Source organism: Pseudomonas psychrophila HA-4, assembly GCF_000282975.1.
GTDB lineage: Bacteria > Pseudomonadota > Gammaproteobacteria > Pseudomonadales > Pseudomonadaceae > Aquipseudomonas > Aquipseudomonas psychrophila_A.
In genome coordinates this window covers 1-47,574 of record NZ_ALJC01000076.1, presented here as the reverse complement: position 1 = coordinate 47,574, position 47,574 = coordinate 1, and the positions used below count along the sequence as shown (strand labels likewise).

Genomic DNA, 47,574 nt, shown 5'->3' with positions numbered 1-47,574 from the left:
ACGTAGCCTCGCAGGCTCGGCAACTGCTACACAGTGGTGAACGAGCGAACAATCTTGCCCAGGGTTTCCATGGCCTTTTCACAGGTCTCATCCCACGGGCTACCGTAGTTCAGGCGGATGCAGTTTCTAAAGCGCTGGGTCGCCGAGAAAATCGGCCCCGGCGCGATGCTGATGCCTTGGGCCAACGCCATCTGAAACAGTTTGAGTGAGTCCATTTGCTCAGGCAGTTCAAGCCACAGAAAATACCCGCCTGCCGGTTTACTGACCCGGGTTTGCGCCGGGAAGTACCGCGCGATCGCTGCCAACATCGCGTTTTGCTGGTCTTCGAGTGCATCGCGCAGGCGCCGCAAGTGACGGTCGTAACCGCCGTGCTGCAAATAGTCGGCAATCGCCGCTTGTGCCGGCATTGATGCACACAGCGAGGTCATGAGTTTGAGGCGTTCTATCTTTTGCGCAAAGCGCCCGGCCGCGACCCAACCGATCCGATAGCCCGGTGCCAGACTTTTGGCAAACGAGCCGCAATGCATCACCAGCCCTTCAGTGTCGAACGCCTTGGCGGGTTTGGGCGCGTGCTGACCGAAGTACAGTTCTGCGTATACATCGTCCTCAATCATTGGCACCTGATGCTCGCGCAACAGTTCGACCAGTGCCTGTTTCTTGGCTTCGGGCATGGTGGCGCCAATCGGGTTTTGAAAACTGGTCATGCACCACACGGCCTTGATCGGGTGTCGATCAAGGGTCTGTGCCAGTGCATCGAGGTCGATGCCGTCACGGGGATGGACCGGAATTTCGATGGCCTTGAGCTTGAGTCGCTCCAGCACTTGCAGACAGGCGTAAAAAGCAGGGGCTTCAATCGCCACCAAATCACCGGGCTCAGTCACGGCTTGCAGGCACAGGTTCAAGGCTTCGAGTGCGCCGTTGGTGATCAGTAACTCCTCCATTGGCAGCATCAGCCCGCCAACCATATACCGCAGGGCAATCTGGCGCCGCAGTTGCGGATTGCCCGGCGACATGTCGGTGACCACCATGCGCGGGTCCATTTCGCGGCTGGCGCTGGCCATCGAGCGGGCCAGACGTTGCAGAGGGAACAACATGGGGCTGGGGAAGGCCGAGCCAAAGGGCACCGTGTGCGGGTCCTTGATCGAGTCCAGTACCGAGAACACCAGGTCGCTGACATCGACCTGAGTGGACTCAGTCGCGTGGCTGCTGACCACCGGCTCAGAAAACGGGCTGGGCGCGTGCGTGTTGACGAAATACCCCGAGCGCGGCTTGGCGCGAATCAACCCACGGCGTTCAAGCAGGTAATAGGCTTGAAATACCGTGGACGGGCTGACCCCATAGGTTTGGCTGGCATAGCGCACTGAAGGCACACGCTGACCGGGGCCGAGCACCCCGCTGCGGATCAGCTCAGCAATATCGTCAGCGAATTTTTCGTAGCGTTTCATGGGCTAAAAGCGCGCTCCTACCAACATTTTTAGGGTTAACGGTTCAACGGTGCCACAAACCGGCTCTTGGCCACACTGCGCACACTCGGTTCATCGGTATCGGTGACCACAAATTCTATCGTCTGTGAGCTGCTCTTCGGCCGCTCGGCCAGCAGCGCCACAGACACCGGCACTTCGACGATCTCGCCAGGGGCTAGGGTCAACTCGGTTTTGCCCTGCAACTGGAATTCGTCGCCCTGCTGCAACGACACGCGATAGTGCTGCGGTTCTTGGGTTTTGTTAATGATTTTAAGGCTGTAGATGTTCTCGATCTGGCCTTGGCTGTTTTCGCGGAACAGGCCTCGGTCCTTGATGACATCCAGTGACACCATAGAGCGTTGATTCAAGGCCACCACCAAGGCGCCGATCATCAGCACCAGCACCACCGCGTAGCCCATTAGGCGTGGGCGTAACCAGTGCGTTTTGCCGCCCTGCAATTCATGTTCGGAGGTGTAACGCACCAAGCCACGGGCATAGCCCATTTTGTCCATCACCGAATCACAGGCATCGACGCAGGCAGCGCAACCGATGCACTCCATTTGCAGCCCGTCGCGAATGTCGATTCCGGTCGGGCATACCTGTACGCACATCGTGCAGTCGATGCAATCGCCTAACCCGGCTTTCGCGGGTTCTACCCCGCGTTTGCGTGGGCCACGGTTTTCGCCACGGGCCACGTCATACGAGATCGCCAAGGTGTCCTTATCGAACATCACACTCTGAAAGCGCGCATAGGGGCACATGTGCATGCACACCGCTTCACGCAGCCAGCCCGCGTTGAGGTACGTGGCACCGGTAAAGAACAACACCCAGAACAAACTGATCCCGGCTATTTCTAGCGTTATCAACTCAATGGCCAGAGGGCGAATGGGCGTGAAGTACCCGACAAAGGTCAATGCCGTCAGCACACTGATCGCCAACCACAGCAAATGCTTGGCCGTACGCCGGGCAATCTTGTTTAAGCGCCAGGGCGCGGCTTGCAGCTTGACGCGCTGGTTTCTGTCACCCTCGGTGATCTTTTCACACCACATAAACAGCCACGTCCAGGTGCTTTGCGGGCAGGTGTATCCACACCACACCCGACCGGCAAACACCGTGATCGCAAACAGGCCAAAGGCGGCAATGATTAGCAGTGCCGACAACAAAATGAAGTCTTGAGGCCAGAACGTGGCGCCAAAGATGTGGAATTTACTTTCTGACAAATCCCACAACACAGCCTGACGACCGTCCCAATTCAGCCAGACGGTGCCAAAGAACAGTAAAAATAAAAGGCCAGCGCCCACCATGCGAAGGGTGCGGAACAAGCCGGTAAAACTGCGGGTGTGGATCTGGCTATCGTTGGACCTGTTTTTCGTATGTGTGGCGTTGGAATGCGCAGCCTCAAACGATTCAAGTCTCTGGACGGGAATATGTTTGTTCATGGTCCTTCACTCATCAGCCTCGATCAGGCCGGAGCACTATCCCCCGTCAACTGTTTGCATAACAGGCTCAGGTATTTTTTTAAAAAGCGTATCAGTTGCTTATTTTAGGGGCCTGCGACAATCGGCTGCACCGAGCTTGAGCCGCGCAGTACTTGCTCCTCGGAGGGCTAGCGGATACTGCGCAAACAGAGCGTGATCAAGATCAATTAAATGAGCGAATCACTGATTTTTTTATCAGGGGCTTGCCTGCCATCCGTGGCGCCCAGTGAGATCAATGCGTTTTGCTATTGGCGGTGTGAAGCGCTAGTACGCGCAGGGTTCCCATTAAAGTTTAATCGGCGGCTGTTCGCTGGGAGGGTCGCCAATTGGTTTTGGATCGCCGGTGGGCGGATCTTGCTCAGGGATCGGTTCGGGCTCGCTTGGCGGTAACACAGGGTCGTCAATATTGGGGTCAGGCGTTTCAGCGGGAATTGGAATATTCATCGACATGGCCTCATTGCTGCATGGCAGGGGAGTACAAGGGGTCGACCGCACCTCATCGTCTGCGGTTCCCGTTTGATGACCAACGGGGCACCGGGAAATAGTCTGAACTTTGGCTGGCGTCGTTGCTCCCACCTTAGGGTCTGTACGAAATGTTTTTGCCTTGCATAACCGCGCGCAGATGCATGTCGTGTAGCACCTAAGCCCCCGGTGCAGACGCCGGAATGCGCAATGAAACGACCGCACATGAACGTCCACGGGCGTAAGGAGTGAGCTCGATGAATGCCGATTTCCCGCTGGACCCCGCCACTGGCGCCACTTTGGCGCTGTCCCAAGCTTTGTTGATGCCGCGTATTGCGATTGAGTCCATCTCGCCGGTGCTGGATGGCGGCGAATTTGCGGTCAAGGCCACGGTTGGGCAACGGGTAGAGGTGAGCAGTAAAGTGTTCACCGACGGCCACGACCAATTGGCGGTGATGGTCCACTGGCGGTCATCCAGCCACGATGTCTGGTCAACTGCGCCGATGCGGTTCTTGGGCAATGACACCTGGAAGGGCGAGTTTTTGGTGCCGGTTCAGGGGCGTTATGTTTTTTGTATAGAAGCCTGGATTGACCGTTTCGCCAGCTTTTGCCACGAACTGCAAAAGAAACATCAGGCCGGCGTTGCGGTCAGTTTGGAGTTGCAGGAAGGTCGAATTCTGGTTCAGCGCGCCATCGAGTGCAGTCACGATGAGCTGAAAGAGCAGTTACACGCGCTACTGATTCAGTTGTCCGGGTTGCTGGAAACGGAGCAGGTGGCGTTGTTTGTGCACGAACACAGTGCACAATTGATGGCCGAGGCCCAACACCACGCTTATTTGAGTTTAAGCGCCGAGTATCCGATAGACGTTGAGCGACCCTTGGCAGAGTTTGCCAGTTGGTATGAGCTTTTTCCGCGATCCGTCACCGATGATCCTGCCCGGCACGGCACATTTAATGATGTGCTTGAGCGCTTGCCGATGATCCATGACATGGGTTTTGACGTGCTGTACTTTCCGCCTATCCATCCGATTGGCCGCAGTCATCGCAAAGGTCCGAACAATTCATTGCAGGCCGGGGAGAACGACCCTGGCAGCCCTTATGCAATCGGCAGTGATGAGGGCGGCCACGACGCCATACACCCGCAGTTGGGTACCCGTGAGGAGTTTAGGCAACTGGTGGCGGCGGCCCACCAACACGGTTTGGCCATTGCCCTGGATTTTGCGATTCAGTGTTCCCAAGACCACCCATGGCTCAAACAGCACCCCGGCTGGTTTAACTGGCGCCCCGATGGGACGATTCGTTACGCAGAGAACCCGCCGAAAAAGTATCAAGACATCGTCAATGTCGACTTTTATGCCCCCGATGCGATTCCCAGCCTGTGGCTAGAACTGCGCGACATCGTGCTGGGTTGGGTGAACGAGGGGGTACACATCTTTCGTGTCGACAATCCGCACACCAAGCCTTTGCCCTTCTGGCAGTGGTTGATAGCGGATGTGCGGGCCTTGCACCCCGAGGTGATTTTTCTGGCCGAGGCCTTCACAACGCCCGCGATGATGGCGCGCTTGGGCAAGGTCGGTTATTCGCAGAGTTACACCTACTTCACGTGGCGCAACACCAAAGCTGAACTAGCGACTTATTTCACCGAGCTCAACCAAAGCCCACTGCGTGAATGTTTTCGGCCTAATTTCTTCGTCAATACGCCAGACATAAACCCTCGGTTTCTGCACGAGTCAGGGCGGGCTGGTTTTTTGATTCGGGCCGCGTTGGCAACTATGGGTTCCGGTCTGTGGGGCATGTACTCGGGGTTCGAGTTGTGTGAGTCCCAGGCCGTGGCGGGCAAAGAGGAATACCTGGATTCCGAGAAATACCAAATCCGCCCAAGAGACTTCAGCGCACCGGGCAACATTGTTGCCGAAATCGCACAACTGAACCGCATTCGACGTCAAAACCCGGCCTTGCACAGTCATTTGGGTTTTACGCTCTACAACGCGTGGAATGACAACATTTTGTACTTTGGCAAGCGCAGTGCCGATGGCAGCAATTTTGTACTGGTGGCTGTCAGCCTCGACCCACACAACGCTCAGGAAGCGCATTTCGAGTTGCCGTTGTGGGAGATGGGGCTTGCCGATGATGCGCAGACGTCAGGTGAGGATTTGATGAGCGGGCATCGCTGGACCTGGTATGGAAAAAACCAGTGGATGCGCTTGGAGCCTTGGCATCAGCCGTTTGGCATTTGGCGCATCAAAGCCCTTTAAGGCCGTTCCCGAAGCGGCTGTCAGGCCGTGGGCAACAGACTCAGCAGGTATATTTCCCATGGCGAAGCAAAGCGTACCGGCAAGTTTTATCAAAGACCCGCTCTGGTACAAAGACGCGGTGATTTACCAAGTACACATCAAGTCTTTTTTTGACTCGAATAACGACGGCATCGGCGATTTTCCGGGGCTCATCAGCAAGCTCGATTACATTGCCGAGTTGGGGGTCAATACGGTGTGGTTGCTGCCGTTTTATCCTTCGCCGCGTCGCGATGACGGCTACGACATTGCTGACTATCGGGGCGTACACACGGATTACGGCACGTTGGCCGATGTTAAGCGTTTTATCAAAGAGGCCCATGCCCGCGGCCTGCGAGTGATTACCGAATTGGTGATCAACCACACCTCTGACCAGCACCCTTGGTTTCAAAAGGCCCGTCACGCCAAAGCCGGCTCAAAGGAGCGCGATTACTACGTGTGGTCGGACACGGATGAAAAATACGACGGCACGCGGATTATTTTCCTGGACACAGAAACGTCCAACTGGACCTGGGACCCTGTGGCGGGCCAATACTTTTGGCACCGCTTCTATTCCCATCAGCCAGACCTCAATTTTGATAATCCGCAGGTCATGAAAGAAGTGCTCTCGGTGATGCGCTATTGGTTGGACATGGGCATCGACGGCCTGCGCCTGGACGCCATCCCCTACTTGATTGAGCGTGATGGCACTAACAACGAGAACCTGCCTGAGACCCATCAGATCCTCAAACAGATCCGCGCAGAAATCGACGCCCATTACCCGGATCGTATGCTCTTGGCCGAGGCCAATCAGTGGCCTGAAGACACTCAGCAGTATTTTGGCGACACCGATGGCATTAACGGCGATGAGTGCCACATGGCCTTCCACTTTCCGCTGATGCCGCGTATGTACATGGCATTGGCTCAGGAAGACCGTTTTCCTATCACCGACATTCTGCGACAGACCCCGGAAATCCCTGCGAACTGTCAGTGGGCGATCTTCTTGCGTAACCACGATGAGTTGACCCTAGAAATGGTCACCGACAAAGAGCGTGATTACCTCTGGAACTACTATGCCGCTGACAAACGCGCGCGCATCAACTTGGGTATTCGTCGGCGTTTGGCACCGTTGATGGAGCGCGACCGTCGACGTATCGAGCTGCTAAACAGTTTGCTGTTATCCATGCCGGGCACGCCGACCCTGTATTACGGCGATGAAATTGGCATGGGTGACAATATTTACCTCGGTGATCGCGACGGTGTTCGCACCCCGATGCAGTGGTCGATAGACCGTAATGGCGGTTTTTCACGGGCCAATCCTGCCAGCCTCGTATTGCCGCCCATCATGGACCCGCTGTATGGCTATCAGTCAGTGAACGTTGAAGCGCAAGCGGGTGATCCGCATTCACTGCTTAATTGGACGCGTCGACTGCTGGGGGTGCGCAAACAGCAAAAGGCCTTCGGTCGCGGCACGTTGAAAATGCTGTCACCCAGTAACCGCCGAATTTTGGCTTACATCCGTGAGTTCACTGACGAGCAGGGCAAAACTGAGACCATTTTGTGTGTGGCCAATGTGTCGCGCAGTGCTCAGGCGGTCGAGTTGGACTTGTCTGAGTTTGCGGGCCGCGTCCCTGTGGAAATGTTGGGGGGCAATGCTTTTCCGCCTATTGGGCAGGTGGACTTCATGCTCACCCTCTCACCCTATGGGTTTTACTGGTTTTTACTGGCCAGCGAAAACCAGATGCCCAGTTGGCATGCCGAGCCGTCGCAAAGCTTGCCGGAGCTGGTCACGCTGGTGCTCAAGCGAGGGCTTGAAGAGTTACTCGATCCGCCGGTGAGTACCACGCTGGAGAAAGTGGTGTTGCCGGCCTGGCTGCACAAGCGCCGTTGGTTTGGACGCAAGGATGTGCCGATTGAAACGGCGAAGATTGCTTACGGCGCACGGTTTGGCGATGCCAGCCGCCCGGTGTTGTTGACTGAAATAGAGGTGACCAGTGAAGGCCAGCAGCACCGTTACCAGTTGCCCTTAGGCGTGCTCGGCGAAGACCAACCCAACAGCGCGCTTGCCCAACACGTGGTCTTGTCCAGATTGCGTCGCGGGCCACGCGTGGGGTTCATGACCGATGCCTTCACTTTGGAATCTTTCGTACACAGCGTGCTGGCAGCCATGCAACAAGGTCAGAAGGTCAGCAGCAGCGCTGGCACTATCCACTTTGACGCCACCACAGAAATGGCCTCTCTTGAGCTCAATGAACACAGCGAGGTGCGTTACCTCAACACTGAACAGTCCAACAGTTCGGTGGTGATTGGCGGGGTCATGGTGCTCAAGCTCTTGCGGCAACTGAACAGTGGTCAGCATCCTGAACTTGAAATGGGCGCTTTCCTGACGGCAGCCGGGTACCCGAATATTTCACCGTTGCTGGGCTCTGTGGTTCGCCGAGATGCGCAAGGTGAAGACACCTTGCTGATGATTGCGCAGGGCTACCTGAGTAATCAGGGGGATGCCTGGACCTGGACTCACAACAACCTTGAGCGGGCGATTCGTGATGAGTTGGCCGACGCCATGTCTGAGCACCCTCAGCATTTCAACGCGCTGGGTGAACTGGCCGACTTTGCGGGTTTGCTCGGTCAGCGCTTGGGTGAAATGCATGGCGTGTTGGCTCAGGCCCATGACAACCCGCAGTTTGCCCCACAAACCACCTCGGATACCGATGTACTGCATTGGGCAAGCCATATCAGCGAGCAAGTGAAACAAGCGTTCAAACACCTTAAAGATCATGTGCCACAGCTCTCTGCCGAGCAGCAACAGCAAGCCAAAAAACTGCTCACGCAGCAAAGCGCAATTGCGGCGTACATTCAGCAGTTGTCCAAGCAAACCCTAGGCGGTTTGAAGATCCGGGTGCACGGGGATTTGCATTTGGGGCAGGTGTTGGTCGTGCAGGGCGATGCTTACTTCATCGACTTTGAAGGTGAGCCCGCCCGCTCACTGGCCTCGCGGCGCAGCAAACATAGCCCGTACAAAGACGTCAGCGGTTTATTGCGCTCCTTTGACTATGCCGCGGCTATGGCGATCAGCAACGTGCAGCAAGCTGACCACTCAGCAGAAGCGAGCGAAGCGCGTCAACGGGTCGTAAAGCGTTATTTAAATGAGTCTCGTAAGGCTCTGATTGATGCATATCGGCTGGCAACAGCTAGCCTTGCTCATGCGTGGAAAGCGCCAAACGGTGAGGAGGCCGCATTGGCGTTGTTCAGTCTGGAAAAGGCGGCCTATGAAATTATCTATGAAGCAGCCAATCGACCTGCCTGGTTGCATGTTCCCTTGCAGGGTTTGAGCGATTTGCTAGTCCACTTGCCAAGCACGGCCAAGCCTTTACCTGATGGAGAGAAGTGATGAGTTCAAGTAAAGATTTGGGGCATGGCGTGAGCGCTGTATTGCCGGGGCGTCAAGACATCGAGGCATTGATCAACGCCAGGCATCGAGACCCGTTTGCTGTGCTGGGCCCGCACCCGGACGAGCAGGGCGGGCAGGTCATCCGGGCTTTTCTGCCGGGGGCGCTAAGCGTCAAACTGGTTGAACGCGACAGCGATGACATCATCGGTGAGTTGCCCAGTACCGAAGTGCCTGGGCTATTTGCAGCACGTTTTGGCGACCTACAGCCTTATCGATTGCGCATCAATTGGGCAGGTACCGAGCAGACCAGTGAAGACCCCTACAGTTTTGGCCCGCTGCTCGGTGAAATGGATCTATACCTGTTTGCCGAAGGCAATCACCGTGACTTGAGCAGTTGCTTGGGCGCGCAGATTTTGAGCGTGGACGGTGTGCCCGGTGTGCGTTTTGCAGTCTGGGCGCCGAATGCCAAACGCGTTTCGGTGGTCGGCGATTTCAATAGTTGGGATGGCCGCCGTCACCCAATGCGCTCGCGTCATCCAAGCGGCGTGTGGGAGTTGTTTATTCCGCGCCTAGAGGCGGGTGAAGCCTACAAGTTTGAAATTCTCGGGGCGCAAGACGTCGTTCTGCTTAAAGCTGATCCGGTGGCATTGGCCACCCAACTGCCGCCACTGACAGCCTCGGTGGTGTCCACGCCTTTGGCAGTGGAGTGGCAAGACGCGACCTGGATGCAGGAACGCGCCAACCATCAGCGGCATGACGCGCCGCTGTCTATCTACGAGTTGCATGCCGGTTCCTGGCAGTGTGAAATCGACGATGCCGGAGAGGTTGCCCGTCAATACAGCTGGTCTGAACTGGCTGAAAGGTTGATTCCCTACGTGCAGCAGTTGGGCTTCACACACATCGAACTGATGCCGATTATGGAGCACCCTTTTGGCGGCTCATGGGGCTACCAACCGTTGTCCCAATTTGCACCGAGCGCACGCTACGGATCACCCGCAGACTTTGCAGCCTTCGTCGATGCCTGCCACGTCGCGGGGATTGGTGTGATCTTGGACTGGGTACCGGCGCACTTTCCCAATGATGCCCACGGCCTGGCGCATTTTGATGGCACGGCGCTGTATGAATACGCCAACCCGCTTGAAGGCTACCACCCAGATTGGAATACCCTGATTTACAACCTGGGGCGTACCGAAGTGCACGGTTTCATGCTGGCTTCGGCCTTGCACTGGCTAAAGCATTTTCATATCGACGGCTTGCGCGTGGATGCGGTGGCCTCAATGTTGTACCGCGACTATTCGCGCAAGGCCGGAGAGTGGGTGCCGAACCGCTTGGGCGGTCGTGAAAACCTTGAGGCAATCGACTTTTTACGGCACTTGAACGACGTGGTGGCGCTTGAGGCTCCCGGTACATTGATGATTGCCGAAGAGTCCACGGCCTGGCCCGGTGTCAGCCAGGGCACCGAACAGGGCGGCTTGGGTTTTTCGTACAAGTGGAACATGGGTTGGATGCATGATTCGCTGCATTACATCCAACAAGATCCGGTGTACCGCGCGCACCATCACAACGAATTGAGTTTTGGCTTGGTGTACGCCTGGAGTGAGCGTTTTATTCTGCCCATTTCCCATGACGAGGTAGTTCACGGCAAACATTCGCTGATCGACAAAATGCCCGGTGATCGCTGGCAGAAGTTCGCCAACTTGCGTGCGTACTTGAGTTTTATGTGGGCGCATCCGGGCAAGAAGCTGCTGTTTATGGGCTGCGAATTCGGCCAGTGGCGCGAGTGGAACCACGATCAGGAACTTGACTGGTACTTGTTGCAATACCCCGAACACAAAGGGGTGCAGAAGTTGGTCGGGGATTTGAACCGCTTATACCGTGACTTCCCGGCGTTACACGACCAGGACGATTTGTCGGCCGGCTTCCAATGGTTGATTGGCGATGATGCGACCAACAGTGTCTATGCCTGGTTGCGCTGGAGCAAAGAGGGTAAACCGTTGCTGGTGGTGGCCAACTTTACGCCGGTGCCGCGTGAGGCTTACCGCATTGGCGTTCCCTTTGCCGGAGGCTGGCAAGAGGTGCTCAACAGCGATGCCGATATGTATGCGGGCTCCAACTATGGCAATGGCGGGGGAGTGATGACCGATGAACTGCCCAGCCACGGGCAGGGTGTTTCAGTGGCGTTAAATCTGCCGCCACTCAGTGTGCTGATCCTGCAACCTACAGGCTGATTTCGGTACAGGCAGGGGCGAACTCGCCCCTGCTCAATCGTGCTGGCGCTGCTACAGATGCACCTCAACGGCCAAGGGCAAATGATCGGATAAATGTGTCCAGGGCTTACCGTCGAGAATTCTCGGGTTCTGGCTGCTGGCATTGCGCAGATAAATACGGTCCAGACGCAGTAATGGCCAGCGCGCCGGGTAGGTTTTGGCGAGTTTGCCATGGTGACGCTCAAACACCTCGTGCAAGTCGTCACGTTGTGAAAGGGCCGCGTTGCCATGCTGTTTCCAATCGTTGAAGTCACCCGCAATGATCACCGGGTCTTCAGGCGGTAAGGATTTAAGCAGTTGGTTCAGCAACACGATTTGTAACTGTCGATGGCTCTCAAGCAAGCTCAAGTGCACACAAATAGCGTGTACTTGCGTATGCCCCGGCACCTCTAGTACGCAGTGCAGCAAGCCACGTTGTTCGGGGCCTGTGATCGATACATCGAGGTTGCGATAGGACGTGATCGGGTACTTGGACAACACCGCGTTGCCGTGATGGCCATCGGGGTAAACCGCATTGCGGCCATAGGCATAGTCGCTCCACATGCTGTCTGCCAAAAATTCGTACTGTGAGACGGACGGCCAGTGGTCATAGCGCGCAGAGTGCTTGGCATGTTCGCCGAGCACTTCTTGCAAAAACACCAAGTCGGATTGAGTCTCACGCACGGCTTCGCGCAGCTCGGGCAGGATAAAACGTCTGTTGAAAACGGTGAACCCCTTGTGGGTGTTGACCGTCAGCACCTTCATTCGGTGAACATCAGGCACAGCATTAGGGACGGGTGATTCAATGATGTTGCCGGCTATATCAAGGCTCATGCTTTCTCCTGTGCGAGTGGGCTCACGTCGGCTTGGCCGTAGAGTGCACAGGCTATTTATAGCGTACCGGTGCGTGAGTCCGGTTGATGGTGGTCATGTTCAGGCGACGTCAGCAGTGACTTCAAATAGTCACCAAAGCCGCCTTTGGCGCGGCAGTCCAGGCGAGCACTGGTCGTCACTTTGGGGCGGTGGCTCCAGGCAATAGTGGCGCCGCACGCTTGCAGTTGTTTCACCAGATGAACGTCTTCATGGCACTTAAGGGGCAAAAAACCGCCCGCCTGCTGATAGACCTTGGCACTGAAGCCCAGATTGGCCCCGTGAATATGCCGATGTCCGTCGCGTGCCTGGTAGTCGTTGAGGTAGCGGGCCTGCGTGGGTGCGTCGATCAGGTTGCCCCAATCGTGAACCTGCACGGTGCCGCATACCGCATCTGCTTCAAGCGCCAATTGAGCGACCAGCCAGTCATCAGCCACCAGGCTGTCGGCATCAGTGCAGGAGATCCAGCGCGCGCCCTGATCCAGCAGGTGTTGCGCGCCCATACCCCGTGCCGCACCCACGTTTTGCGCATCAATGTGCAACACGCTGACGTCGAAGCCGGTTGCGATTTCAGCTGAGTGATCGCTGCAACTGTCGAGCACCAGCATCACGATGACCGTTTCGCCATTGAGTCGCGGGTGTCGAGCCGCTGCCAGTGCCGCTTGCAGACACTGGGCCAGTAGTGCCTCTTCGTTATGTGCCGGTATCAAAATGCCGATCATCGCAGGCCCTCCTGGCTCGCTACTGAAATAGGGTCTCGGCCCCAGACTTCAAGTACAAAATCATCCTCAATGTGTTGCGCCAGTCGGCACAAACTCAGGCCCTCATGGAGCATGGCGTGGACGTCGTCGCCCGTCAGGCTGCAACCCTCAATGGCCGGGCGCCAATGGCACGCCACAAAGTGCCCATCAGGGGCGAGGCTGCATAAGGTGCGCTCAATCAGTTGGCGTAACTCCCCGGCATCCAGGTAGTAAGCCATTTCACTGAGCACAATGAGGTCAAAACTTCCCTCGGGCCAATCGGCCGGGACGCGGCTTTGCAGTACCTCGGCGTTCGGGCAATCACTGAGGCGCTGGCGAGCCAATTCGACCGCTTTGGCCGCCGCGTCGCAGCACAGCAGTGCTTCTGTACGCTGAGCCAAACCGAGGCTCAGTTCGCCATTGGCACAGCCCAACTCATAGGTTGATCGGTAACGCTGGCGCGGCAAACTGGCGAGCGTCAGGGCGCGTTTGCGCTGTTCGTACCAGCGTTCGCGAAAGGCCCAAGGGTCGGGATTGTGTTGGTACAACTGGTCAAAAAAAGCAGTGGGGACGCTCATCCTTCCTCCTGCACAAACAGCACTTCAAAAGGTTGCAGTAAACGCTCCAGCACCATGGGCGGCAGAATCGGCCCTAGCCCGGTACTCGGATCTTGTTGAAGTTGACTGGTAAACGCGTGCGCGGCATAGCGCTTGCGTGCCACGGCATGCGGGCTTAGGCAGAGCTTGCGTGCCCGGTTCCACGGCACCCGGGGGTCGTGATCGTGAGCCCAATGCCACGTCCAGATCGGCACTTCATACAGCGTGACGCCCGCGGCCTTGGCTGCGCGACTGCTTGCACGGCCCACGGCGTCGTGGTCGCTGTGCCCATCCTCGCGCCAGGTGGCGAACACCACATCGCCGGGTAGCAGGTGCTGTTCTATAAAAGTGGCCACCGCGTGTTCGCGATCTGCCACTTGGCTGTCCTGAAACCCGGCCCGCAGCCAGCTCACGTGCGGCCATTGCAAGCCCAATCGGCGCAGCGCTTCTCTGGACTCAAGTGCGCGCAGTTCGCCCAACTGCTCGGCTGGCCAGTCGGTTGACCCCGGATGGCTGGCGGTGCCATCCGTGATTGAAATAAGCAGCAAAGAGTGACCGGCTGCGTGGAGTTGCTGAAGTAAGCCAGCAGTGCCCAGCACTTCATCATCGGGATGAGGCGCAATAATCACTGCACGGGCGCCTTCAGGCACCAAGTCAGCAAGGGTGATGGGCTGCATATTTGCCAGGCATTGCGCGTGGTGCCAGTGATCGAGCGCGGTCCCCAAGCCGACTATCAGGTTGGTATTCATCCTGTTTGTGCCTCATCAGGCTGTGACGCCACTAACGTACCCAGCGCCTCTAAATCGCGCTCGGCATGGCTTTGGCGCAAGTAGACCGGCAGATCAGCGCTCAGCTGGGCAAAGTGCGCGTTTTTACAATACGGCCCCGCGCCCAGAGCATGCCCAACATGCTGAATAACCTTTTCGGCGCAGGCCTCGACGTGGGCCCGCGCTTGGCGTGCCAATAATTGAGTGTCGGCCTTGGGCGAGGCGTCGACCTGCCGAGCGCATTCGGCCAAGACACAACGGGCACTGAATAACGCAGCATTCACCGCACCCAAATGAGCCAATGCGTGGGGTTCGGCGCGTTGCTGACAGTGCTGCTTTAGGTAGTTGCCCAGTCTGTTTGCCGCACCGTACCAACAGGCGGCAATGCCGATTGCGCCTTGCCAAAAACCAGGGCGTTGCAGGTAATCGCCGGGCTGCCCGATGCAGGTGGCGCGGGCATGCTCAAACGTCACCTCGACGCTTGCCGTAGCGCTCATACCCACCGCTTCCCAGCCTTGTTCAGCCACGCAGATACCGGGCTGTTGCATGTCAACCGCCACCAATTGCACGGCACCTTGTTCATTCCATGCGGTGAGCAGCCCGTGGCTGACCACCGCGGCCCCCGAACACCACGCCTTGCGCCCGTTAAGCCGAATCTGGCCATCCACGCGGTGCACCTGAACGCGGGCATTGGGCGGTTCTGCCGCCCACAAGCCCCACGTACTGTCTTGAGCGGGATAACCAGCAGCCAGCTCATGCAGCGTGGCCAAGGCGTCGGTGTGTCCCTCGTACAATTTGCACAGCCCAAGATTCTGGCTGGCGACATACGCCAGTTGCTGCCAACGCTGCTGCGTGTGCCCGGCGCCAGGCATCGGTAACTGATCCAGCCCGGCGTCGACCATTTTTTGCAGGCAGGACCCTAGGTCGTCCGGGGTGCGCAGAGACGGGGTCTGGTCTTCAAAAAAACGTTGCACGTCCATGTTCACGCCTCTTGCTCCCTCACCAATTCGAACAACGCCATCGAGCGGCCGTTAAGGCCGTAGGTGCTGTTAAATGCCAAGGTTTCGCGGCTTTTAGTGTCCGGGTCGAAGGTGTCGAACTTGCAGACCCAGCCTGTGCCTTGCGGGACTTCGGGCAAGGTAAAGTCGACGCCGTCATGCTGCGCGTTGACGGTGATCAGCAGCGTTGCATCAGCGCCTGCGCGTTGTACCCCAGAGACTTGAGCGCGACCATCGAGCAGAATCCCGAGGCTGCGGCCATTGGCGTCTTGCCACTGTTCGATGGTCATTTCGCTGCCTTCGGGAGCCAGCCAGGTCACGTCCTTGACCCCCAGTTCCTCGTTGTAATGCCCGACCAGAAACAGTCCGCGCCGCAGAATGGGGTAGTTCATGCGCAGTTTGATCAGGCGTTTAACGAACTTGAGCAATGACTTGCCATCGTCGTCTAGCTCCCAGTTGATCCAGCCAATTTCACTGTCCTGGCAATACGCGTTGTTATTGCCGTGTTGTGTGCGCGCAAACTCGTCACCGGCAACGATCATCGGTGTGCCTTGGGCGAGTAAGAGCGTCGCAAAGAAGTTGCGCATCTGACGCAGGCGCAGGCGGTTGATCTCCGCGTCTTCAGTCGGGCCTTCAACCCCATGGTTCCAGGACAGGTTGTTATTGCTGCCGTCTTGGTTGTTTTCGTCGTTGGCTTCGTTGTGCTTGTCGTTGTAAGACACCAGGTCATGCAGGGTGAAGCCGTCATGGGCGGTAATGAAGTTGACAGAGGTATAGGGGCGCCGGCCCCGCTGATTGAACAGTTCACCGGATGCGGTCATGCGCGCTGCAAAGTCGGCCAGTTGGCCTTCATCCCCTTTCCAGAAGGCGCGCGCCGTGTCGCGGAAGCGGTCGTTCCATTCCGCCCAGCCCGGCGGAAAGCCGCCGACCTGATAGCCGCCGGGGCCACAATCCCAGGGTTCGGCGATCATTTTGACTTGACGCAGTAGCGGATCTTGTCGGCAGGCTACAAGGAAGCTGTGGCGCTCATTGAAACCATCGTGATAGCGCCCAAGAATGGTCGCGAGGTCAAAGCGGAAGCCGTCTACGTGCATTTCTTGCGCCCAGTAGCGCAGCGAGTCAGTGACCATTTGCAAGACGCACGGGTGGCTCAGGTCCAGGGTGTTGCCGGTGCCGGAGTCATTGATGTAATAACGATTGTCATCGGGCATCAGGCGATAGTAGGACGCGTTGTCGATGCCGCGCATCGACAGTGTCGGGCCTTGCTCATTACCTTCGGCGGTGTGGTTGTAGACCACGTCCAGGATCACTTCTAGCCCCGCCTCATGCAGGTGCGCGACCATTTCCTTGAACTCGGCAATTTTGCCGCTGGCCAAGTAGCGTGGGTCGGGGGCAAAAAAAGCAATGCTGTTATAGCCCCAGTAGTTGGTCATGCCTTTTTGCAGCAAGTGCTGGTCGTTGACGAAGGCATGCACTGGCAGCAGTTCAACGCTGGTGACGCCCAGTTTGCGAATGTGCTCGATGACCTCGTCGTTCATCAGGCCCGCGAAGGTGCCGCGTGCTTCATCCGGGACGGCGGGGTGTCGCATGCTGATACCGCGCACATGGGTTTCGTAGAAAATCGTGCGTTCCCACGGCACGACCAGTCGATGGTCATGGCCCCACGTGTGCGCCGGGTCGATAACTTTGCACTTGGGCACAAAGGGCGCGCTGTCGCGTTCATCGAAACTCAAGTCCGCGTCAGGGTGCCCGATGGTGTAGCCAAACAGCGCTTCAGACCATTTCAACTCGCCGACCAGTTGCTTGGCGTAGGGGTCGATCAGCAGTTTGTTGTGGTTAAAACGATGACCGTTAGCGGGGTCGTAAGGGCCGTAAACGCGATAGCCATAGACTTGCCCAGGATGGGCGTCGGGCAGATAGCCGTGATACGTCTCGTCGGTGTATTCGGGCAGCTCAATGCGTTCGAGCTCAATTTCGCCTGTGGAGTCGAACAGGCACAGTTCCACCTTGGTAGCATTGGCGGAAAACAACGCAAAGTTAACGCCTAACCCGTCCCATGTGGCGCCTAGCGGAAAGGGCAGGCCTTCACGAATGCGCGAGGGTTCAACGTCCGGTGTTACAGGTGGGGCCGACTTGCGCTGGGTCATGGTTGCTCCTGGGCAATGAGTTAAAGCGTGAGCGTTGTTTAACCAGAATGTCTGGGTTGCAGGCCGCCCAATACTGGCTTAAGGCTGTTTTTTTTCATCACGTGGCCTCAGCGTTTCGGTGTTTTTGAGCAACACTTTCCCGCCAGGCTTTACGGTCCTGTTTTAAAAAGCGGTTGTTTAAGTGCGCACACCTATTAATAGGAAGTAGGCGCACTTGTAGGCCTAGCCTTAAGGCGTTGCAGGCTTGCGCGGCGCCCTTGGCTTCTTGGCCGCAGGTTCTTTGACCTCCGGCTTGGCGGTTGCACCCGTGGCGGGCTTGGTGCGCGGCTTAGTCGATTTCGCTGGGGTGGGTGCCAATGCTTCAGCTTGGGCCAGCTTGTGAGCCATCTCCCAGTGCCGGGCTTCCTGCCCATCAGGTTGCCCTTCGGACTCCCAGATTTGGTAAGCAAATTCACGAACGCGTTTTTCGTTATTACTCATCGCAAAGCTCCTGAACTGACGTGTTGATCATGAGGGTGGCGGGGAAGGTGTTCAGAGCATCGCCGACCCGCAGCGTCCTATTGGTAGTGACTACGGGTGTTGCAAAAAATCCCTTTAATTTAAGGTCTATTCCGTCAAACGGTAATTCGATGCTGGTTTCCTTCCAAAAGGATGCAGGATTGATGGATGGAACACTTTTTTGAATGGCCTGAGCGCTCAGTCGCGCAATGACGACAATCGCCAATTGATCCTCCCACTGGCGAGCAAACGCCAATACGTGTCGGGCCTGTTGGCCGGTCACTGTGAGTGGGATGTAACGGCCCCGTCTAAACAGCTGGGGGCAGTTGGCCCGAATGCCGAGCGTGTAAGCGATTAACGCCTGCTTGATCGCGCCGTTGCGCCAGTTCTGCAACAGTTGGGCGGCGTCGGCTGAGCTGTCGAGCAGGCGCTGGCGCAACTCAACGTCCACGGGACGTCTGTTATCAGGATCAACCAGACTGAAATCCCATAACTCGGTGCCCTGGTAAATATCGGGTACACCGGGGGTGGTCAGTTTTAATAAGGTTTGGGCAAGCCCGTTGACAGCCCCAGCACTGGCGATTTCTTCAGTGGCTTGGTACAGCTCGGTACGTAACGCCAGCCCTTCAGGACGCAGGAGCAGCTGTTCCAGAAACGTTTTTACCGCGTTTTCATACAGTTCATTCGGGGCGGACCACTGGGTTTGCAGCTTACTTTCGCGCAAGGCCTTGAGCTGCCATTGCCAGATTCTTTTGCAGTAATCCTCCACGCCGGGAGCATCGTCAGGCCGCAGATTCAGTGGCCACGTGCTGAGGATGATTTGATAGAGGATCAACTCATCGCCCGGCGTAGGGCCACTGCGATCTGTTTGTAGCGCACTGGCCATGGGTCGCCAGCGAGCAACGCAGTGCGCGTACCAGTCGCTACGTTCACTGAGCACGGCCAGCCGCGCACGGCTGTCTTCGCCACGTTTGTGGTCATGAGTAGCGGTGGCTAGCAAGTTGTCCGGGAAGGTTTGCAGGCGTGTTTGGCACGCGTGGTGAAAGGCCTCGATCGGAGCACTGAAACGCTCGGCACTGAAACCTACGTCGTTACGCGAGAGCAGACGCGCGTAGCGATAGAACGCTGTGTCTTCAACCGCTTTGGCAGCGGTAGGCGAGGTGAGTTGTTGAAAGCGTACGCAGGCATGTTTGAGCATTTTGCGCGAACGCCCTAACGGCAGACTGCGCCAGGGCTCACCGCCCAACCATTGTTCCAGGTTGTTTAAGACAGGCCAGTCCGCTTCGTTTAACACCTCGCGCGCCCCAGCCAGTGCTTGCTGGAAAACCTGTTCATCAGCAGCGCTGCGCCCCGCCGCGCTGATATAGGTGCGGTACACCCCAAAGTGCATCACCAGTGCTTGCAACGCGCGGCGTATGGCGCCCAGGGTTAAGTCGCGGGTCATGATGTCGTTGCGGGCTACGTCCAGCAGCGCCAATGCCACGCTTTCGAAATCGCCTGCCAATGAGCCGTTTAGCACTTGTTGGCGGGCCAGCAAGGCTTCGGATTTGAAATCAGCGGGGCGCTGACTGTGTTCAGCCCACAAGGTTGCCAGCGTGTGCTCGCCCTCGGGCTCATGCTGGAGCAGTGACACTTGGTCCATGAATTCATAGCCAGTGGTGCCATCAACGCCCCAGTCGGCAGGTAGCTGTTCGTCCATGCCGAGAATTTTTTCGACGTAGATCGGTACATGCTGATCCGGTCTCAGGCTGTCGATGCGGCGACGCAATTTGCGGCAATACCCGCCCGGATCTGCCAGGCCGTCAATGTGATCGATACGTAAACCGTCGATCAGGCCTTCTTCAATCAACGCAAAGATTTTGCCATGGGTGGCTTCAAAGACCGCTGAGCGCTCTACCCGCAGGCCAGCCAGTTCGTTGACATCGAAAAAACGCCGCCAGTTGATGTCGTCAGCCGCCGTACGCCAACTAGCCAGTCGGTATGACTGGCGTTCAAGCAGTTGATGCAGGCGCGCAAAGCCTTCGGCATGGCGCGAGTCGTAGCGCGCCAACGTTTGCTCTATTGCTTCAAGGATCGGTGGCTCTCGGCTCAATTTGCTCAGTTGCCGCTGCAAGGGTTGGGCTTGGTCACGTGGGTTACCAAAGCGCTGCAACGCGGCAAAGTCACCGGCCAAGCGTTGTACTTCAGGCGCCAGTTGAGGGCTGAGCAGCGCGGGATAGTCCACTGGGCAAATGGGGAAGTGATGGCTGCCATGTTCGGCGTAAAAAGTGCCTGTTTGAGCATCAAACCGCAGACGGATCTCACCTTTTTGCAGGCTGATGCCGTAGCTGTCGCTCAAATAAGGCAGTAACAGCAGGCCTTCTAGCAGCGGGTCGGAGGAGTGCCACTGAATATCGAAAAACTCGGCATACGGGCTGGCGCGCCCCCACGTCAGCAAATCGAGCCACCAGGGATTGTCTGCGCCGCCCACGGCCATATGGTTGGACACAATGTCGAGGATCAAGCCCATGCCATGGGCGCGCAGTTCCTCGACAAGTTCACGCAGCGCGGGCTCACCGCCCAATACCGCGCTGACCTGAGTCGGGTCGACCACGTCATAGCCATGCATCGAGCCCTTACGTGCCGTGAGCAGCGGCGAGGCGTATACATGGCTGATGCCTAAACGTGAAAAGTACGGCACCTGTTTTCGCGCATCCTCCAGAGTGAACCCTGCATGAAATTGCAGGCGCACTGTCGCCCGCATAGCTGGCGACGGACCGCGGCTCACCGGTCACGCTCCTGCGCCTGAAGGCGTGCACACGCCAGTAATTCGAGGCGTCGGGCCACACCCGGCACATCCAGCACGGTGTCGGAGTCAATCGGCAAACGGCGTCGCCAGTTTGGGTGGCTGCCGACCGTTCCTGGCAAGTTAGGTTGTTCTTCGAGCCCCAAGGCATCTTCTATGGGCAGCAACACCAAAGGGGCGCGGGTGTGCCCCAGGAAACGCGCGCTGGCATCGAGCACTTGATGGGCGCCCGTGGATTCATCCTGAAAGTTTTGTGGGTCCTGACTCAGGGCCACGTGCAGGCCTTCCCGTTCGCGCTGACGGTTTTCACGCCAGTGGGCCTCTGTTTGCGCGTCGATCATGCCCAGCTTGGCATTCCAGTCGATGTCACGCTCCAGCCACCAGCCATTGAGTGTTGGCAAGTCATGGGTACTGGTGGTGGCCAAGGCATTGTCGGGCCAGTCGAGGATAGGCCTGAAACGGGCGCCATAATCCTGCTCGAACAAGAGCACGCGCATGCCCAAAATGTCGCGCTCAATAAGTTTTTCGCGCAGCCCGTCTGCCACGGTGCCCAAGTCTTCGCCCAACACGATGGCTTGATGGCGCACTGATTCCAGGGCAAGCAAGCGCAGCATGTCTTCGACGGGGTAGTACAAGTACACCCCTTGCGTAGGTTCGGCCCCCAATGGGATGACCCACAGTCGTTGCAGCCCCATCACATGGTCAATTCGCAAGCCACCGGCGTGGGCGAAGTTGGCGCGCAGCATTTCAATAAATGCCCGAAACCCATTGCGCTTGAGGCCATCAGGAGAAAATGCGGAGATACCCCAGCCTTGGCCTTGGCGGTTGAGCAGGTCGGGTGGGGCACCAACGGTGAGGTGGGACAGCAGCTCGTCTTGTCGGCACCAGGCCTGGCTGCCGCCGCCATCGGCGCCCACCGCGAGGTCGGCAATCAGGCCAACGGCCATGCCGCTGCCTTTGGCGACTTTGTGAGCCTGCGCCAGGCAGCGGGCAATCAACCATTGGCAAAAAGCGTAATAGCCGATGTTGTGCGCTTGCTCTTGCGCAAAGATCAGCAGGGCCGGGCTGTTAGGGTCGCGCCATTGTTCATCCCACAAGCGCCAGTCCATGCTTTGTTGATCGGCCACGTGTTGCGCTTGTAGGGCCTCAAAACGGCAGTGGTTTTCCAGTGCTTCGCCGCCGCTGTCGCGAAAATGCTCAAAGTCATCGCGCAGGGGTTGTTCACCCACTTGGAAGTCCTCGTACAACTGGCGCAGTAACCGTTGCTTGGCGGCGGTTGCCGCTGGCCAGTCGATCAGTGGCAGTTGTTCGAGCCTGTGCAGTTCGTCGGCCAATTCACAGGCCTCAACCGCGCGCTGCATGGCTACTTCACCGAGCACGCTGGCGGGGGCCGCGTAGAGACTATTAAGGAATAAACGGCTGGACGGCGAGTACGGGCTGTAGCGATGCGGATCGCAACTAAACATGGCGTGTATCGGGCTGATCGCCAATGCATCGGCGCCTCGTTCACCGGCCGCTTTGGCAAAACGTTCAAGTGCCTGCGTGTCACCAAAGCCGCCATCGCCATCGCGTTTCAACGCATACAACTGCGTGCTCAAGCCCCACGCACGCGGCGGCTGACTGTCTAGCGCATCGCTCATGCTGTAGCACCGTGTCGGGGCCACTGCGAGGGTGAAGTATTGATCATCCACTTGCGCCCGGTGATAACCGACCGGAATCATGCCCGGTAAAAAAGCGTCAGCATCCAGTTGAATGTCCAGTGCGCCACCGGTCTCCAGGTGAACCACGCATTGGCTGTGCGGATGGAAATAGCGTGTCAGGTCCAGGCCCCGTCCCACATCGGCGGTCAGTAACGGCGGCAGGCGTTTGTTCTGTTGTTCGAGTTGCAAGTTAAGCAGGCTGGTTTCTATGGCCTCGGCACTGTCGGCGGGCAGTCCTAGACCGGCCAGAACGGCTTGCAGTACAGGGTGCTCAACACGTTGTGGACTGCCGTTGGCATCGACCCAGTCAACTGCCAGACCGGCCCGGCCTGCGAGTATTTCAAGCTGTGATTCACTCATGGGCGCTCTCCAGGCGGGAGGGTGGGAAGGGCGCGTCAACCAGGCTGACTAACGCGCTATAGGGCTCTAAAAGATGATGGCTGTGCAGGTGTGAGGCCACATTCGGTTGGCTTTCAAATACCAATTGGCTATGGGTTGCTAGCGTGTGAGGGGCGGGGTGGGCGCTCAGGTTGAGGGCGATGAGCAAAATGCTGTTATCGGCCATACGCCACTGCGCTGCCACTGCACCCGTTGCCAGCACCTGCGCCCCTAATGAGTGAGCGCCTTGCAGGCGCGGAATGATCGACCGGTGGCGGATGTGCAGCAGCTTTTCATAAAGCGTGAGCATGTCGTGTCGAGCCGTCTCATGGGGTGCGGGCGTCAGTGAAGGCCGAGCACGGGCATGGGTTGAGCGCTGATTGGGATCGGGAATTTGCTCATTGTCATTGTCATTGTCATTGTCAGTGCTTGAGCCATAGGTACTGAAATCTGCAAATTCTTTGCGTCGTCCCTCGCTAACGGCTTGGGCCAACTCGCCCGCGTAGTCAGTGAAAAACAGGAAGGGCTCGGGTGCCGCACTTTCTTCACCCATGAACAGCAAGGGAATCATGGGTGACAACAGTAATAAGGTGGTGGCGGCGCGTAACGCTTGTGGCGGACACAGCCGGTGCAGCCGCTCGCCAAGGGCACGGTTGCCAATTTGGTCGTGGTTTTGCAAAAACAGCACGAAGGCGTGTGATGGCAAATGAGCGCTGGGTTCGCCCCGAGATGTGCCGTGCCGGTTGGTCTGGCCTTGATACACAAAGCCTTCGCTTAAGCATCGGGCAAGTTTTTCAGTGCTGTTGTCAGCGAATTCAGCGTAGTAGGCGTCTGTTTCGCCGGTTAACAACACATGAAGCACGTTGTGTCCGTCATCATTCCATTGCGCGTTGTAGTCTTTTTCTAGCAGAAACGACTGGTTGAACTCATTTTCGACGGTTAGCCAGACATGCCGGTCCGGGGCTGTGAGCTGACGAATGCGTTGCGCCAGCTCATGCAACAAGCTGGCATCGTTGATCGCATGCACGGCGTCCAAGCGCAGCCCATCAACCCGGTAATCCAGCAGCCACATCAGGGCGTTATCAATAAAAAAGTCACGAACTTCACGGCGCTGGTAATTGATTCCGGCCCCCCATGGGGTATGGCTGTCTTCGTGGAAAAAGGCCTTGGCGTATGCCGGTAAATAATTGCCCTGCGGCCCAAAATGGTTGTAGACGACGTCCACGATCACCATAAGCCCAAGGCGGTGTGCCTCGTCGATCAGCTGCTTAAGCGCGGCAGGCGATCCGTAGGTGTCGTGAGGCGCGTACAGCAAGACGCCGTCATACCCCCAGTTGCGCTCGCCGCTGTATTGCGCCAAAGGCATCAGCTCAATGGCCGTGACCCCCAGTGCGGCAAGGCGCGGCAGTTGTTTGGCGACTTCGCCATACCCGCCTAGTACACCTGCATGCAGCTCATAAATCACCGCGTGGTGCCAAGGGCGGCCTTTCCAGTCAGGGGTCTGCCACGTGTATTCCCGTGGGTCGACCACGACGCTGTAACCCTGAAGGCCGCCGTCTTGAGCACGCGATGCCGGGTCTGGCACCTCAAATTCGCCATTAATACAGAAGCGGTAGCGCGTGCCCTTGGGGCAGGGCACCTCTCGTACAAACCAGCCATTGGGCTGGGGGTCCATGGGCAGTGATTGACCGTTGCGTAACTCAACGCTGACGCTCGTGGCATCTGGTGCCCACAGGGTAAAGCGGGTGTGTTCTGCGTCCAGCAACTGGGCGCCATGAGGCCATGTATCCAATCGCTGTGAAGGCATTGGTCAAAGCCCTCTCTCAGGTATTTATGGGTCTGCTCAGTGATTTGGCCACCAATTGTTCGTAGAGCTCGGCATACGGTTCTACCGCCTTGCACCAGTTGAATGGCGCAGCCATGGCCCGGCAGCGCATGGCGTTGAGCAGGTCCGGGTAGGCAAAGACTTTGAATGCCCGACGCAGGGCTTTCTTGTAGCTGTCAGCCGTCGACTCATTGAACAGGAAGCCAGTCACGCCATCTTCAATCGTATCGGCCAAGCCGCCGGTGTTACGCGCTACGGGCAACGAGCCGAAGCGCTGCGCGTACATTTGGCTGAGGCCGCAGGGTTCATAACGCGAAGGCATGAGTAAGAAATCACTGCCCGCGAACATGCGCCGTGCATCGGTTTCGTTAAACCCAATACGCACGCCGACCTGACCTGGAAAACGCAGCGCCAGTTCGCGCATGGCTTGCTCTTCCTCTGGCTCACCACGGCCGATGATGCAGATTTGTCCGCCTGAAGCCACGATGTACTCGGCCACTGCTTCAGTCAGGTCCAGCCCTTTTTGGTAAACCAGACGTGAGACCACCGCAAACAAAGGCCCGCTTGAAGGTTTTAGCTCGAACAACTCGCGAATATGTCCGGTATTCAGCGCTTTGCCTGCCCAATCACCGATGTTGAACGGGTTGAGTAAGTGCGGGTCGGTTGAGGCTTCCCAGCTTTCATCTATCCCGTTAGGGATGCCGCTTAGTAGGCCCTGTTGCGTTTTACTGGATAAAAACCCGTCCAGTCCGCAGCCGAATTCTGGGGTGGTTATTTCTTGTGCATAGGTGGCACTCACTGTCGTGATGTGGCTTGAATACGCCATGCCGGCTTTTAGAAAGGACAGTTTTCCGTAGAACTCCATGCCATCTTGCTGCAAGGCATGGTGCGGTATGCCCAACTCCGGGCAGCACGCACGATTGAAAACGCCTTGGTACGCCAGGTTATGGATAGTGAACAACGTGGGCGTGCGTTGTCCGCGCCACTGCATATAGGCCGGAGCTAGCCCGGCTGGCCAGTCATGGGCGTGTACCAGATCAGGCTGCCAATGGATCTGTGCCAGATTGGCCGCGATGTCGGCGGCGGCCAAGCCCAGGCGGGCAAAGCGAATATGGTTGTCAGGCCAGTCGCGGCCATTATTGGCGCCGTAGGGCGTGCCGTCGCGCTCATAAAGCTCAGGGCAGATCAGCACATAAATGACCAGGCCATCTTTCAAATCCATGCGCCCGATCTTGCACGCAGGCAAGGCGGCATGGCCGCTGAGTTCACCAATAATGTGAATGGGGTTGTCGCTATTAAGGACTTGCCGATAACCGGGGATCAGCACCCTGACGTCATGCAAGTGCCGCATGGCGCGCGGCAGGGCTGCGGAAACATCGCCCAAACCTCCGGTTTTCACCAGATCGGCCAATTCAGAGGTCACAAACAAGACCTTCTTCTTGTTTGGATTAGCGTTCCCTGCGGGTAGTGCTGCCTTACCTGCCGGTGCCAGATCTGACAATGACACCCGGTTAATGGCTTGCGAGTTTTGCCTTTCATCTTGATGTGGCGCAGCAGCACTGATCATGACTCTCTCCCTTTGTATTTATTGGCCAGCTCTCGTGCGCCCGGCAGGGAAATATCCATTTCCTCATGGGGGCGACATTCAACACTGTGTTGCAGGTAAAGCACCGACGGCCTGGAGACACAGGCGGTAAATAGGGCGCTGCAAGGAATGCACCAATAATTGCGCCCTACCTATGACTTGACCCCGCCTTGATGCAGAAGGTTCGGTTTATTTAGGCGCAAAAACACCGAGCCCAAATAACGACAGCTTGGAGTGTAGGAGGGATGTGTGACAGCACTAGATTAAAAACGGCATATAAAAGACATACGGGTATAAGGGAGCTGAACGGTGGCCTAGGAGGCTGACGGGCTGAAGGCGATCACCCCGGACCGATAGCGCTGCTTAAGAACGCTTTTTTACTGTTAACGCACCATAGGGGTGCGTTAACAGGGGCGCATTAGTTGCCAGGATACTCGGCGATGACGTTGTCTCGGCCGTCGTTGAGCAGGCCTATCACTTGGAAGGCGTCTTTGCGATCGCCCATTTCCATGCCTGGAGAGCCGGCTGGCATGCCGGGAACTGCAATCCCTTTGAGGTCGTCGCGCGTGCTCAACGCGATGACGTGTTCGGCAGGTACGTGGCCCTCTACAAATTTACCGTTGATCACTCCGGTGTGACACGAGGCCAGGCGCGGTGCAACGCCAAGTTGGCGTTTGACGCTGCTCATGTCCGTTTCAACATGGTCATTCACCTTGATGCCATTGGCTTGCAGGTGCGAGATCCATGCTTTGCAGCAGCCACAGTTGGCATCGCGGTGCACGTCCATGGTCAGTTGTTCGGCCGCGTTGGCGAGGGAAGAGAGTAATAAGGTTGAGAGCGCCAAAACGCGTAATGGGTTTTTCATGAATAACCTCTTAAAGAAAATAACCAAGCCTGAACAACAGGGGCTGTCAGGCAACTGAGGGAAAGATGACTATTTTGTCAGGTGGGGACACTTTTTGCGTAAACACGCTCAGGTAACATAAGCACTCACTTTTCTCACGCGTACTGCCCATGGCCCTTGCCGCCCCGCCAGATCTGTCTGACTCCGCCGTGCCGGTACAACCACTGGCGCGAACCTACCCGCGTGGTTTGTACATTGAGCCGCATCAGCATGAGTGGGGCCAGTTGTTGTATGCGGTGAGCGGGGTGATGTGGGTCGACACCCCGAATGAAGCCCTGGCCGTGCCGCCGCAACGGGCGGTGTGGCTGCCACCGGGCGTGCCCCACGGGATTCGCGTTGTGTCGGACTTGCAAATGCGCAACCTCTATCTGCCGCAGACCACGGCCAGCACGTTGGACCGCACGGTGCAGGTAGTGGAAGTCGGGCGCTTATTGCGTGAGCTGATTATTAGCGTAGTGGAGCAGGCCGACGAGCAACCGGATTACAGCGAAGCGTTGCTCAGCCTGACGTTGCTGGAGCTACAACGCGCCCGGCGCAGCGTGCTCAGGGTGCCAATGCCTGACACCTCGGATCGACGCTTGCTGAATCTGTGCCAGTCAGTGATGGCCAACCCGACCCTGGACATTGCCTTTGAGCAACATGCCGAGAACGCCGGGGCCAGCGTGCGTACACTGGCGCGTCTGTTTCAGGGCGAGTTGGGCACAGGCTTTGCCCAGTGGCGGCGGCAGGTGCAGCTGGCGACCTCGGCCGCTGAGTTGATCCAGGGCGTGCCGGTCAGCCAGATCGCCCGTTCGCTGGGGTATTCGCCCAGTAGTTTCAGCGACATGTTCCGGCGCGAGTTGGGCGTGAGTCCTTCTTTATATGGGCAGGGTCAAGCATCAGGCGCTGCAACCTGACCGATAGGCAGAAGGTTTTGGCAGGTGCTCAGTGTTTGTCGGTCATAGACTGAGGGCCTCTCACTGTCCCTTAGAGGGTTGAACATGAAGGCTCTGCAATTTTCCAAAACCGGTGATCTAGCGGCGCTGACGGTGGTTGAACGGCCAACGCCGACCCCTGCTGCGGGCGAGGTGTTGGTGCAGGTCAAGGCGGCGGGCTTGAACCCCAGCGATGTGAAAAACGTACTTGGGCGTTTTCCTTACACCACGTTGCCGCGCATTCCGGGCCGGGATTTTGCCGGGGTCGTGGTCGAGGGGCCAAGCGCATTGATCGGGCAAGCCGTCTGGGGCACCGGCAAAGACTTGGGTTTTTACCGTGATGGCGCCCACGCGGGCTATTTGACCTTGCCCACTGAAGGCGTTGCGCGAAAACCCGAGGCGTTGAGCTTTGTGCAGGCAGCAAGCCTGGGCGTACCGTACACCACGGCGTGGGACGCTTTGCAGCGCACTGGTGTTGCAGCCGGAACCCGCTTGCTGGTGATTGGTGCCAATGGCGCTGTCGGTTCGGCGGCCATCGCGCTGGCTAACGTGTTGGGTGCCCGCGTATTGGCTGCCGTTCGCCGCCCGGAACAAGCCCGGCTGTTACGCGAGCAAGGGGTTGAGGTGGTGGTTCTGGAACAGCCCGAAGCCTTGGCAGGCGAGGTCAATGCTGTGTTTTCGGCAGGGGCGGAAGTGATTTTTGACACCACCGGCCACTGGGTGCCAGCTGCCGTACCGGCATTGGCCGTGTTTGGTCGATTGGCCATTATTGCTGCACCGCTGGACGGCCACGTGCAATTGCCAGCCTTGGCGTTGTACCGCAAGGGTGGCTCAGTGGTGGGCGTTAACAGCCTGCTTTATAGCAGCGCAGAGTGTGCACGCATGCTCAACCAATTTGGCCAGTACTTTGATCAAGGCTTACTGCCATTGCCGCGCGACCTGCAAGAAACCCCGCTGGTCGAAGGGTTGCTCAGTTACGCGCAGGTTAATGACGGCTCAAGCGCCAAAGTGGTGCTTATTCCTTAAACGCCACGTTGTGGGGTGTTTACTTAGCTGTTTCGCCCAGCCGCAAGCTGGCGCGAATGCCCTGAACTTCTGCTTGGTTGGCTTTGTACCCCTCTGCCGGGCCAGCGTAGGAAAGGGCGTACGCGCTGCTGCCCTGAGTCGCGGCTACCAGCGTTTGGGTGATCACGTGGTTCCCGTTCTGGGTGATTTTGCACGTGGTTTCCAACGCTTTCAGACCGCCCAGTGTGCTGCCGTGAATTTTGTTACAGGCACTCTGATACCCGCCTTGGGCGAAGTTCTTCTGCAAGGTCTTGCGCATTTGCAGCAACACCGCCTCCATGTTCACCTGATGCTCAGGCGCCAAGGTCGACTGAGTCAGCTCCATAACCATCTGTGGATCGCCATTGGCGTCGTTTTTAACCGCCCGCTGGCGCTGGAGGCTATTGTCTTCGGCAGGCGGCACCGCCTGAACTTCCCAGCCACCCGGCCACGTAATCACTAAGCCTTCGGCAGTGGCCACGGGCAGTGACAGGGCAAGCAACAAGCCGACAAATGCGGTGTAACGGTGCGAAACGGTCATGGTTGACAGGCCTTTAGCGCAATTTTCGAATGCGGATAGTGTATCAATAGGTGTCAAAGTCTTGCTTTAGTGTGAGCAATCATTTTCACCATTCCTCAGCTAAACCTTTGCTTCTTATGTCTAATCCCGGACAATCGCGCCCCTCTTATGGCTGGGGCGTGGTCAGTAAGGTGTGTTTTGTCCGCCCCGGCCGCGTGGTAACGACCGGCTAGCGGAGATTTGACCGGATGAATGACCAGGCTAACAGCGTCGATGAATACGTTGACGCGGCCCCTGCGACCCTCAGTCGCTGGGACCGACACGACACTACCTGGATGCTGGGCCTGTTCGGCACAGCCATTGGCGCAGGTACGTTGTTTTTGCCCATCAACGCAGGCATTGGCGGCTTTTGGCCGTTACTGATTTTGGCGCTGCTGGCGTTCCCGATGACCTTTTATGCTCACCGCGGCCTGACCCGCTTTGTGCTCTCGGGTCGCGACGGCTCTGACATTACCGATGTGGTTGAAGAGCATTTCGGCCTCACTGCCGGGGCGTTGATCACGCTGCTGTATTTCTGCGCGATTTTCCCGATCCTGCTGATCTACAGTGTGGCACTGACCAATACGGTCGGCAGTTTCATGCTCAATCAGTTGCACATCACGCCGCCGCCACGGGTCATCCTGTCGCTGGTGTTGATTCTTGGCCTGCTGGCTGTGGTGCGTTGCGGTGAGCAAGTGATCGTCAAAGCCATGAGCATGATGGTCTACCCGTTTATCGTCGCGTTGCTGTTTTTGGCGGTGTTCCTCATCCCACACTGGAATGGCGGCATTCTGACCACCGCCAGCACCTTGCCCGAGCCCTCAGCGTTGCTGCACACCGTGTGGCTGGCGATTCCGGTCATGGTGTTCTCGTTTAACCACTCGCCGATCATCTCGGCCTTTGCTGTGGACCAGAAGCGCCGCTACGGCGTAAATGCTGATGAGCGCAGTTCGCAAATCCTGTCGCGCGCACATGTGCTGATGGTGGTGATGGTGCTGTTCTTCGTCTTCAGCTGTGTGCTCACGCTGTCGCCTGCGCAACTGGCCGAAGCCAAGGCGCAGAACCTGTCGATCTTGTCGTATCTGGCCAACCACTTCAGCAACCCGACCATTGCCTTTGCTGCGCCGGTGATTGCGTTCGTGGCGATTGCCAAGTCGTTTTTGGGTCACTACATCGGGGCCAGCGAAGGTCTTAAAGGTCTGGTGCTGAAAACCGGCAAGCGCCCGGCCAGTAAAACCCTCGACCGCCTGACTGCAGCGTTCATGCTGCTGGTGTGCTGGGCGGTGGCCACGCTCAACCCAAGTATTCTGCGGATGATCGAGAGCTTCGGCGGCCCTGTGATTGCGGCCATCTTGTTCCTGATGCCGATGTACGCGATTCGCCGCATTCCCGCCATGCGTCAGTACTCGGGCAAGATCTCCAATGTGTTTGTCACTGTTGTTGGCTTGGTGGCGATTTCGTCGCTGGTCTACTCGCTGATGCCTTGATGCACCGCCTGTCGCTGCCGTTCTGCGCAGCGACAGGCAGATGATTACCCCTCGCAAGCCGCTCCGCGCTTGAGTCTGGTTCATACTGCGAATATGATTGCGACCCATTCCTATTCGCAGTTTATTCCCAGCACGCACCGAGGGTTCCCGTGTCGTCATCACCGCCCACCCCATCGCTGTTGCACGCCGACGTCCACACCCTTTATAGCGACCACCACCACTGGCTGGTGAATTGGCTACGACGTCGCCTGCGCAATACCGAGAATGCGGCTGACATGGCGCAAGACACTTTCCTCTATGTGTTGGGTAAGCCGGAGCAAGTGGCGCAACTGCGCGAACCGCGTGCCTGGCTCAGCAGCATCGCCAAAGGCTTGTTGATTGACCGTTATCGTCGTCAGCAGGTTGAGCAGGCTTATCTGGATGCGCTCTCGCATTCGCCCGAATTGCATATGCCTTCGCCTGAAGAGCGTCTGATCTTGCTCGAAACCTTGATCCGCATTGATGCCTTGCTTGACGGCTTAAAACCCAAGGTGCGAACCGCTTTTCTGTTGTCACGGCTTGAAGGCCTGGGGTATCTGGCGATTGCCGAACACCTCGGAGTCAGCGTGAGTTCGGTTGAAAAGTACATGGCCACGGCCATCCGCCATTGTTTTTTGGCGCGCAACGTACTGTGAGCGGGGTTAACGGATCGATGTCGGCTTCTATTGAGTTCTCATCCGAGGTGCTTGATGTGGCGATTGACTGGTTGGTGAAAACCCAATCAGGCGCCGCAGATCCCCACCTGCATGCGGCCTGCCAGCAATGGCGCGCCGCTAATGCCAGCCATGAGGCGGCTTGGCAAGCGCTGCAAGCCACCGAATCGACCTTTCGCCAAGCTTCATTGTTGCCGGGGCGTGTGGCGCTTGACACCTTGACGGGCGCGGGTCGGCTGAGTTCGCGGCGCCAGGCCCTCAAGCTCCTCGGTTTGGGGGTATTGGGCGCCGGGGCGGGTGGCCTGGTGTGGCAGCAGCAACCTTGGCGCACCTTCGGCGCCGATTATGCGACAGCGGTCGGTGAGCGTCGGCTCTTCAACCTGGCTGACGGTACGCGCCTGCAACTCAATACCGACAGTGCTGCTGACGTGCTGTTCAGTGCGCAACAGCGGCTGATTGTGCTGCGTGAGGGAGAGATTTTTATCCGCACTGGCCAAGACCCCGAGGCAGCTAGCGGGCGTCGACCGTTTTGGGTTCAGACCCGAGAAGCGCGTTTACAGGCCATAGGCACCGCTTTTGACGTGCGCCAAGAAGCAGGGCGCACCCGGTTGATGGTCGAAGAGGGGGTGGTCGCTATTTATCAGCCGACTGCACAGCCGGTGCTGGTGCAGGCAGGCAATGAATATGTAATCGACACCCGGTCGGCCCAGTTGCAGCCATCCCCGGCGCTGTACGCCAGTAGTTGGGCGCGTGGCGCGTTGGTGGCCAAACACATGCGCTTGCAAGACTTGGCGGCTGAATTGTCACGCTATCGCCATGGTTGGATGCTGTGCGATCCGGCAGTCAGTGAGTTGCGCGTCTCAGGCGTGTTTCAGTTGGACCAGATTGACCCTGCGCTCGAAGGATTAAGTCAGTCACTGCCCGTGCGTATCGAGCGCAGAACGCGTTTTTGGACCCGGATAGTGGCCGCCTGAACCCAGCCGGCTTTAAAGGGGTTTATACCCAGCGCATCAAACACGAATAATTCTCACATTTCTTTGCGGGTTTTTTGGCGTCCTTCGACAAATAGGCATAAGACCTTTTAATTGCAGGAGCCAGACCCATGTCCCGTGTCGTTCGTCCTCTTTCCTTGCCCTCGCGCAGCCGTTTGGCTATCGCCATGCAGGCTGTTTTACTGGGCGGTGCCGTGCTGGCGGCTGCGCAACCGTTCTCGTTGAGTGTGGCTGCGGCCCTCAGCGCACAACGCAGTTTCGATGTGCCCGCCAGCAATCTAGAAGAAGCGCTCAATCACTTCGCCCAGCAGGCCAATATCTCGCTGCCGTACGACCCGCAACTGGTAAGAAACAAACAGGCCGGGGCCATTAAAGGGCGCTTTGACGTGGCGCAAGCCCTACAGCAACTGCTCCAGGGCAGCGGATTGACGGCCACCGAAGGCGCAAATGGGGTGTGGACGTTGTACCCGCTGACGTCCAACGCCGACGGCAAATTGCAACTGCAAGCCACCAGCGTGACCGGGCTGGCGTTGAGCGGCACCACCGAAGGTAGCCATTCCTACACCACCGGCCAAACCAGTACGGCAACCAAATTGCCGCTTTCGCTGCGTGAAACGCCGCAGTCGGTCACGGTGATTACTCGCCAGCAAATGAGCGATCAGGGGCTGGGCAGCATCGCTCAAGTCATGGAACAAACGCCGGGCATTACCGTGATGCACGACGACAGCGAGCGTTACAACTTCTACTCCCGTGGATTCACCCTCGATAACTTCCAGTACGACGGCGTTCCGACATCGGACTTCACCACCAACACCAATGGCTTGGGCATGCGCGACATGGCCATTTATGACCGGGTAGAGGTGGTGCGGGGCGCAACCGGTTTAATGAGTGGTGTAGGCAGCCCGTCCGGGGCTGTTAATTTGGTACGCAAGCGCCCGACCAAAGAGTTTCAGGGGGCTGTGTCGGGCAGCGGTGGGTCGTGGGACCGCTATCGCAGTGAAGTTGATTTGTCCGGTCCGTTCACTGAAAACGGTTCGGTGCGCGGTCGTGTGGTGGCAGCCCGTGAAGACGGTCGTTCTTTTATCGAACGTTACTCGTCGATTAAAGATGTGTTCTATGCCATCGGCGAAGCGGACGTGACTGACGACACGACTTTGTACGCCGGTGTCGACTACCAACAGATAAATTCCAATGGCTCAAGTTTTGGCCAGTTACCGTTGTACTACAGCGATGGCAGCCGAACTCACTTCAAACGCTCAATGAACCCGGCAGCCAAGTGGGCGTATGCCGACAGTGAGAGCACTAAATACTTCGCCGGGGTTGAGCAACGTTTTGACAACGACTGGCTGCTCAAAGTCGAAGCCAGCCACTGGAAGGGCAACACTGACCAATGGCAGGGCAATATCGTGGGCTGGGGGCCTTTCCCGGACAAAACCACGGGCGAAGCACAGCTCATGAGCGGGACCAAAACCTTTGAGATCAACACCGATACGCTGGACGCTTACGCTACCGGGCCGTTCGAGTTGCTGGGGCGCAGTCACGAATTGGTGCTGGGGGCTAACGTCAGTAATCGCCGCACCGACTACCTGGCCGAAAATGCTGATGATGTGACCATCAATTATCAGACTTGGAACAATGATGTGCCGCGCCCGACAGACTTGAGCCAAGGTCTGAAGCAGCGGTACAAGACCAAAGAGTCGGCGGTTTACGGCGCACTGCGCCTTAAGCCGACCGATGATTTATCAGTGATTGTGGGTACGCGTGTGGTGGACTACGACCGCCAAGGGACGATGACCTACAACGCCGCGCAAATAACCCCGACGACCGACAACGCTAAAAAAACCGGCAAACTGATCCCTTACGCGGGCATCGTCTACGACCTGAGCGAAAATCACTCGGTCTATGCCAGTTACACCGACATTTTCACCCCGCAGAGCTACTTTGATCGCGACGACAAAGTCCTCGCCCCCATGACCGGCAAAAGCTATGAAGCAGGATTTAAGTCTGAGTATTTCGGCGGTGCGCTGAACACCAGTTTTGCGGTGTTCCTGATCAAGCAGGACAACTACGCCGAATACGATGGCGAACGCGATAACGGTCAAGACGCCTACAAGGCCATCGATGGCACCAAAACCAAGGGCTTCGAGGCTGAAATATCCGGCGAAGTTGCACGCGGCTGGCAGTTGCTCGCGGGCTATACCTACGCCCAACCACGGGACAAGGAAGGTAAGCGAATTAACAGCAACCACCCCGAGCAATTGTTCAAATTGGCCACCCGCTACCAACTCGACGGCGACCTTAAAGACCTGACCGTGGGCGGCAACGTGTCGTGGCAAGGTTCGACCTACAGTGAACTCGACTCATCAATTAAAACTGACGCCAAGGAGGGGAGTTTCGCTGTCGTCGGGCTGATGGCGCGCTATGACATCAATCAAAACCTCAGTGCCACGGTCAACCTCAATAACGTCTTCGACCGCGAGTACCTAAGCGGCTATGGCTTGTACTCGACCTATTACTACGGCGATCCGCGCAATCTGATGCTGGGTATGAAGTACAGTTTCTGACGACAAGGTCGTTCACTTGAGAACGGCACGGAGCCCATTGCAGGCGCCGCCGGTCGACGTTCGATTGCCGCGCGATCTTTTGATCTTTTAAAAGATTGCGCGGCAAGCTCGCCTCGACCTCCAAGGGCTGGAAATTAGTGACTCAGCAACGCCTCAAGTTTTTCTTGGTCGCGGGCGAATTGACGAATCCCCTCAGCCAGCTTTTCGGTAGCCATCGCATCTTCGTTCGAAGCCCAACGGAACTGTGCTTCGTTCAGGATTACACGCGGCTCGCCGGTTTTGGCTGGGTTCAGTTTACGTTCCAGCGTGCCTTCATCCAGCGCCAGTTTTTCCAGTAGGTCTGGGCTGATGGTCAAGCGGTCGCAGCCAGCCAATTGCTCAATCTGATTGAGGTTACGGAAGCTCGCCCCCATGACCACGGTGTTGTAGTCATTGGTCTTGTAGTAGTTGTAGATGCGGGTCACGGACTGCACGCCCGGATCATCGGAACCGGTGTAATCAGTGCCAGTGGACTTCTTGTACCAATCGTAAATCCGGCCCACGAATGGCGAGATCAAAAACACCCCTGCATCGGCGCAGGCTGCGGCCTGGGCAAACGAGAACAGCAGGGTCAGGTTGGTTTGAATCCCGGCTTTTTCCAGTTTCTCGGCAGCGCGGATACCTTCCCAAGTCGATGCCAGCTTGATCAGAACGCGGTCGCGGCCTACGCCAGCCTTGTCATACAGCTCGATCAACTGATTGGCTTTTTGCAGCAGGGCTGGCTCGTCAAAGGACAGACGGGCGTCGACTTCGGTCGAGATACGGCCCGGGATGACCTTCAAGATACCGCTACCCACAGACACGGCAAACTGATCACAGGCCAGGCCAACGTCACCCTTGGCGTGGGCGATGGCGTTTTTTAGCAGGTCGGCATAACCAGGCAGTGCGGCAGCCTTGAGCAGCAGGGAAGGGTTGGTAGTGGCATCAACAGGTTTGAGACGGGTTATGGCGTCGAGGTCGCCGGTGTCTGCGACCACGGTGGTGAACTGCTTGAGTTGTTCCAGCTTGGAAGTCATGAGCGTCTCTGTCTTAAAGGTATTAGTGGCTGTACTGATGGAGTGCGAGTTAGATTGAAAGTTCGCGAAAAGGTAGCTGGCAGAATGCCGTTGATCACCCTGTGAGTGCAACTAATGGTGCAGATTTAATCTTCATAACACACGCTCCCGCACGGACAGGGCAAGGTAGACGCGTTCTATAAATATTGCTGCTAATCGGTGTGAGCCCTGTATCACAGTCGATTTTTAACAGGTGACAACCGGGCGGTGTTTTACACAAAATTAGCTATACCTAACGTTCAGTGAATCAACGGTTGCGCTGCTTACAGGAGCTAAATAATGAAGCTTGGTCTTATGATCGGTACGCTGTGTATCGCCTCGATTGGGGTGGTCGGCTGTGCTAGCAAGGTTCAGCAACCGGATGAATACTCCGGTTTTTTAAAAGATTACAGCCGTCTTAAAGAGGCCAAATCACCTTCCGGCGCCGACGTCATGCGCTGGGTCGATCCCAAACTAAATGCCAATAAATACACCAGCGTGTATATCGAGCCAAGCCAGCTGTATCCGGCGCCGAAACCGACAGAGAAAATCCCGCAAAGCACGTTGAACGGCATCACAAACTATTACGATCAAGCACTTAAACGCGAGGTCAGTAAGTCGTTGCCATTGGCCCGCGGCCCTGGCCCTGGTGTGATTGTGGTGCGTCCGGCGATTACCGCCGTTAGCAGCAAGACCGAAAGCCTGGCGCCCTACGAGTACATTCCCGTGGCTTTGGTGGCAGCTGCGGTGAGCACCGCCTCAGGGATCCGTGACCAGGAAACCCAGTTGGCCACCGAAGCGGTATTTATCGACGGACAAAGCCAGGATGTGATCGCGCAGGTGGTGCGCAAAGGCACCGGCAAACCGCTGAGCAACGCCAGCCAGGTCATGAAGGCCGATGACGTCAAAGCCGTGATCGATGGCTGGGCGTCGGATATGCATCAGTCGTTTCTGAAACTGAAATAGTCATTGGCCAACCCCCTGTAAGAGCGGGTATGTGGTGGGCCGTTATTGTTCGAAGGTAAGGTTCATACCTGCAAACAGCGTGAATTGCGGCTCGACAAAGGCGTTGAGGATGTTGCTCGAGGCCTTATATAACGTAGGTCGGTGCTGAATATGTGTTGGGAATAATCTTTTTGTAACGCGAAGAATGACAATTTATGTGCAGGGCGTAGGTCGCCTGCGGGATTCGTGTTTAACTTCTGCCTCTTCAAAAAACTGTTAAAAAGGACATCGTTCATGGCTCAAGTGACGCTTAAAGGCAACCCTGTTCAAGTCAACGGCGTGTTGCCAGCAGTAGGCTCCAAGGCACCAGCGTTTTCGCTGGTTGCGGGTAATTTGTCCGATGCAACGTTGGCCAGCTTTGCTGGTAAACGCAAAGTGCTGAACATCTTCCCAAGCGTTGACACCCCGACATGCGCGACCTCCGTACGCAAGTTCAACGCCGAGGCCAATGACCTGCCGAACACTGTTGTGCTGAACATTTCGGCTGACCTGCCATTTGCCCAAGCACGCTTCTGCGGCGCAGAAGGCTTGGAAAACGTACAAAACCTGTCGACCCTGCGTGGCCGTGAGTTCATCGAAAACTACGGTGTAGCAATCGCTGACGGCCCATTGGCTGGTCTGACAGCTCGCGCTGTTGTCGTGCTCGACGAAAACGACAACGTACTTCACAGCGAACTGGTTAAAGAAATCGCCGAAGAGCCGAACTACGAAGCAGCGCTGGCTGTTTTGAAGTAAGCCCTGCAGCAACAACCAAAACGGCCTGGCATTAATGCCAGGCCGTTTTTTTTGCGAGGACGAAAACTGTTTTTAATGCTTTCAGGTGGAGCGGGCTTGCTCGCGATGGCATCACCTCGGCATGGCAGATACACCGAGTCGCCTGAATCGCGAGCAAGCCCACTCCTACAGAATGTGGTCGCCTTCATCTGCTTGACACCTCTATAACGTAAATACCCGGTAAAGAGCCTTTTCATAACCGTCTGCACTGCTTATCTTTCAGGCTCCTGAAAATAAGCGCTCGCGCCCAACTGGTTGATCACTCAATGCAATCCTCTGTTACCCACAAATCTCGTCGCTGGCTGGTTGGCCTGCTGGTTCTGCTGATCGTTGCTGGCGTGAGCTGGTGGCTGTGGCCATCTGCGGCGAAAAAGGCCCAGACCGCAGAACCCTCGGGCCACACCAGCCGTTCGGGAATGATGCGTCCTGGCTTTGGTGGCTCGACTCAGGCGGTACCTGTTCGGGTTGGGGACGTGACGCTGGGTGACTTTCCAATTTTCTTTAAAGCATTGGGCACGGTCACGGCCCTGAACACTATCAATGTACGCAGCCGCGTGGCGGGCGAGTTGGTGAAGGTGTATTTCAAAGAAGGGCAAATGGTCAAAGCGGGTGAACTGCTGGCCGAAATCGACCCGCGCAGTTATCAGAACGCATTACTCCAGGCCGAAGGCACGCTGTTGCAAAATCAGGCCCAGTTGAAAAATGCTCAGGTCGATGTGCAGCGTTATCGCGGTCTGTACGCCGAAGACAGTATCGCCAAGCAAACCCTAGACACCGCCGAAGCGTTGGTCAGCCAATATCAGGGCACGGTCAAAACCAATCAGGCGGCAGTCAATGACGCCAAGCTCAACCTTGAGTTCACCAAGATTCGCGCACCAATCGCGGGCCGTGTGGGCTTGCGTCAGTTGGACGTCGGCAATTTGGTTGCGGCCAATGACACCACGGCGCTGGTGGTGATCACTCAGACCGAACCCATTGTGGTCAGCTTCACCCTGCCGGAGAACAACCTGGCCTTGGTGCTGGAGCGTTATCGCAGCGGCGCCAAGTTGCCGGTGCAAGCCTGGGACCGTGGTGATCGCAAAGAGTTGGCTGTGGGCGTGTTGAGCAGCATCGATAACCAGATCGATATCACCACCGGCACCCTAAAGTTCAAAGCGCTGTTCGAGAACCGCGATCAGGCGCTGTTCCCAAACCAGTTCGTCAATGTGCACTTGCTGGCTGACACGCTGAAAAACGTGGTCTTGGCCCCGACCCCGGCGATTCAGTACGGCACTAATGGTTCGTTTGTCTATGCAATGGATGGCGATAAAAAGGTCAAGATTCGCACGATTAAAGTCGGGGCTACCGATGGAGATCTGACCGTGATTGAGGAAGGTCTTGAGGCCGGTGATCGCGTAGTCCTCGAAGGCACGGACCGTTTGCGTGATGGCGGTGCGGTTGAAGTGGTGAATGACAGCACCGATGTGCCAATAACCGCCACTGAGCAAATGGAAGGTAGCCCGGACGCGGAATCCGATCCTGCGGCTGATAAGACCAAGGGCAAGGCGCACGAATGAATCTGTCGCGGCTGTTTATCCTGCGCCCGGTCGCAACTACGCTGTGCATGTTGGCCATCGTGTTGTCCGGGATCATCGCCTATCGCATGCTGCCCGTGTCCGCCTTGCCTCAGGTCGATTACCCGACTATCCGCGTGATGACGCTGTATCCCGGCGCCAGCCCGGATGTCATGACCAGTGCGGTGACAGCGCCGCTTGAACGCCAGTTCGGGCAAATGCCCGGTCTGACGCAAATGGCCTCGACCAGTTCAGGCGGCGCTTCGGTGCTGACCTTGCGCTTTAACCTCGACATCAATATGGATGTCGCCGAGCAGCAGGTTCAGGCCGCGATCAACGCTGCGAGTAACCTGTTGCCCAAGGACTTGCCTGCGCCGCCGGTGTACAACAAGGTCAACCCGGCTGACACCCCGGTGCTGACGCTGGCGATTACCTCTAAAACCATGTTGTTGCCCAAACTCAATGATTTGGTCGATACGCGCATGGCGCAAAAAATTGCCCAGATCAATGGCGTCGGCATGGTCAGCATCGCTGGCGGTCAACGCCAGGCGGTGCGGATTAAGGTCAACCCCGAGGCGCTGGCCGCCAATGGCTTGAACCTGGCGGATGTGCGCACCCTGATCGGCGCGTCCAACGTCAACCAGCCCAAGGGTAACTTTGACGGTCCGACCCGGGTGTCGATGCTCGATGCCAACGACCAGTTGAAAACCCCGCAGGAATACGCTGAGCTGATCTTGGCCTACAACAACGGCGCGCCGCTGCGACTCAAGGACGTGGCTGAAATTGTCGACGGTGCCGAGAACGAGCGCCTTGCGGCCTGGGCCAATGAAAATCAGGCGGTGTTGCTGAACATTCAGCGTCAACCCGGTGCCAACGTGATTGAAGTGGTGGACCGGATCAAGGCGCTGTTACCGAGCATCACCGACAACCTGCCAGCGGGTATCGACGTCACTGTGCTGACTGACCGCACGCAAACCATCCGGGCTTCGGTGCGTGATGTGCAGCATGAATTACTAATCGCCATCGCTTTGGTGGTGATGGTGACGTTCCTGTTTCTACGCCGTGCCAGCGCCACGATCATTCCTTCGATTGCTGTGCCGTTGTCGCTGATCGGTACCTTCGGCGTGATGTACCTGGCCGGTTTTTCGATCAACAACCTGACGCTGATGGCCCTGACCATCGCTACCGGTTTTGTGGTCGATGACGCCATCGTCATGTTGGAAAACATATCGCGCTACATAGAAGAGGGCGACAGCCCGATGCAGGCTGCGCTCAAGGGCGCCAAGCAAATCGGTTTTACCCTAATATCGCTGACCCTGTCGCTGATTGCGGTGTTGATCCCGCTGCTGTTTATGGCCGACGTGGTGGGGCGCTTGTTCCGCGAGTTTGCGATCACGTTGGCGGTGGCAATCCTGATTTCGCTGGTCGTGTCGCTGACGCTGACGCCGATGATGTGTGCCCGTCTGCTCAAGGCTGAGCCCAAGCCAGAAGAGCAGGGCCGTTTCTACCGGGCCAGCGGGGCTTTTATTGACTGGATGATTGTCGAGTACGGACGCATGTTGCAGTGGGTGCTCAAGCATCAACCGCTGACGTTGCTGGTGGCCATAGGCACGTTGGCACTCACCGTCTTTCTGTACATGGTAGTGCCCAAGGGCTTCTTCCCGGTGCAGGACACTGGGGTGATTCAGGGCATTTCTGAAGCGCCGCAGTCGATCTCGTTCAGCGCCATGAGCCAGCGTCAGCAAGAGCTGGGCAAAATCATCCTGCAAGACCCGGATGTTGAAAGCCTGTCCTCCTACATTGGTGTCGACGGTGATAACGCCACGCTCAACAGCGGGCGCATGCTGATCAACCTCAAGCCCCACAGCGAGCGCAGCGACAGTGCTTCTGAGGTGATTGCGCGCTTGCAGCCGCAACTAGACAAACTGGTCGGGATCCGACTGTTTATGCAGCCGGTGCAAGACCTGACCATCGAAGACCGCGTGAGCCGTACCCAGTACCAGTTCAGTTTGTCGTCACCGGATGCCCAATTGCTCAGTACCTGGAGCGATAAGCTGGTGACTGCGTTGCGCAACCAGCCGCAACTGATCGATGTGGCCAGTGACCTGCAAGACAAAGGTTTGCAGGTGTACCTGGTCATCGACCGCGACGCGGCTTCGCGTCTGGGCGTATCGGTGGCAAACATCACTGATGCCCTGTACGACGCCTTCGGCCAGCGGCAAATTTCGACCATCTACACCCAGGCCAGCCAGTACCGAGTGGTGTTGCAGGCCAAAGATGGCGAGAAAATCGGCCCGCAAGCGCTGGACCAGATTCACGTCAAAACCACTGACGGCGGCCAGGTTCGCCTGTCCAGTCTGGCCAAGGTGGAAGAGCGTCAATCGCAGTTGTCTATTTCTCACATCGGTCAGTTCCCATCAGTGATGGTCTCGTTCAACCTGGCGCCGGGCGTTGCGTTGGGGCAAGCGGTCGAGTTGATTGATCAGGTGCAAAAAGACATCGGCATGCCGGTTGGCGTGCGAACCGAGTTCCAGGGCGCCGCCCAAGCGTTCCAGGCCTCTTTGTCGAGCACCTTGCTGTTGATTCTGGCGGCAGTGGTGACCATGTACATCGTGCTGGGCGTGCTCTACGAGAGCTACATCCACCCGATCACTATCCTGTCAACCTTGCCCTCGGCTGCGGTCGGCGCGTTGCTGGCGTTGATTCTCAGCGGTAATGACCTAGGAATGATCGCGATCATCGGCATCATCTTGCTGATCGGCATTGTGAAGAAAAACGCGATCATGATGATCGACTTCGCCCTCGACGCTGAACGCAACCAAGGCATGGCCCCGCAAGACGCGATTTATCAGGCCGCCTTGCTGCGTTTTCGCCCGATTCTGATGACGACATTGGCGGCGCTGTTTGGTGCTGTGCCGTTGATGCTGGCGACAGGTTCGGGGGCTGAACTGCGCCAACCGTTGGGTCTGGTGATGGTCGGCGGCTTGTTGGTGAGCCAGGTGTTGACCTTGTTTACTACCCCGGTGATTTACTTGTACTTCGACCGTTTGGGCCGCCGCTGGCGGGGTGACACGGTTACGGCTGAGCAGGGATCGGTATGAACCTGTCCGGCCCGTTCATTAAGCGCCCGGTGGCGACCATGCTCCTGAGCCTGGCAATCATGTTGCTGGGCGGGGTGAGCTTTGGTTTGCTGCCGGTGTCACCGCTGCCGCAAATGGACTTCCCGGTCATCGTGGTGTCGGCCAATTTGCCGGGTGCCAGCCCCGAGGTCATGGCGTCTACCGTGGCCGCGCCGCTGGAGCGATCTTTCGGCGCAATTGCCGGGGTCAACACCATGAGCAGTCGCTCAAGCCAAGGCTCGACGCGGGTGATTTTGCAATTCGATCAGGACCGCGACATTAACGGTGCGGCCCGCGAAGTCCAGGCGGCGATCAACGCGTCCCGCAACTTGCTGCCCAGTGGCATGCGCAGTATGCCGACCTACAAGAAGGTCAACCCATCACAAGCGCCGATCATGGTGCTGTCACTGACCTCCGACGTACTCGCCAAGGGCGAGTTGTATGACCTGGCCTCGACCATCCTCTCGCAAAGCCTGTCGCAGGTACCGGGGGTGGGCGAAGTGCAAATTGGTGGCAGTTCGTTGCCCGCCGTGCGTATCGAACTGGAGCCGCAACTGCTCAACCAGTACGGTGTGGCGCTGGACGATGTCCGCAACACCGTAGCCAACGCCAACGTGCGCCGCCCCAAGGGCGCGGTGTCGGACGGTGATCGCAATTGGCAGATTCAAGCCAACGACCAACTGGAGAAGGCCAAGGACTACGAGTCGCTGATCATTCGTTATCAGGATGGCGCGGCCCTACGCCTGAGCCACGTGGCCAAGGTCAAGGACAGTGTCGAAGACCGTTACAACAGCGGTTTCTTCAATAACGACGCGGCAGTCCTGCTGGTGGTCAACCGCCAAGCCGGGGCCAACATCATCCAGACCGTGAACGCGATCAAGGCCCAGTTGCCCGCGTTACAAGCGGTACTGCCGGCCAGCGTCAAACTGAACCTTGCCATGGACCGCTCGCCGGTGATCAAGGCCACCTTGCACGAAGCCGAAATGACCTTGCTGATTGCTGTGGGGCTGGTGATTTTGGTGGTGTTCTTATTTCTCGGAAATTTGCGAGCTTCGTTGATCCCGACCTTGGCGGTGCCGGTGTCGCTGGTGGGCACCTTTGCCATCATGTACCTGTATGGTTTCTCGCTGAATAACCTGTCGTTGATGGCGCTGATTCTGGCCACCGGGCTGGTGGTGGACGACGCCATTGTGGTGCTGGAAAACATCTCGCGTCATATCGACGCCGGGATTGCGCCAATGAAAGCTGCGTACCTGGGGGCCAAGGAAGTCGGTTTTACCTTGCTTTCGATGAACGTCTCGCTGGTGGCCGTGTTTTTGTCGATCCTATTTATGGGCGGGATCATCGAAAGCCTGTTCCGTGAGTTCTCGATCACTTTGGCAGCCTCGATTGTGGTGTCGTTGGTGGTCTCGTTAACCCTGACCCCGATGCTCTGCGCGCGCTGGCTCAAACCCCATGTGCCGGGCACTGAAAACGCCATGCAGCGCTGGAGCATGCGGCTTAACGAGCGCATGGTTCATGGCTATGCGCGCAGCCTGGACTGGGTCTTGCGCCACAAGCGCCTGACCCTGCTCAGCCTGTTGGTGACCATCGGCGTTAACGTGGCGTTGTACGTGGTCGTACCGAAAACCTTTATGCCGCAACAAGACACCGGGCAACTGATTGGGTTTGTGCGCGGCGATGACGGCCTGTCGTTCACCGTGATGCAACCCAAAATGGACATCTTCCGTAAGGCGATACTTGCCGACCCGGCGGTGGACAGCGTGGCTGGTTTTATCGGCGGCAACGGTGGCACCAACAACGCGGTGATGATTGTGCGCCTCAAGCCGATCTCCGAGCGCAAGATTTCTGCGCAAAAGGTCATTGAGCGCTTGCGTGACAGCATGCCCAAGGTGCCCGGTGGGCGACTGATGCTGATGGCCGACCAGGATTTGCAGTTTGGTGGTGGCCGTGAGCAAACCAGTTCGCAGTACTCCTACATTTTGCAAAGTGGTGACCTTGGCGAGTTGCGCACTTGGTATCCCAAGGTTGTGGCGGCTTTTAAAGCCTTGCCCGAACTGACGTCGATCGATGCCCGGGAGGGGCGCGGCGCGCAGCAAGTGACACTGGTGGTTGATCGTGACCAGGCCAAACGCCTCGGGGTCGACATGGACATGGTCACCGCGGTGCTGAACAACGCTTATAGCCAGCGGCAGATATCGACCATCTACGACAGCTTGAACCAGTATCAGGTGGTCATGGAGGTTAACCCCAAATACGCCCAAGACCCCGAAACCCTGAATCAGGTGTACGTCATTGGTGCCGAAGGGCAACGGATTCCGTTATCGGCAATCGCTCACTACGAGAACAGTTTGCAGGACGACCGCGTCGAGCATGAAGGCCAGTTCGCTTCTCAAAGCATTTCCTTTGACATGGCGCCTGGCGTGTCGTTGGAGCAGGGCACCGCTGCCATTGAGCGGGCCATTGCCAAACTCGGCTTACCCGAAGACGTCATCGCCAAAATGGCCGGAACGGGCGACGCTTTTGCCGCCACCCAGAAAAGCCAGCCGTTTATGATCTTGGGTGCGTTGGTCGCGGTGTATCTGGTGCTGGGCATACTCTACGAGAGCTACATCCACCCGCTGACGATCCTGTCGACCCTGCCGTCGGCAGGGGTTGGCGCGCTATTGAGCATCTACCTCACGGGGGGCGAGTTCAGCCTGATCTCCTTGCTGGGGCTGTTTTTGCTGATCGGCGTGGTGAAGAAAAACGCGATTCTGATGATCGACCTTGCGCTGCAACTGGAGCGGCATTCGGGAATGAGCCCCCAGGATTCGATTCGCAGTGCGTGCTTGCAACGTCTGCGGCCGATTCTGATGACCACCCTAGCGGCCATTCTGGGTGCTTTGCCGTTGATGCTGAGCCATGCCGAAGGTGCCGAAATGCGTCAGCCGCTGGGCCTGACCATCATTGGTGGGCTGATCTTCAGCCAGATCCTGACCCTTTACACCACCCCGGTGGTTTACCTCTATCTCGACCGTGCGCGCCATCGTTTCAACAAGTGGCGTGGCGTACGTACTGATGCTGCTCTGGAAACTGCGCTATGACCTCTCGTTTGCTTAACCTTGCCCCGGCACTGTCGTCCCAACGTTGGGCGCTTGCCCGTGGCTCGCGCTTGCTGGGCCTGGTGCTGAGCGGGGTGTTGCTCAGCGCTTGTGCAGTGGGGCCGGACTACCAGCGTCCTGAACTGACAGCGCCACAGCAATTCAAAGAAGCGCAGGGCTGGACCCAAGCCAACCCGAGCGATGCGCTAGCGCGTGGTGCGTGGTGGGAGTTATACGGCGACCAGCAACTTAACTCGCTGGTAGTACAACTCAACAGCAACAACCAGAGCGTTGCGCAAGCAGAAGCCCAGTTTCGTCAGGCGCAGGCACTGGTGCGTAATGCACGGGCGGCGTTCTTGCCCAGCGCCGACCTGAGCGTGGGCAAAACCCGCTCCAGCCAAGGCACGGGTAGCTCCAGCTCTAGTCTAACCAGCTCCAGCAGCGGAATACGCGACACCCTGAACGCGCAGGTCGGGGTGAGTTGGGAGGCTGATGTGTGGGGTAAATTGCGCCGTGGCCTTGAAGCCAACGAAGCCAGTGCCCAAGCCAGCTTTGCCGACCTGGCCGCGATGCGCCTGAGCCAGCAATCGGAACTGGTACAGAACTACCTGCAACTGCGGGTGATCGATGAACAAAAACGCTTGCTGGAAGCGACCCTCGAGGCGTACCAGCGCTCGTTGACAATGAGCGAAAACCAATACCGTGCGGGCATCTCCGGCAAAGACGCCGTGGCGCAAGCGCAAACCCAGTTGCGCACGACCCAGGCCAGCCTAATCGACCTGATCTGGCAGCGCGCCCAATTTGAAAACGCCATCGCCGTACTGACGGGGCAGGCGCCTGCGGGCTTTAAACTGGCGGAAACCAAAGACATCCCCACACTGCCGGCGATTCCGGTCAGCGTGCCCTCACAACTGCTGGAGCGTCGCCCCGACATCGCCTCGGCGGAGCGCTCCATCATTGCCGCCAACGCCAACATTGGCGTGGCCAAAGCGGCGTACTACCCCGACTTTAGCCTGAGCTTGTCGGGCGGATACAGCAGCAGCCAGTACCAAGACTGGATCAGCGCGCCGAACCGATTCTGGTCGGTGGGACCGAAAATATCCTTACCTTTGTTCGATGGTGGCCAGCGCTCGGCCGAAGTGGACCGAAACGAAGCGGTGTATGACCAGACCGTGGCTAAATATCGCCAGACCGTGCTGGATGGATTCCGCGAAGTGGAAAACTACATGGTGCAATTGAAAGTGCTTGGGGATGAAACCGTGGTGCAAGAACAGGCGCTGGAATCGGCGCGTGAGTCATTGCGCCTGACCAACAATCAGTACAAGGCAGGATTGATTGCCTACCTGGACGTAGTGACCGTGCAAACCACAGCATTGAGCACCGAGCGTAGTGTATTGAACCTGCTGCAAAGCCGGTTGATCGCCAGCGTGCAGCTTATTGCCGCGTTGGGCGGTGGTTGGGATGGGAGCACCGACTTAAGTGAGCGTTGATTTTTTGGGGGGCACGTTGCGCTGACATCCATAACAGCACCTAGGTTCAGCCTCCTGTAATGGGCCTTTGAGTCGTGCACACAATCGCGTGGCGACAGATGCAATTTTTAGATCGAAAGCGC

Annotated in this window: 32 protein-coding genes; 15 read left to right on the top strand and 17 right to left on the bottom strand. The window is 57.4% G+C overall.

Annotated elements, in window-relative coordinates:
- Positions 1-26: 26 nt before the first annotated feature.
- The 3 genes from mapR to B347_RS26570 form a co-directional block, all read right to left on the bottom strand.
- A complete protein-coding gene (mapR, locus tag B347_RS0110915) occupies positions 27-1,445 on the bottom strand; it encodes a GntR family transcriptional regulator MpaR (protein WP_019409757.1) in 1,419 nt (472 codons plus the stop codon).
- A 35-nt stretch (positions 1,446-1,480) separates the two neighbouring features.
- Complete coding sequence (ccoG, locus tag B347_RS0110910; protein ID WP_019409756.1) at positions 1,481-2,902, bottom strand: cytochrome c oxidase accessory protein CcoG; 1,422 nt, start codon at positions 2,900-2,902, stop codon at positions 1,481-1,483.
- Positions 2,903-3,226: 324 nt separating this feature from the next.
- Entirely contained in the window at positions 3,227-3,391 is a 165-nt protein-coding gene (locus B347_RS26570; RefSeq protein ID WP_157786885.1) for a hypothetical protein, read from the bottom strand.
- 269 nt (positions 3,392-3,660) lie between these two features.
- Here B347_RS26570 and B347_RS0110900 point away from each other — a divergent pair, with 269 nt between their 5' ends.
- From B347_RS0110900 to glgB, 3 genes are read left to right on the top strand one after another with little or no spacing between them, the layout of a single operon-like run.
- Complete coding sequence (locus B347_RS0110900; protein WP_019409754.1) at positions 3,661-5,658, top strand: alpha-1,4-glucan--maltose-1-phosphate maltosyltransferase; 1,998 nt, start codon at positions 3,661-3,663, stop codon at positions 5,656-5,658.
- A 58-nt stretch (positions 5,659-5,716) separates the two neighbouring features.
- Positions 5,717-9,064, top strand: a complete 3,348-nt coding sequence (gene treS / locus B347_RS0110895) for a maltose alpha-D-glucosyltransferase (RefSeq protein ID WP_019409753.1) — start codon at positions 5,717-5,719, stop codon at positions 9,062-9,064.
- Positions 9,064-11,292 (top strand): 1,4-alpha-glucan branching protein GlgB, encoded by a 2,229-nt coding sequence (glgB, locus tag B347_RS0110890; protein ID WP_019409752.1) that lies wholly within the window; start codon positions 9,064-9,066, stop codon positions 11,290-11,292. Before treS ends, glgB begins: the two co-directional genes overlap by 1 nt.
- A gap of 51 nt (positions 11,293-11,343) precedes the next feature.
- On the opposite strand, the gene B347_RS0110885 is transcribed toward glgB, so the two are convergent.
- The 12 genes from B347_RS0110885 to B347_RS0110830 all read right to left on the bottom strand — a co-directional run bounded on the left by B347_RS0110885 (position 11,344) and on the right by B347_RS0110830 (position 27,064).
- Positions 11,344-12,144, bottom strand: coding sequence for an endonuclease/exonuclease/phosphatase family protein (locus B347_RS0110885; protein ID WP_019409751.1), 801 nt, complete (start codon positions 12,142-12,144; stop codon positions 11,344-11,346).
- Between the two features lie 56 nt (positions 12,145-12,200).
- Positions 12,201-12,902: a glycosyltransferase gene (locus tag B347_RS0110880; protein WP_019409750.1), complete on the bottom strand. Its 702-nt coding sequence runs from the start codon at positions 12,900-12,902 to the stop codon at positions 12,201-12,203.
- A complete protein-coding gene (locus B347_RS24885; RefSeq protein WP_019409749.1) occupies positions 12,899-13,498 on the bottom strand; it encodes a class I SAM-dependent methyltransferase in 600 nt (199 codons plus the stop codon). Before B347_RS24885 ends, B347_RS0110880 begins: the two co-directional genes overlap by 4 nt.
- Complete coding sequence (locus B347_RS0110870) at positions 13,495-14,265, bottom strand: PIG-L deacetylase family protein (RefSeq protein WP_019409748.1); 771 nt, start codon at positions 14,263-14,265, stop codon at positions 13,495-13,497. Before B347_RS0110870 ends, B347_RS24885 begins: the two co-directional genes overlap by 4 nt.
- Complete coding sequence (locus tag B347_RS0110865; protein WP_019409747.1) at positions 14,262-15,263, bottom strand: acyl-CoA dehydrogenase family protein; 1,002 nt, start codon at positions 15,261-15,263, stop codon at positions 14,262-14,264. Before B347_RS0110865 ends, B347_RS0110870 begins: the two co-directional genes overlap by 4 nt.
- Positions 15,264-15,265: 2 nt before the next feature.
- Positions 15,266-17,428 (bottom strand): glycogen debranching protein GlgX, encoded by a 2,163-nt coding sequence (gene glgX / locus B347_RS0110860; RefSeq protein WP_019409746.1) that lies wholly within the window; start codon positions 17,426-17,428, stop codon positions 15,266-15,268.
- Positions 17,429-17,656: 228 nt separating this feature from the next.
- Positions 17,657-17,908, bottom strand: a complete 252-nt coding sequence (locus B347_RS0110855) for a DUF2934 domain-containing protein (RefSeq protein WP_019409745.1) — start codon at positions 17,906-17,908, stop codon at positions 17,657-17,659.
- Positions 17,901-20,669, bottom strand: coding sequence for a malto-oligosyltrehalose synthase (locus B347_RS0110850; RefSeq protein ID WP_019409744.1), 2,769 nt, complete (start codon positions 20,667-20,669; stop codon positions 17,901-17,903). Before B347_RS0110850 ends, B347_RS0110855 begins: the two co-directional genes overlap by 8 nt.
- A 20-nt stretch (positions 20,670-20,689) precedes the next feature.
- Complete coding sequence (gene malQ, locus B347_RS0110845; protein WP_019409743.1) at positions 20,690-22,771, bottom strand: 4-alpha-glucanotransferase; 2,082 nt, start codon at positions 22,769-22,771, stop codon at positions 20,690-20,692.
- Positions 22,764-24,596 (bottom strand): malto-oligosyltrehalose trehalohydrolase, encoded by a 1,833-nt coding sequence (treZ, locus tag B347_RS0110840; protein ID WP_026014115.1) that lies wholly within the window; start codon positions 24,594-24,596, stop codon positions 22,764-22,766. Before treZ ends, malQ begins: the two co-directional genes overlap by 8 nt.
- Positions 24,597-24,612: 16 nt before the next feature.
- A complete protein-coding gene (glgA, locus tag B347_RS0110835) occupies positions 24,613-26,181 on the bottom strand; it encodes a glycogen synthase GlgA (RefSeq protein ID WP_019409741.1) in 1,569 nt (522 codons plus the stop codon).
- A 436-nt stretch (positions 26,182-26,617) separates the two neighbouring features.
- Complete coding sequence (locus tag B347_RS0110830; protein WP_019409740.1) at positions 26,618-27,064, bottom strand: DUF411 domain-containing protein; 447 nt, start codon at positions 27,062-27,064, stop codon at positions 26,618-26,620.
- Positions 27,065-27,213: 149 nt separating this feature from the next.
- Between B347_RS0110830 and B347_RS0110825 the strand changes: the two genes are divergently transcribed.
- Positions 27,214-27,999 carry an AraC family transcriptional regulator gene (locus tag B347_RS0110825; protein WP_019409739.1) on the top strand — a complete coding sequence of 262 codons (786 nt, stop codon included), beginning with the start codon at positions 27,214-27,216 and terminating at the stop codon, positions 27,997-27,999.
- An 84-nt stretch (positions 28,000-28,083) separates the two neighbouring features.
- Positions 28,084-29,043 carry a quinone oxidoreductase family protein gene (locus tag B347_RS0110820; RefSeq protein WP_019409738.1) on the top strand — a complete coding sequence of 320 codons (960 nt, stop codon included), beginning with the start codon at positions 28,084-28,086 and terminating at the stop codon, positions 29,041-29,043.
- A gap of 19 nt (positions 29,044-29,062) precedes the next feature.
- On the opposite strand, the gene B347_RS0110815 is transcribed toward B347_RS0110820, so the two are convergent.
- The gene (locus B347_RS0110815; RefSeq protein WP_019409737.1) at positions 29,063-29,602 is read right to left on the bottom strand and encodes a DUF4946 domain-containing protein; all 540 of its coding nucleotides are present in this window, start codon (positions 29,600-29,602) and stop codon (positions 29,063-29,065) included.
- A 227-nt stretch (positions 29,603-29,829) separates the two neighbouring features.
- Here B347_RS0110815 and B347_RS0110810 point away from each other — a divergent pair, with 227 nt between their 5' ends.
- The 4 genes from B347_RS0110810 to B347_RS0110795 all read left to right on the top strand — a co-directional run bounded on the left by B347_RS0110810 (position 29,830) and on the right by B347_RS0110795 (position 35,355).
- Positions 29,830-31,107 (top strand): serine/threonine transporter, encoded by a 1,278-nt coding sequence (locus tag B347_RS0110810; protein WP_019409736.1) that lies wholly within the window; start codon positions 29,830-29,832, stop codon positions 31,105-31,107.
- A 149-nt stretch (positions 31,108-31,256) separates the two neighbouring features.
- Positions 31,257-31,781 (top strand): sigma-70 family RNA polymerase sigma factor, encoded by a 525-nt coding sequence (locus B347_RS0110805; RefSeq protein ID WP_033387603.1) that lies wholly within the window; start codon positions 31,257-31,259, stop codon positions 31,779-31,781.
- 17 nt (positions 31,782-31,798) lie between these two features.
- Positions 31,799-32,773 (top strand): FecR domain-containing protein, encoded by a 975-nt coding sequence (locus B347_RS0110800; protein ID WP_019409734.1) that lies wholly within the window; start codon positions 31,799-31,801, stop codon positions 32,771-32,773.
- A 128-nt stretch (positions 32,774-32,901) separates the two neighbouring features.
- Positions 32,902-35,355, top strand: a complete 2,454-nt coding sequence (locus B347_RS0110795; RefSeq protein WP_019409733.1) for a TonB-dependent siderophore receptor — start codon at positions 32,902-32,904, stop codon at positions 35,353-35,355.
- A 134-nt stretch (positions 35,356-35,489) separates the two neighbouring features.
- On the opposite strand, the gene tal is transcribed toward B347_RS0110795, so the two are convergent.
- Positions 35,490-36,410, bottom strand: a complete 921-nt coding sequence (tal, locus tag B347_RS0110790; protein ID WP_019409732.1) for a transaldolase — start codon at positions 36,408-36,410, stop codon at positions 35,490-35,492.
- Between the two features lie 318 nt (positions 36,411-36,728).
- Here tal and B347_RS0110785 point away from each other — a divergent pair, with 318 nt between their 5' ends.
- The 6 genes from B347_RS0110785 to B347_RS0110760 all read left to right on the top strand — a co-directional run bounded on the left by B347_RS0110785 (position 36,729) and on the right by B347_RS0110760 (position 47,452).
- On the top strand, positions 36,729-37,394 hold the full coding sequence (locus tag B347_RS0110785) for a DUF3313 domain-containing protein (protein ID WP_019409731.1): 666 nt from the start codon (positions 36,729-36,731) through the stop codon (positions 37,392-37,394).
- Between the two features lie 273 nt (positions 37,395-37,667).
- A complete protein-coding gene (gene tpx, locus B347_RS0110780) occupies positions 37,668-38,168 on the top strand; it encodes a thiol peroxidase (protein ID WP_019409730.1) in 501 nt (166 codons plus the stop codon).
- Positions 38,169-38,458: 290 nt separating this feature from the next.
- On the top strand, positions 38,459-39,763 hold the full coding sequence (locus B347_RS0110775; protein WP_026014113.1) for an MdtA/MuxA family multidrug efflux RND transporter periplasmic adaptor subunit: 1,305 nt from the start codon (positions 38,459-38,461) through the stop codon (positions 39,761-39,763).
- On the top strand, positions 39,760-42,861 hold the full coding sequence (locus tag B347_RS0110770) for an MdtB/MuxB family multidrug efflux RND transporter permease subunit (RefSeq protein WP_019409728.1): 3,102 nt from the start codon (positions 39,760-39,762) through the stop codon (positions 42,859-42,861). Before B347_RS0110775 ends, B347_RS0110770 begins: the two co-directional genes overlap by 4 nt.
- A complete protein-coding gene (locus B347_RS0110765) occupies positions 42,858-45,965 on the top strand; it encodes an efflux RND transporter permease subunit (RefSeq protein WP_019409727.1) in 3,108 nt (1,035 codons plus the stop codon). The genes B347_RS0110770 and B347_RS0110765 overlap by 4 nt, the downstream gene beginning before the upstream one ends.
- Positions 45,962-47,452, top strand: coding sequence for an efflux transporter outer membrane subunit (locus tag B347_RS0110760; RefSeq protein WP_019409726.1), 1,491 nt, complete (start codon positions 45,962-45,964; stop codon positions 47,450-47,452). Before B347_RS0110765 ends, B347_RS0110760 begins: the two co-directional genes overlap by 4 nt.
- Positions 47,453-47,574: the final 122 nt, after the last annotated feature.

Coding starts and splice junctions, on each gene's coding strand:
- mapR (WP_019409757.1), bottom strand. CDS start 1,445: ATGAAACGCTACGAAAAATTCGCTGACGATATTGCTGAGCTGATCCGC.
- ccoG (WP_019409756.1), bottom strand. CDS start 2,902: ATGAACAAACATATTCCCGTCCAGAGACTTGAATCGTTTGAGGCTGCG.
- B347_RS26570 (WP_157786885.1), bottom strand. CDS start 3,391: ATGTCGATGAATATTCCAATTCCCGCTGAAACGCCTGACCCCAATATT.
- B347_RS0110900 (WP_019409754.1), top strand. CDS start 3,661: ATGAATGCCGATTTCCCGCTGGACCCCGCCACTGGCGCCACTTTGGCG.
- treS (WP_019409753.1), top strand. CDS start 5,717: ATGGCGAAGCAAAGCGTACCGGCAAGTTTTATCAAAGACCCGCTCTGG.
- glgB (WP_019409752.1), top strand. CDS start 9,064: ATGAGTTCAAGTAAAGATTTGGGGCATGGCGTGAGCGCTGTATTGCCG.
- B347_RS0110885 (WP_019409751.1), bottom strand. CDS start 12,144: ATGAGCCTTGATATAGCCGGCAACATCATTGAATCACCCGTCCCTAAT.
- B347_RS0110880 (WP_019409750.1), bottom strand. CDS start 12,902: ATGATCGGCATTTTGATACCGGCACATAACGAAGAGGCACTACTGGCC.
- B347_RS24885 (WP_019409749.1), bottom strand. CDS start 13,498: ATGAGCGTCCCCACTGCTTTTTTTGACCAGTTGTACCAACACAATCCC.
- B347_RS0110870 (WP_019409748.1), bottom strand. CDS start 14,265: ATGAATACCAACCTGATAGTCGGCTTGGGGACCGCGCTCGATCACTGG.
- B347_RS0110865 (WP_019409747.1), bottom strand. CDS start 15,263: ATGGACGTGCAACGTTTTTTTGAAGACCAGACCCCGTCTCTGCGCACC.
- glgX (WP_019409746.1), bottom strand. CDS start 17,428: ATGACCCAGCGCAAGTCGGCCCCACCTGTAACACCGGACGTTGAACCC.
- B347_RS0110855 (WP_019409745.1), bottom strand. CDS start 17,908: ATGAGTAATAACGAAAAACGCGTTCGTGAATTTGCTTACCAAATCTGG.
- B347_RS0110850 (WP_019409744.1), bottom strand. CDS start 20,669: ATGCGGGCGACAGTGCGCCTGCAATTTCATGCAGGGTTCACTCTGGAG.
- malQ (WP_019409743.1), bottom strand. CDS start 22,771: ATGAGTGAATCACAGCTTGAAATACTCGCAGGCCGGGCCGGTCTGGCA.
- treZ (WP_026014115.1), bottom strand. CDS start 24,596: ATGCCTTCACAGCGATTGGATACATGGCCTCATGGCGCCCAGTTGCTG.
- glgA (WP_019409741.1), bottom strand. CDS start 26,181: ATGATCAGTGCTGCTGCGCCACATCAAGATGAAAGGCAAAACTCGCAA.
- B347_RS0110830 (WP_019409740.1), bottom strand. CDS start 27,064: ATGAAAAACCCATTACGCGTTTTGGCGCTCTCAACCTTATTACTCTCT.
- B347_RS0110825 (WP_019409739.1), top strand. CDS start 27,214: ATGGCCCTTGCCGCCCCGCCAGATCTGTCTGACTCCGCCGTGCCGGTA.
- B347_RS0110820 (WP_019409738.1), top strand. CDS start 28,084: ATGAAGGCTCTGCAATTTTCCAAAACCGGTGATCTAGCGGCGCTGACG.
- B347_RS0110815 (WP_019409737.1), bottom strand. CDS start 29,602: ATGACCGTTTCGCACCGTTACACCGCATTTGTCGGCTTGTTGCTTGCC.
- B347_RS0110810 (WP_019409736.1), top strand. CDS start 29,830: ATGAATGACCAGGCTAACAGCGTCGATGAATACGTTGACGCGGCCCCT.
- B347_RS0110800 (WP_019409734.1), top strand. CDS start 31,799: ATGTCGGCTTCTATTGAGTTCTCATCCGAGGTGCTTGATGTGGCGATT.
- B347_RS0110795 (WP_019409733.1), top strand. CDS start 32,902: ATGTCCCGTGTCGTTCGTCCTCTTTCCTTGCCCTCGCGCAGCCGTTTG.
- tal (WP_019409732.1), bottom strand. CDS start 36,410: ATGACTTCCAAGCTGGAACAACTCAAGCAGTTCACCACCGTGGTCGCA.
- B347_RS0110785 (WP_019409731.1), top strand. CDS start 36,729: ATGAAGCTTGGTCTTATGATCGGTACGCTGTGTATCGCCTCGATTGGG.
- tpx (WP_019409730.1), top strand. CDS start 37,668: ATGGCTCAAGTGACGCTTAAAGGCAACCCTGTTCAAGTCAACGGCGTG.
- B347_RS0110770 (WP_019409728.1), top strand. CDS start 39,760: ATGAATCTGTCGCGGCTGTTTATCCTGCGCCCGGTCGCAACTACGCTG.
- B347_RS0110765 (WP_019409727.1), top strand. CDS start 42,858: ATGAACCTGTCCGGCCCGTTCATTAAGCGCCCGGTGGCGACCATGCTC.
- B347_RS0110760 (WP_019409726.1), top strand. CDS start 45,962: ATGACCTCTCGTTTGCTTAACCTTGCCCCGGCACTGTCGTCCCAACGT.